At 69.6% G+C, this 45,451-nt stretch carries 48 protein-coding genes, 3 tRNA genes and 1 pseudogene; 29 read left to right on the top strand and 23 right to left on the bottom strand.

Annotated features, from left to right (window positions below):
- Positions 1-45 precede the first annotated feature (45 nt).
- From Aco03nite_RS35385 to Aco03nite_RS35375, 3 genes are all read right to left on the bottom strand, one after another.
- The gene (locus Aco03nite_RS35385; RefSeq protein WP_239145712.1) at positions 46-1,938 is read right to left on the bottom strand and encodes a MinD/ParA family ATP-binding protein; all 1,893 of its coding nucleotides are present in this window, start codon (positions 1,936-1,938) and stop codon (positions 46-48) included.
- Positions 1,939-2,135: 197 nt separating this feature from the next.
- Complete coding sequence (locus tag Aco03nite_RS35380; protein ID WP_203803625.1) at positions 2,136-3,083, bottom strand: diacylglycerol kinase family protein; 948 nt, start codon at positions 3,081-3,083, stop codon at positions 2,136-2,138.
- 1 nt (position 3,084) lies between these two features.
- Positions 3,085-4,377, bottom strand: coding sequence for an adenylosuccinate synthase (locus Aco03nite_RS35375; protein ID WP_203803623.1), 1,293 nt, complete (start codon positions 4,375-4,377; stop codon positions 3,085-3,087).
- Between the two features lie 92 nt (positions 4,378-4,469).
- Here Aco03nite_RS35375 and purD point away from each other — a divergent pair, with 92 nt between their 5' ends.
- On the top strand, positions 4,470-5,711 hold the full coding sequence (purD, locus tag Aco03nite_RS35370) for a phosphoribosylamine--glycine ligase (protein ID WP_203803621.1): 1,242 nt from the start codon (positions 4,470-4,472) through the stop codon (positions 5,709-5,711).
- Positions 5,712-5,897: 186 nt separating this feature from the next.
- Here purD and Aco03nite_RS35365 read toward each other — a convergent pair whose 3' ends face one another.
- The gene (locus tag Aco03nite_RS35365; RefSeq protein ID WP_203803618.1) at positions 5,898-6,359 is read right to left on the bottom strand and encodes an SCP2 sterol-binding domain-containing protein; all 462 of its coding nucleotides are present in this window, start codon (positions 6,357-6,359) and stop codon (positions 5,898-5,900) included.
- 122 nt (positions 6,360-6,481) lie between these two features.
- On the opposite strand from Aco03nite_RS35365, the gene Aco03nite_RS35360 reads away from it, so the two are divergent.
- Genes Aco03nite_RS35360 through purB form a run of 3 tightly spaced genes read left to right on the top strand, consistent with a single transcriptional unit; the run spans position 6,482 to position 9,674 of the window.
- Positions 6,482-7,012 (top strand): ArsR/SmtB family transcription factor, encoded by a 531-nt coding sequence (locus tag Aco03nite_RS35360; RefSeq protein ID WP_203803616.1) that lies wholly within the window; start codon positions 6,482-6,484, stop codon positions 7,010-7,012.
- Positions 7,009-8,256, top strand: coding sequence for an MFS transporter (locus tag Aco03nite_RS35355; RefSeq protein ID WP_203803613.1), 1,248 nt, complete (start codon positions 7,009-7,011; stop codon positions 8,254-8,256). The genes Aco03nite_RS35360 and Aco03nite_RS35355 overlap by 4 nt, the downstream gene beginning before the upstream one ends.
- Complete coding sequence (gene purB / locus Aco03nite_RS35350; RefSeq protein WP_203803610.1) at positions 8,253-9,674, top strand: adenylosuccinate lyase; 1,422 nt, start codon at positions 8,253-8,255, stop codon at positions 9,672-9,674. Before Aco03nite_RS35355 ends, purB begins: the two co-directional genes overlap by 4 nt.
- Before the next feature lie 3 nt (positions 9,675-9,677).
- On the opposite strand, the gene Aco03nite_RS35345 is transcribed toward purB, so the two are convergent.
- The gene (locus tag Aco03nite_RS35345) at positions 9,678-10,355 is read right to left on the bottom strand and encodes a S1 family peptidase (RefSeq protein ID WP_203803600.1); all 678 of its coding nucleotides are present in this window, start codon (positions 10,353-10,355) and stop codon (positions 9,678-9,680) included.
- Between the two features lie 246 nt (positions 10,356-10,601).
- Between Aco03nite_RS35345 and purS the strand changes: the two genes are divergently transcribed.
- Genes purS through purL form a run of 3 tightly spaced genes read left to right on the top strand, consistent with a single transcriptional unit; the run spans position 10,602 to position 14,049 of the window.
- Positions 10,602-10,856: a phosphoribosylformylglycinamidine synthase subunit PurS gene (purS, locus tag Aco03nite_RS35340; RefSeq protein ID WP_203803590.1), complete on the top strand. Its 255-nt coding sequence runs from the start codon at positions 10,602-10,604 to the stop codon at positions 10,854-10,856.
- The gene (gene purQ / locus Aco03nite_RS35335) at positions 10,853-11,554 is read left to right on the top strand and encodes a phosphoribosylformylglycinamidine synthase subunit PurQ (protein ID WP_203803652.1); all 702 of its coding nucleotides are present in this window, start codon (positions 10,853-10,855) and stop codon (positions 11,552-11,554) included. Before purS ends, purQ begins: the two co-directional genes overlap by 4 nt.
- Positions 11,555-11,592: 38 nt before the next feature.
- Positions 11,593-14,049, top strand: coding sequence for a phosphoribosylformylglycinamidine synthase subunit PurL (purL, locus tag Aco03nite_RS35330; protein ID WP_239145711.1), 2,457 nt, complete (start codon positions 11,593-11,595; stop codon positions 14,047-14,049).
- Between the two features lie 64 nt (positions 14,050-14,113).
- On the opposite strand, the gene Aco03nite_RS35325 is transcribed toward purL, so the two are convergent.
- On the bottom strand, positions 14,114-15,799 hold the full coding sequence (locus Aco03nite_RS35325) for a carboxypeptidase regulatory-like domain-containing protein (RefSeq protein ID WP_203803581.1): 1,686 nt from the start codon (positions 15,797-15,799) through the stop codon (positions 14,114-14,116).
- Positions 15,800-16,062: 263 nt separating this feature from the next.
- Between Aco03nite_RS35325 and Aco03nite_RS35320 the strand changes: the two genes are divergently transcribed.
- From Aco03nite_RS35320 to amcA, 5 genes are all read left to right on the top strand, one after another.
- Complete coding sequence (locus tag Aco03nite_RS35320; protein WP_203803580.1) at positions 16,063-16,422, top strand: sterol carrier family protein; 360 nt, start codon at positions 16,063-16,065, stop codon at positions 16,420-16,422.
- Positions 16,423-16,523: 101 nt separating this feature from the next.
- Positions 16,524-18,137 (top strand): amidophosphoribosyltransferase, encoded by a 1,614-nt coding sequence (gene purF / locus Aco03nite_RS35315; protein WP_203803579.1) that lies wholly within the window; start codon positions 16,524-16,526, stop codon positions 18,135-18,137.
- 34 nt (positions 18,138-18,171) lie between these two features.
- Entirely contained in the window at positions 18,172-19,323 is a 1,152-nt protein-coding gene (purM, locus tag Aco03nite_RS35310; RefSeq protein WP_203803577.1) for a phosphoribosylformylglycinamidine cyclo-ligase, read from the top strand.
- Positions 19,324-19,465: 142 nt separating this feature from the next.
- The gene (gene amcB / locus Aco03nite_RS35305; RefSeq protein WP_307837667.1) at positions 19,466-20,569 is read left to right on the top strand and encodes a cyclophane-forming radical SAM peptide maturase AmcB; all 1,104 of its coding nucleotides are present in this window, start codon (positions 19,466-19,468) and stop codon (positions 20,567-20,569) included.
- On the top strand, positions 20,538-20,765 hold the full coding sequence (gene amcA, locus Aco03nite_RS35300) for a multiple cyclophane-containing RiPP AmcA (protein ID WP_203803574.1): 228 nt from the start codon (positions 20,538-20,540) through the stop codon (positions 20,763-20,765). Before amcB ends, amcA begins: the two co-directional genes overlap by 32 nt.
- A 124-nt stretch (positions 20,766-20,889) precedes the next feature.
- Here the strand turns inward: amcA and Aco03nite_RS35295 are convergent, their stop codons facing one another.
- Positions 20,890-21,114, bottom strand: coding sequence for a DUF3073 domain-containing protein (locus Aco03nite_RS35295; protein WP_203803572.1), 225 nt, complete (start codon positions 21,112-21,114; stop codon positions 20,890-20,892).
- Positions 21,115-21,307: 193 nt separating this feature from the next.
- Complete coding sequence (locus Aco03nite_RS35290) at positions 21,308-22,372, bottom strand: Glu/Leu/Phe/Val family dehydrogenase (protein WP_203803569.1); 1,065 nt, start codon at positions 22,370-22,372, stop codon at positions 21,308-21,310.
- Positions 22,373-22,523: 151 nt separating this feature from the next.
- Between Aco03nite_RS35290 and Aco03nite_RS35285 the strand changes: the two genes are divergently transcribed.
- Both Aco03nite_RS35285 and Aco03nite_RS35280 read left to right on the top strand, forming a co-directional pair.
- Complete coding sequence (locus Aco03nite_RS35285; RefSeq protein WP_203803566.1) at positions 22,524-23,363, top strand: DUF8083 family protein; 840 nt, start codon at positions 22,524-22,526, stop codon at positions 23,361-23,363.
- Positions 23,364-23,645: 282 nt separating this feature from the next.
- Positions 23,646-23,855 carry a BldC family transcriptional regulator gene (locus Aco03nite_RS35280; RefSeq protein ID WP_014687221.1) on the top strand — a complete coding sequence of 70 codons (210 nt, stop codon included), beginning with the start codon at positions 23,646-23,648 and terminating at the stop codon, positions 23,853-23,855.
- Between the two features lie 141 nt (positions 23,856-23,996).
- Here the strand turns inward: Aco03nite_RS35280 and Aco03nite_RS35275 are convergent, their stop codons facing one another.
- On the bottom strand, positions 23,997-24,371 hold the full coding sequence (locus tag Aco03nite_RS35275; protein WP_203803563.1) for a PPOX class F420-dependent oxidoreductase: 375 nt from the start codon (positions 24,369-24,371) through the stop codon (positions 23,997-23,999).
- An 18-nt stretch (positions 24,372-24,389) separates the two neighbouring features.
- Between Aco03nite_RS35275 and Aco03nite_RS35270 the strand changes: the two genes are divergently transcribed.
- The 4 genes from Aco03nite_RS35270 (at position 24,390) to Aco03nite_RS35255 (ending at position 27,628) form a co-directional block, all read left to right on the top strand.
- Entirely contained in the window at positions 24,390-25,166 is a 777-nt protein-coding gene (locus tag Aco03nite_RS35270) for a class I SAM-dependent methyltransferase (protein WP_203803561.1), read from the top strand.
- Complete coding sequence (locus Aco03nite_RS35265) at positions 25,163-25,720, top strand: RNA 2'-phosphotransferase (protein WP_203803554.1); 558 nt, start codon at positions 25,163-25,165, stop codon at positions 25,718-25,720. The genes Aco03nite_RS35270 and Aco03nite_RS35265 overlap by 4 nt, the downstream gene beginning before the upstream one ends.
- Before the next feature lie 82 nt (positions 25,721-25,802).
- A complete protein-coding gene (locus Aco03nite_RS35260) occupies positions 25,803-26,372 on the top strand; it encodes a hypothetical protein (RefSeq protein ID WP_203803552.1) in 570 nt (189 codons plus the stop codon).
- The gene (locus Aco03nite_RS35255; RefSeq protein WP_203803550.1) at positions 26,369-27,628 is read left to right on the top strand and encodes a PrsW family intramembrane metalloprotease; all 1,260 of its coding nucleotides are present in this window, start codon (positions 26,369-26,371) and stop codon (positions 27,626-27,628) included. Before Aco03nite_RS35260 ends, Aco03nite_RS35255 begins: the two co-directional genes overlap by 4 nt.
- A 1-nt stretch (position 27,629) precedes the next feature.
- Here the strand turns inward: Aco03nite_RS35255 and Aco03nite_RS35250 are convergent, their stop codons facing one another.
- Positions 27,630-27,896, bottom strand: a complete 267-nt coding sequence (locus tag Aco03nite_RS35250; RefSeq protein WP_203803548.1) for a hypothetical protein — start codon at positions 27,894-27,896, stop codon at positions 27,630-27,632.
- A 200-nt stretch (positions 27,897-28,096) separates the two neighbouring features.
- Here Aco03nite_RS35250 and Aco03nite_RS35245 point away from each other — a divergent pair, with 200 nt between their 5' ends.
- Together Aco03nite_RS35245 and Aco03nite_RS35240 are read left to right on the top strand one after the other, a co-directional pair.
- Entirely contained in the window at positions 28,097-28,447 is a 351-nt protein-coding gene (locus tag Aco03nite_RS35245; protein ID WP_203803638.1) for a hotdog fold thioesterase, read from the top strand.
- A gap of 50 nt (positions 28,448-28,497) precedes the next feature.
- Positions 28,498-28,887, top strand: a complete 390-nt coding sequence (locus Aco03nite_RS35240) for a hypothetical protein (RefSeq protein WP_203803546.1) — start codon at positions 28,498-28,500, stop codon at positions 28,885-28,887.
- Here Aco03nite_RS35240 and Aco03nite_RS35235 read toward each other — a convergent pair.
- Positions 28,884-29,192 (bottom strand): hypothetical protein, encoded by a 309-nt coding sequence (locus tag Aco03nite_RS35235; protein ID WP_203803543.1) that lies wholly within the window; start codon positions 29,190-29,192, stop codon positions 28,884-28,886. The two genes, Aco03nite_RS35240 and Aco03nite_RS35235, sit on opposite strands and share 4 nt — an antisense overlap.
- 107 nt (positions 29,193-29,299) lie before the next feature.
- On the opposite strand from Aco03nite_RS35235, the gene Aco03nite_RS35230 reads away from it, so the two are divergent.
- From Aco03nite_RS35230 to Aco03nite_RS54265, 4 genes are all read left to right on the top strand, one after another.
- The gene (locus tag Aco03nite_RS35230) at positions 29,300-29,782 is read left to right on the top strand and encodes a permease-like cell division protein FtsX (protein ID WP_203803533.1); all 483 of its coding nucleotides are present in this window, start codon (positions 29,300-29,302) and stop codon (positions 29,780-29,782) included.
- A gap of 95 nt (positions 29,783-29,877) precedes the next feature.
- The gene (locus Aco03nite_RS35225; protein ID WP_203803531.1) at positions 29,878-30,852 is read left to right on the top strand and encodes a calcium-binding protein; all 975 of its coding nucleotides are present in this window, start codon (positions 29,878-29,880) and stop codon (positions 30,850-30,852) included.
- A gap of 227 nt (positions 30,853-31,079) precedes the next feature.
- A complete protein-coding gene (locus Aco03nite_RS35220; RefSeq protein WP_203803529.1) occupies positions 31,080-31,934 on the top strand; it encodes a calcium-binding protein in 855 nt (284 codons plus the stop codon).
- Positions 31,935-31,999: 65 nt separating this feature from the next.
- The gene (locus Aco03nite_RS54265) at positions 32,000-33,160 is read left to right on the top strand and encodes a calcium-binding protein (protein ID WP_203803526.1); all 1,161 of its coding nucleotides are present in this window, start codon (positions 32,000-32,002) and stop codon (positions 33,158-33,160) included.
- A gap of 53 nt (positions 33,161-33,213) precedes the next feature.
- On the opposite strand, the gene Aco03nite_RS35210 is transcribed toward Aco03nite_RS54265, so the two are convergent.
- The 4 genes from Aco03nite_RS35210 to Aco03nite_RS35195 all read right to left on the bottom strand — a co-directional run bounded on the left by Aco03nite_RS35210 (position 33,214) and on the right by Aco03nite_RS35195 (position 34,559).
- Complete coding sequence (locus tag Aco03nite_RS35210) at positions 33,214-33,456, bottom strand: hypothetical protein (RefSeq protein ID WP_203803523.1); 243 nt, start codon at positions 33,454-33,456, stop codon at positions 33,214-33,216.
- A gap of 321 nt (positions 33,457-33,777) precedes the next feature.
- A complete protein-coding gene (locus Aco03nite_RS35205; protein ID WP_203803520.1) occupies positions 33,778-33,993 on the bottom strand; it encodes a type II toxin-antitoxin system HicB family antitoxin in 216 nt (71 codons plus the stop codon).
- Positions 33,994-34,006: 13 nt separating this feature from the next.
- The gene (locus Aco03nite_RS35200; protein ID WP_239145709.1) at positions 34,007-34,165 is read right to left on the bottom strand and encodes a type II toxin-antitoxin system HicA family toxin; all 159 of its coding nucleotides are present in this window, start codon (positions 34,163-34,165) and stop codon (positions 34,007-34,009) included.
- A gap of 31 nt (positions 34,166-34,196) precedes the next feature.
- A complete protein-coding gene (locus tag Aco03nite_RS35195) occupies positions 34,197-34,559 on the bottom strand; it encodes a tyrosine-type recombinase/integrase (protein ID WP_203803514.1) in 363 nt (120 codons plus the stop codon).
- Between the two features lie 22 nt (positions 34,560-34,581).
- On the opposite strand from Aco03nite_RS35195, the gene Aco03nite_RS35190 reads away from it, so the two are divergent.
- Entirely contained in the window at positions 34,582-34,821 is a 240-nt protein-coding gene (locus Aco03nite_RS35190; protein WP_203803502.1) for a hypothetical protein, read from the top strand.
- On the opposite strand, the gene Aco03nite_RS35185 is transcribed toward Aco03nite_RS35190, so the two are convergent.
- The 8 genes and pseudogenes from Aco03nite_RS35185 to Aco03nite_RS35150 all read right to left on the bottom strand — a co-directional run bounded on the left by Aco03nite_RS35185 (position 34,785) and on the right by Aco03nite_RS35150 (position 40,546).
- Entirely contained in the window at positions 34,785-35,219 is a 435-nt protein-coding gene (locus tag Aco03nite_RS35185) for a VOC family protein (RefSeq protein WP_203803499.1), read from the bottom strand. The genes Aco03nite_RS35190 and Aco03nite_RS35185 overlap by 37 nt on opposite strands.
- 364 nt (positions 35,220-35,583) lie before the next feature.
- Positions 35,584-35,660 (bottom strand) — tRNA-Phe (locus Aco03nite_RS35180).
- Between the two features lie 14 nt (positions 35,661-35,674).
- Positions 35,675-35,748 (bottom strand) — tRNA-Asp (locus tag Aco03nite_RS35175).
- A 60-nt stretch (positions 35,749-35,808) separates the two neighbouring features.
- Positions 35,809-35,881, bottom strand: a tRNA-Glu gene (locus tag Aco03nite_RS35170).
- Between the two features lie 170 nt (positions 35,882-36,051).
- Entirely contained in the window at positions 36,052-37,170 is a 1,119-nt protein-coding gene (locus Aco03nite_RS35165; RefSeq protein WP_203803497.1) for a MerR family transcriptional regulator, read from the bottom strand.
- A gap of 241 nt (positions 37,171-37,411) precedes the next feature.
- A pseudogene (idi, locus tag Aco03nite_RS35160) lies at positions 37,412-37,942 on the bottom strand (isopentenyl-diphosphate Delta-isomerase); the annotation flags it as partial.
- Complete coding sequence (gene crtI, locus Aco03nite_RS35155; protein WP_203803495.1) at positions 37,939-39,420, bottom strand: phytoene desaturase family protein; 1,482 nt, start codon at positions 39,418-39,420, stop codon at positions 37,939-37,941. The gene crtI and the pseudogene idi, both read right to left, overlap by 4 nt.
- 55 nt (positions 39,421-39,475) lie before the next feature.
- Positions 39,476-40,546 (bottom strand): polyprenyl synthetase family protein, encoded by a 1,071-nt coding sequence (locus Aco03nite_RS35150; protein WP_203803494.1) that lies wholly within the window; start codon positions 40,544-40,546, stop codon positions 39,476-39,478.
- 69 nt (positions 40,547-40,615) lie between these two features.
- Between Aco03nite_RS35150 and Aco03nite_RS35145 the strand changes: the two genes are divergently transcribed.
- The 4 genes from Aco03nite_RS35145 to Aco03nite_RS35130 all read left to right on the top strand — a co-directional run bounded on the left by Aco03nite_RS35145 (position 40,616) and on the right by Aco03nite_RS35130 (position 45,114).
- Positions 40,616-41,503 carry a phytoene/squalene synthase family protein gene (locus Aco03nite_RS35145; protein ID WP_203803493.1) on the top strand — a complete coding sequence of 296 codons (888 nt, stop codon included), beginning with the start codon at positions 40,616-40,618 and terminating at the stop codon, positions 41,501-41,503.
- The gene (locus Aco03nite_RS35140; RefSeq protein ID WP_203803492.1) at positions 41,503-42,801 is read left to right on the top strand and encodes a cryptochrome/photolyase family protein; all 1,299 of its coding nucleotides are present in this window, start codon (positions 41,503-41,505) and stop codon (positions 42,799-42,801) included. Before Aco03nite_RS35145 ends, Aco03nite_RS35140 begins: the two co-directional genes overlap by 1 nt.
- Positions 42,802-42,874: 73 nt before the next feature.
- Positions 42,875-44,230, top strand: a complete 1,356-nt coding sequence (locus Aco03nite_RS35135; RefSeq protein WP_203803489.1) for a dihydrolipoyl dehydrogenase family protein — start codon at positions 42,875-42,877, stop codon at positions 44,228-44,230.
- Positions 44,231-44,265: 35 nt separating this feature from the next.
- The gene (locus tag Aco03nite_RS35130; protein ID WP_203803486.1) at positions 44,266-45,114 is read left to right on the top strand and encodes a Rieske (2Fe-2S) protein; all 849 of its coding nucleotides are present in this window, start codon (positions 44,266-44,268) and stop codon (positions 45,112-45,114) included.
- Positions 45,115-45,451 lie beyond the last annotated feature (337 nt).

Raw genomic sequence — 45,451 nt, 5'->3', positions numbered from 1 at the left:
GGCACACCCCGGCCAGCGGTGAAAGCCGGCGCACCCCGGCTGGCGTCAGAGGCCGGAGGCCACCGCCGCGGCGATCTTCAGCCAGGCGTCCTTCGTCGGTGGCGACAGCTCGCCGTAGCGGATCGGCTCACCCGAGTCGATCAGGCGCTCGTACGGGGCCACCAGCACCGCCCGGGTCCGGGCCGCGAAGTGCTGCTGGATCCACTGCAGGTCGATGTCCTTGCGGGTCGGCGGCATCGTGACGATGGTCACCGCCTGGCGCACCAGCCGTCGCCGGCCGCCCTGTTCCAGGTGGTCCAGCATGCGGGCCGCGGTCTCGGCCGAGTCGTTACGGGCCGACATCGTGATCACCAGCTGGTCGGTGGCGTCCATCGACGCCTGCCAGTTCTCCGCGCGGACGTTGTTACCGGTGTCCACGAAGATCAGCTTGTAGAACCGGCTGACCACGTCCCGGATCTCGGCGAACGAGTTCGCGGTCAGCATCTCACCGGCGGTCGCCGACTCGTCCGACGCGAGCACGTCGAACATGCCCTCGCCCTGCGCCCGGACGTACTGCGACAGGTCGCCGACCCGCCCCTGCGCACCCTGGAAGAGATGCAGGTCACGCATCATGTCGCGGACCGTGCGGGCGTGGAAGTCCTGCTGCGCCCGCATGCCCAGGGTGCCCTGGGTCTCGTTGTTGTCCCAGGCCAGCACGTAACCGCCGCGCTTCTGCCCGAACGTCATCGCGAGCAGCAGCACCGCCACCGTCTTGCCGGCGCCGCCCTTGGGGTTGACGACCGTCACCTGACGCAGCCCGCCGAAGTTGCGGCGGACCATCTCGACGTCCTGCTTGTACTCCATCTCGTACTGCCCGGGAGCCATCTTGAGCAGGCCGAACGTCGCGTTCTGCAGCATCGCCCGAGCACCCATCGTGGCACTCTGCTGAGCCGGCCGGGCCAGCCGCCGTTTCGCGAACTCCTCCGCGGTCGGCGTGTTGTCGGCGAGCCAGTTCAGCTCCTGAAAGGGGTCCTCCGCGGCCGGTGGCTGACCGCCCAGCGCCTGTGCCGGGTCGACCGGGGGCTGTTGGTGCTCACCCGGCGCCGAGTACAGCGGGGTGGTGTGCACCGGCATGGCCGCGTTCTCCAGGGGGCCGTTCCAGGGCTGCTGCGGCGGGATGTGGTGGTGCGGTTGGTGCCCCTGGTGCGCGCCCTGCTGCGGTGGGACCGGCGCGGCACTTCCCCGGTGCGGGGTCTCCGGCGCGCGTTGCGGCGGTCCGGGCTGCGGCGGCGCTTGCTGCGGTACGACCGGAGCAGGGTGCTGCCCCACCGGGCGGGTACTCGGCCCCGCCTCCGGACGATGCGGCTGCACCGGCCCGGCATCGGGCTGAGCGGGCGCGGTCGTCGGCTCGGGCCGAGGGGCAGGCCGGTACAGCGCGTCGTCATAGTGCGGCGCCGGCGCAGGCGGCATCGGGGTGGCCGCATGCGGCGTGGGCGGCACCGGGGTGGCCGCATGCGGCGCGGGTGAGACCGGTGTGGTGGCATGCGGCGCGGGTGAGACCGGTGTGGTGGCATGCGGCGCGGGCGAGACCGGGGTGGCCGCATGCGGCGCGGGCGAGACCGGCATGTTCGCGTGTGGTGCCGGTGAGACGTGTGGCGCTGGTGAGACGTGTGGCGCCGGTGAGACCGGCGTGGAGGCGCGCAGCGCGGGTGACACCGGCGCCGGGGCGGGCGGCGGCACCGGCTCCTGCCGGATCGGCTCCTGCCGGGCGGGCTGCCGGTGCACCTGACCGTGCTGGATCGGCGGCGCGGCCTCCGGCTGTCGCGGCGGCTGCCCCCACCCGGGCGGCACGGCCAGCGAGGGGTCCGGCCCGGCCGAATCGGGAGACGTCCGCTGGGCCGGAACGTGCGGCTCGGCGCCGTCGGCCGGCCGGAACACTCCCGGCTCGACCTGGACCATCCCGACCGGTGGTGTCCGCTCGGTCACCGGCACGGCGCGGCCGTGCACCGGCGTCTCGGGCTCGTCGGCCCAGAACGGTTCCACGTCTCGGGGTGCCGACTCGGCGCCGTGAGTGCGGTCGGCGTGCTCGTCCGCCACGGATGAGACCTCCGGTATCACAAAAATCCTGCTTAACCCGTCCAAGAGTGGCACGGGATTCAGCCCGCGTACACCGCCCAGGCACCGGCCTCGGTCCACCAGGATCGCTTGCGGCTGGTGGATCCCGCCACCCCGTCGTCGAGGAACTGCAGCTCACCCTCGCGGGGGAGCACCGAGACCGCGCGGCCGCGGGCTCGGCGTACCTCGACCCGGACCTTGGTGCCTTTGAACCGCTGTTTGATCACGGTCGGGACCGCGACCGAGACCTCGACCCGCCCGTCGGTGGGGTCGCCGTCGGCGAGCAACCGCAGGCCGTCGAACTCGGCGTACCCACCGGCGTTGCCGATCACACAGGCCAGCACCGGCTCCTCGCCGTCGGTCAGCACGGTGTCGTCGACCTCGACCCGGCCGCGCCACGGCACCGCCCGGCCGTCCTCGCCGGAACCGCCGAGCAGCGCGCCGTCCAGGGTCACCGAACCGCCGTCGTTGCGCAGCAGGTCCAGACGCCGGACTGTGCCGTTCATCACGGCGGCGGCGACCGCGCGCGGGGTCCGGGGCAGGCCGAGCTGGGCCGCCAGGTCCTCGGTGTTGCCGAGGTCGAGCGGCAGGATCGCCACCGGGGGCAGGTCCGGCACGGTCCGGGTGCGGTCCAGGTCGGCGGGGCGCTTGCTGGGCGGTGGGGCGTACCGCCGGACCAGCCGGCGCATCACCGCGCGCAGCTGGCCGTCGGTGGCGGTGGCCACCACCAGCCGCAGTTTCGTGTCCGGATCGGGCCAGGTCAGACCGTCCGGCCGGCCCGGGCCGTCGAAACGGGCCAGGACCGCGTCGATCTCCTGGTCCGACCCGGCCAGCACGGTCTCCACCCGGGCGCCGGCTTCGCGGAGCGCGTCCGCGCAGGCCAGCACGGGGGTGCGGGGGGTGGCACAGGCGGACTGGCAACCACCGCAGCCGTCGCCGCAGCCGTCACCGGATCCCTCGGCCAGACTCAGGAGAACGACGTCGTACATCTCAGACGCCGCCGAGTACCGAGTGCCGCTCGATGACCGCTTCGCGGCCCGGGCCGACGCCGACGATGGAGATCCGGGCGCCCAGACGGGCCTCCACGAACTCCACGAAGTCCTGCGCCTGCTGGGGCAGGTCCTCGAACTTGCGGCAGCCGGAGATGTCCTGTTTCCAGCCGGGCAGCGTCTCGTAGACCGGGGTGGCGTGGTGGAAGTCGGTCTGGTTGACCGGCATCTCGTCGTGTCGGACGCCGTTGACCTCGTACGCCACGCAGACCGGGATCTCGTCCAGGCCGTCGTAGTTGTCGAGCTTGGTCATGGCGAAGTCGGTGACGCCGTTGATCCGCTGCGCGTAGCGGCCGATCACCAGGTCCAGCCAGCCGATCCGGCGCGGGCGGCCGGTGGTGGTGCCGTACTCGTGGCCGACCTCGCGCAGGTAGTCACCGAACTTGTCGTGCAGCTCGGTCGGGAACGGGCCCTCACCGACGCGGGTGGTGAACGCCTTGAGCACGGCGACCACCCGGTCGATCCGGGTCGGCGGGATGCCGGAGCCGGTGCAGGCACCGCCGGCCGTCGCGTTCGAGCTGGTCACGAACGGGTAGGTGCCGTGGTCCACGTCGAGCAGGGTGGCCTGGCCGGCCTCGCAGAGCACCACCTTGCCGTCGTCGATCGCGTTCGACAGCTCCAGGGCGGTGTCGGCCACGTAGGGCCGGAGCCGGTCGACGTAGGAGAGCAGCTCCTGCACGACCTCCTCGCCCTTGACCGCGCTGCGGTTGTAGATCTTCGACAGGATCTGGTTCTTGTGGGCCAGCGCCGCGGTGACCTTCTGCCGCAGGATCGACTCGTCGAAGAGGTCCTGGACCCGGATGCCGATCCGGTTCATCTTGTCGGCGTAGGTCGGGCCGATGCCCCGGCCGGTGGTGCCGATCCGCCGGGCGCCGAGGAACCGCTCGCTGACCTTGTCGAGCGTGCGGTTGTACGAGGCGATCACGTGCGCGTTGGCGCTGATCCGCAGGCGGGACGTGTCGATGCCGCGGGCCTCGAGACCGTCGATCTCCTGGAACAGCACGTTCAGGTCGACGACGACACCGTTGCCGATCACCGGTACGACCCCCGGGGAGAGGATCCCGCTCGGGAGGAGGTGGAGCGCGTACTTCTCTCCGTCGATGACGACGGTGTGACCCGCGTTGTTGCCACCGTTGAACTTGACCACGTAGTCCAGACGGTCGCCCAGCAGGTCCGTCGCCTTGCCCTTGCCCTCGTCGCCCCACTGGGCGCCGACCAACACGATCACCGGCACTTTTAGATATGCCTTTCCCCAAGGTCGTACCGCGGAGGACCCCGGGTACTGCCGAAGTTTACGCGACGCCACCGCAGGTAGGATGGGCCGTCGTGCGCGTACTTCTGATCGGCTCCGGCGGGCGTGAACACGCGCTCGCTGTCGGACTAGCCGCCGACCCGTCCGTCGACTTCCTGGCCGCCGCGCCGGGCAACCCGGGCATCGCCCAGCACGCCGAGCTGCACGAGGTGAAGGCTGTCGATCCGGCAGCGGTCGCCGCGCTCGCCGTGGAACTCAACGCCGACCTGGTCGTGATCGGTCCCGAGGCGCCCCTGGTCGCCGGGGTCGCCGACGCGGTCCGGGCCGAGGGCATCGCCTGTTTCGGGCCGTCCGCCGCCGCCGCGCGGCTGGAGGGTTCGAAGGCGTTCGCCAACGAGGTGATGGCCGCCGCCGGGGTGCCGACCGCCCGCTCGTTCACCTGCGAGGACATGGACTCGGTGCGGGCCGCCCTCACCGAGCTGGGCGCGCCCTACGTGGTGAAGAACGACGGCCTGGCCGCGGGCAAGGGCGTGGTCGTGACTGACGACCTGGACGAGGCCCTGATCCACGCCGAGGCGTGCGGCAAGGTCGTCATCGAGGAGTTCCTGCCCGGTCCCGAGGTCTCGCTCTTCGTGGTCACCGACGGCACCGCGGTCGCCCCGCTGATGCCGGCCCAGGACTTCAAGCGGCTGCTGGACGGCGACGAGGGGCCGAACACCGGTGGCATGGGCGCGTACGCCCCGCTGGACTGGGCGCCGGACGACCTCACCGAGCGGGTGCTCCGGGAGACGGTCGAGCCGACCCTGGCCGAGATGCGCGAGCGGGGTACGCCGTTCGCCGGTCTGCTCTACGTCGGGCTCGCGCTCACCCCGGCCGGCCCGAAGGTGATCGAGTTCAACGCGCGGTTCGGTGACCCGGAGACCCAGGTGGTCCTGGCCCTGCTGGAGACGCCGCTGGCCGGGCTGCTGCACGCCGCCGCGGCCGGCACCCTGGCCGCCCACGAGCCGCTGCGCTGGAAGTCCGGCTCGGCGGTCACCGTGGTGGTGGCCAGCCACAACTATCCGGGTACGCCGCGGACCGGTGACGTCATCGAGGGCGCCGAGCGGCCCGGTGTCATCCACGCCGGCACCGCCCGGAACGCTGCCGGCGACCTGGTCTCGGCCGGTGGCCGGGTGCTGAGCGTGACGGCCACCGGCGCCGACCTGGCCGGTGCCCGGACGGCCGCCTACGCCCTGGCCGAGGGGGTCCGCCTGGAGGGCGCCCAGTACCGGACGGACATCGCGCTGCGTGCGGTGCGGGGCGAGATCACGATCTGAGGTAGCCGTTGACCACCGCATCCGGCCCGGCGGTCGCGGGTCGGCCTGGCCGACCGCCCGCCTCGCGTGGACCGGACGGGACGGGCCGCTGCGGTCGTGGTGCCGCGCGGCGTATCAGAAACGGGGTAGGGGTCCGGGCGCACGACGCGCCCGGACCCCTTTCGCCTGCCTGGACCAGCGGATTCGTCAGCCCTTGGGGATGTCGAACAGCTTCGGGATGCTGGTGGCGAGCATGACGTCGCCCTTGGCCTTGATCTTGCCGGTCATGAAGAGCGTGACCGGGTTGCCGGTGCCCGAGACGATCTTGAGGAAGGTCAGCCCGTCCATCGTCATGGCCAGTTTCGGCTCGCGGGCCGGGGTGCTGGTGACGGTGCAGGTCTGGTTCTCGATCATCGTCTCGTAGGTGTCGCTCGCGCCGCCGGGGCCGCCGGGGCCGCCGGTGATGATCCAGTGGATGACCGTGGCGGTGTCGCCGGCCCGCTCCGCGCGGAACATGCCGGGCATCCGGTGGAAGATCTCGTCGAGGATCTTGACCCGCCGCTCCGACGCCATCACCTCGGTGATCTTCGCGTCCGAGGTGGACTTGACGAGCTGGGCGAACTCCTTCGGGCCGATCGACGCGAGCGACTCGGGGCTGAAATCGGTCATCAATGGTCCTCTCGGAAATTACTGGCCGGTAATGATTGCAGAGAATGCCGCCTGACCGTGCAGTTTGCCACTCCCCAAGAACTGTTGGACAGTCGGCCCGTCCGGTTCATAGACTGCCCCGCATGGCGTTGGAAGAGGCTCCGAAGGCGTTGCTGCGGTCGCTGGCGCACCCGGTCCGGATCCAGATCATGTCGCTGCTCACCGGCGCCTCGCTGACCGCCGCCGACGTCGCCCGCGAGATGGACCTGACCCACGCCAACGCCAGTTACCACCTGCGCAATCTGCTGTCCGCCGGGCTGATCGTGGTGGACGGTGAGGAGAAGATCCGCGGCGGCATCGCGAAGCGCTACCGGTACCGCCCGGTCAAGGAGCGGTCCAGCGGCTCCCGGTCCGACGACGAGCGCCGCGCGCAGTTCGCCGTGATCGCCCAGGAGCTGGTCCGGCGCAGCTCACAGGCCAGCTTCGCGAGCCGGGGACACCTCTACGCCGACGGTGACTTCTGGATCGACCCGGAGGTGTGGCTGGCGATCCGGGACCGGATCATCGAGGCGGTCAGCGACCTGCACCAGGCCGCCCAGCCACCGCACACCCCCGGCACCGTGCGCACCAGCACCTCGGTGGCGCTGTTCCAGCACCGGGCGGTGTCCGAGTGAAGGCCGCGCTCGCCCCGCTGCGGTTCACGCCGTACCGGTTCCTGCTGGCCGGCCGCACGATCAACGCCCTGGGCAACTCGTTCGCCCCGATCGCGCTCGCCTTCGCCGTCCTGGACCTGACCGGTTCGGCCCGCGACCTGGGTCTCGTCGTCGGCGCCCGGACCCTGACCAACGTGCTCTTCCTGCTCTTCGGCGGGGTGCTCGCCGACCGGCTGCCGCGGCAGCTGCTGATGGTCGGATCGAACATCGCCGCCGCTCTCACCCAGGCCGTGGTCGCGGCCCTGGTGCTCACCGACAGCGCGACGATCCCGCTGCTCATCGGCCTGTCGGTGCTGAACGGGGTGGCCAGCGCGGTGGCCCTGCCGGCCAGTGCCGCGCTGCTGCCGCAGACCGTGCCGGAGAACGTGCGGATGCAGGCCATCGCACTCGGCCGGATCCTCCTGAACAGCGCCATGGTGCTCGGCGCCCCGACCGCCGGAGTCGTCGTCGCGGCCACCGATCCCGGAATCGGCATCGCCGTGGACGCGGCCACGTTCGTCGTCGCCGGACTCTGCTTCGCCATGGTCCGGGTCGCCATGCCACCGCGCTCGCAGGAACGCGCGCACGTGCTCGCCGACCTGCGGATCGGCTGGTCCGAGTTCTCCTCGCGGACCTGGCTGTGGGTGGTGGTGGCCGGCTTCTCGCTGCTCAACGCGGCGTGGACCGGCGGGCTCTACGTGCTCGGCCCGGCCGTCGCCGACGAGACCATCGGCCGTCAGGCGTGGGGGATGGTGCTCGCCGCGGAGACGGTCGGCCTGGTCCTCGGCGGGCTGGTGGCCATGCGGCTGCGCACCCGCCGGCTGCTCCTGGTCGGAGTCCTGAGCTGCCTCGGGATGGCGTTGCCGCTGTTCGTGCTGGGTGGTCATCCGCGGCTCTGGGCGCTGCTCCTGGCGATGTTCGTGACCGGGCTGATGCTCGAGCAGTTCGGGGTGGCCTGGGAGACCACGATGCAGGAGCACGTGCCCGCCGACCGGCTGGCCCGGGTCTACTCGTACGACATGGTCGGCTCCTTCGCCGCGATCCCGCTGGGCCAGGTGGCCATCGGCCCGATCGCCGAGGCCGTCGGGCTGCGGACGGCGCTGATCGGGGCCGGGGTGGTCGCGGTGGTCGCGGTGCTCGGCATGCTGGCCAGCCGGGACGTCCGCACCCTGCGTCACCGGCTGCCGGAGGACGAGCCCGGGGCCGTGAAAGAATCGCTGGCGTGACCATCCCGAACGTGCTCGCCGCCCGGTACGCCTCTGCCGACCTCGTCACCCTCTGGTCCCCGGAGGAGAAGATCCGGATGGAGCGCAAGCTCTGGCTGGCGGTCCTCAAGGCCCAGCGTGACCTCGGCGTGGACGTGCCCGCGGGCGCCGTCGAGGCATATGAAGCGGTGCTCGACCGGGTCGACCTGGAGTCGATCGCCGCCCGCGAGCGGATCACCAGGCACGACGTGAAGGCCCGCATCGAGGAGTTCAGCGAGCTGGCCGGGTTCGAGCAGATCCACAAGGGGATGACCTCCCGGGACCTGACCGAGAACGTGGAGCAGCTGCAGATCCGCGCCTCGCTGGAGCTGATCCGCGGCCGGGTGGTGGCCACCCTGGCCCGCCTGACCGCCCTCGCCGTCGAGCACTCCGACCTGGTGCTGACCGGGCGCTCGCACAACGTGGCGGCGCAGGCCACCACGCTGGGCAAGCGGTTCGCGTCGGCGGCCGAGGAGCTGCTGATCGCGTACGAGCGGCTGGACGACCTGATCGCCCGGTACCCGCTGCGCGGCATCAAGGGCCCGGTCGGCACCGCCGCCGACCAGCTCGACCTCTTCGACGGCGCCTCCGAGAAGGTGGAGAGCCTGGAGCAGCGTGTCGCTGAGCACCTCGGGTTCAAGCGGGTGCTGTCCAGCGTCGGCCAGGTCTACCCGCGCTCGCTCGACTTCGACGTGGTGTCGGCGCTCGCCCAGGTCGTCGCCGGGCCGTCGTCGCTGGCCACCACGATCCGCCTGATGGTCGGCCAGGAGCTGGTCACCGAGGGCTTCAAGCCCGGCCAGGTCGGCTCGTCGGCGATGCCGCACAAGATGAACACGCGCTCGTCGGAGCGGGTCAACGGCCTCGCGGTGATCGTCCGCGGCTACCTGTCGATGGTCGGCGAGCTGGCCGGTGACCAGTGGAACGAGGGCGATGTCTCCTGCTCGGTGGTCCGCCGGGTGGCCCTGCCCGACGCGTTCTTCGCCGCCGACGGGCTGTTCCAGACCTTCCTGACCGTGCTGGACGAGTTCGGGGCGTACCCCGCGGTGATCGGCCGCGAGCTGGACCGCTTCCTGCCGTTCCTGGCCACCACCAAGGTGCTGGTCGCCGCGGTGCGCAAGGGTGTCGGCCGGGAGGTCGCGCACGAGGTCATCAAGGAGCACGCGGTCGGGGTGGCGCTGGCCATGCGGGAGAAGGGCGTGGCGGTCAACGACCTCTTCGACCGGCTCGCCGGCGACGAGCGTCTCCAGCTGTCCCGGGGCGAGATCGACAACCTGGTCGCGGACCGCGCCGCCTTCGTGGGCGCGGCACCGGCGCAGGTGCGCGCGGTCGCCGACCGGGTCGCCGAGATCGTCGCTCAGCACCCGTCAGCGGCCGCCTACGCACCCGCGCCGATCCTCTGATCCTTAGACGCCGGCCGTGGAGGTGATCCACGCCCGGTTGTAGGCGACGCTGCCGTAGTACTGGCGGCTCGAGCCGTCCGCGGTCGACGCGACACCCACCTGGGCGCCGTTGTAGACCTGCGGGCCGCCCGAGTCGCCGCGCCACGCGTTGCCGTTGATCCGGGTGCTGCCGATGGCCCGGCCGCCGTACGCGTCGGTCTGGTTGGTCGAGGTGACCTGGACCGTGGCGGTCTTCAGCGTCGTCGACGCGTCACAGCCGGAGTAGCAGGTCATGCCCCAGCCGTAGATGTTGTTGGTCGAGCCGACCGGCGGGTACGCGCTGGACAGCGGCATGTAGCTGGTGTTGATCGACGTGCTCAGGCGCAGCAGGGCGAGGTCGTACCGGGTGGAACTGGACGACACCGCGCTGGTGACGCCACCGGAGGTCCGGTTGACGCTGCCGACCCGGACCGACATGGTGCCGCTCACACAGTGACGCGCGGTGAGGACGTAGTTCGCCGAGATGATCGTGCCGGAACAGGTGAAGCTGCCGTTGCTGAACACCGCGGCGGCCCACGGCGCGGAGGAGACGGTGCCACCTCCGATGATGAATGGGCCGACGGGGTCCGCGGCCTGAGCCGCGGCGGGCGCGACCAGGGCCGCGATGGCGCCGGTGACGGCGGCCAGGAGTCGAATGCGCACGTCGAGATTCCTTTCGGGGGATCGGGTCGACGGAGCGCGCGCGCTTGGAGAATCGAATTCGATGGATCGAACCTAGGTCATCGTTTACATCGAGCCAACAGTTCAATTGACCTATATCACTGAGTGATGAGGCTGCACGCCCTGCTCAATGACCGTCGGGTCGGGCTGCCGACACCGGCCCCCGGCCCTCGCGTCAGTAACACCGGGTAGGCTTCGCCTGCTTACACCTATCAGTCAGGAGTGCCCGTGGCTCGCGTCGTGGTCGACGTCATGCTCAAGCCGGAGATCCTGGACCCGCAGGGTCAAGCGGTGGCGAATGCGCTGCCCCGGCTCGGCGTCACCGATGTCTCTTCAGTCCGCATCGGCCGCCGGATCGAGATCGATTTCACCGGGGAGCCCGATCTGAACCGGGCCCGGGAGATCGCCGACAAGCTGCTCGCCAACCCGGTGATCGAAGACTTCGAGATCCGCGTCGAGGGCGCTTCGGCGGAGGTCGCCTGACCATGCGGATCGGTGTGGTCACCTTCCCGGGTTCGCTCGACGACGGAGACGCCGCCCGCGCCGCCCGGATCGCAGGTGCCGAGGCGATCCGCCTCTGGCACGGCGACCCGGATCTGCACGGGGTCGACGCGGTCGTGCTTCCCGGTGGTTTCTCGTACGGCGATGCGCTGCGCTGCGGCGCCATCGCCCGGTTCGCCCCCGTGATGGAGTCGATCATCGACGCCGCGCGGGGCGGCCTGCCCGTTCTGGGCATCTGCAACGGTTTCCAGATCCTGTGCGAGGCACATCTGCTGCCCGGCGCACTGACCCGGAACCAGCACCTGCACTTCCGTAACCGCGACCAGTGGCTGAAGGTCGAGGCGACGAACACCGCCTGGACCAACGGGTTCACCGCCGACCAGGAGATCCTGATCCCGGTGAAGAACGGCGAGGGCTGTTTCGTCGCCGACCCGAAGACGCTGGACGCGCTCGAGGCCGAGGGCCGGGTCGTCGCCCGTTACATCAAGGGCAACCCGAACGGCTCGCAGCGCGACATCGCCGGCATCACCAACGAGGCCGGCAACGTGGTCGGCATCATGCCCCACCCGGAACACGCGGTGGAAGCGCTGACCGGCCCCTCGCTGGACGGCCTCGGCTTCTTCACCTCCGTCCTGCGCAGTCTGGCGAAGGACGGTCAGCTCGCAGGGGGACAACAGTGACGCAGCCGGAGAAGTCGACTGGCTTCGCCGCGACCGACGTGCTCGCCACCGGTTCCGACGAGCCGGACACCGTCGAGAAGGCGGAGAAGTCCCCGGACGAACTGCAGCCCTTCATCGACCTGGGCCTGAAGGACGACGAGTACGCCAAGATCCGGGAGATCCTGGGTCGCCGGCCGACCGCGTCCGAGCTGGCGATGTACTCGATCATGTGGAGCGAGCACTGCTCCTACAAGTCGAGCAAGGTGCATCTCAAGCAGTTCAGCGAGAAGGCCCCGGAGAACACCCGGATGCTCGCCGGTATCGGTGAGAACGCCGGTGTGGTGCAGATCTCCGACAAGATCGCGGTCACCTTCAAGGTCGAGTCGCACAACCACCCCAGCTACGTCGAGCCCTACCAGGGCGCGGCCACCGGTGTCGGCGGCATCGTCCGCGACATCCTGGCGATGGGCGCCCGGCCGATCGCGGTGATGGACCCGCTGCGTTTCGGCGCGCACGATCACCCCGACACCGCCCGGGTGCTGCCCGGCGTCGTCGCGGGTATCGGTGGCTACGGCAACTGCCTGGGCCTGCCCAACATCGGCGGCGAGATCGTCTTCGACCCGTGTTACCAGGGCAACCCGCTGGTCAACGCACTCAGCATCGGTGTCCTGCCGGTCGAGCGCCTCCAGAAGAAGGAGGCCACCGGCACCGGCAACATCGTCGTGCTGCTCGGTGCGCGGACCGGCCGGGACGGCATCGGCGGTGTCTCCGTGCTGGCGTCGGCCACCTTCGCCGAGGACGAGGCCGAACAGCGCCGCCCGTCGGTGCAGGTCGGCGACCCGTTCATGGAGAAGCTGCTGATCGAGAGCTGCCTGGAGCTGTACGACGCCGGTCTCGTCTCCGGCATCCAGGACCTCGGCGGCGCCGGCCTCACCTGCGCGCTCACCGAGACCGCCGCGGCGGCCGGCACCGGCATGCGGGTCTGGCTGGAGCGGGTTCCGCTGCGCGAGGCCTCGATGTCACCGACCGAGATCCTGGCCAGCGAGTCGCAGGAGCGCATGCTCCTGATCGTCACGCCGGAGAACCTGGACGAGGTGCTCAAGGTCGCCGAGAAGTGGGGCGTCTGGGCCACCGCCATCGGCGAGGTCACCGCGGCTGCCGAGGACGGCACCCCGGGCCGCCTGCTGATCAGCTGGAACGACCACGTGGTCGTGGACGTCCCGCCGGGTTCGCTCGCCGACGACGGCCCGATCTACCACCGGCCGATCCGTGAGCCGAACGACATCATGCTGCTGCAGGCCGACCGGGCCGAGACGCTGCCCCGGCCGGGCACCGGCGACGAGCTGCGGGAGACCCTGCTGCGGATGGCCGCGTCGCCGAACCTGTGCGACAAGAGCTGGGTCACCGAGCAGTATGACAGGTACGTCCTGGGCAACACGGTCCTGGCCCAGCCGGAGGACTCCGGTGTGCTGCGGATCGACGAGGAGACCGGCCTCGGCGTGGCGCTCTCCGTCGACGGGAACGGGCGGTTCGCCCGCCTCGACCCGTACGAGGGTGCCAAGCTCGCGCTGGCCGAGTCGTACCGGAACGTCGCCGTCACCGGCGCCGAGCCGATCGCGATCTCCGACTGCCTCAACTTCGGTTCCCCCGAGGACCCGACGGTGATGTGGCAGTTCTCCGAGGCGTGCCGCGGTCTCGCCGACGGTTGCCTGGAGCTGGGTACCCCGGTCACCGGTGGCAACGTCAGCTTCTACAACCAGACCGGCGCCGCGGCGATCCACCCGACCCCGGTGGTCGGCACGCTCGGTGTCTTCGACGATGTGGCCCGCCGCATCCCGATGGGCTTCCCGAAGCCGGCGAAGGCCAACGGCGACCTGCTCTTCCTGCTCGGTGAGACCCGCACGGAGCTCTCCGGCTCCGAGTGGGCCTGGGTGACCCACAACCACCTCGGCGGCCGCCCGCCGAAGGTCGACCTCGCGGCCGAGCAGGCGCTCGGCAAGGTGATGGCCAAGGCCTCCAAGTCCGGTCTGGTCACCGCCGCGCACGACCTCTCCGACGGCGGTCTGGCCCAGGTGCTCGTGGAGAGCACCCTGCGCCACGGGGTCGGCGCCAAGGTGACGTTCCCGGAGGACGGCAACTCGGCGTTCGTGCACCTGTTCAGCGAGTCGGCGGGTCGTGCCGTGGTCGTCGTGCCGCGTGGCCACGACAAGGCGTTCCTCGCTCTCGCGGCCGAGCACGGCGTGCCCGTCACCCCGCTCGGTGTCACCACCGAGGAGAAGGTACTGCAGGTCGAGGGCCAGTTCAGCATCCCGCTGGACGAGGTCCGTGAGGCCTGGTCGTCGACCCTGCGTGACCTGTTCGGCGGCGAGCTGGCCGGCCGGAACGCGCAGCCGGCGGTCGTCGAGGCCCCGGTGGCTGTCGAGGCCCCCGAGGCCCCCGCCACCGAGAAGGTCCAGTCGATCACGCTGGAGCTGAACCCGCAGACGCCGGGTGGTCCGATCACCCCGCAGTCCTGAGGTAACAACGAGAAAGCCCCCGCTCGAACTTCGAGCGGGGGCTTCCTTATGCGATCAGTCCGGGTCAGCCGTTCCAGTTGCGGTTCTGGCCGTTGTTCCCGTACGCGTTGCCGCGCTGGTCGTAGCCCTGCTGGTCGTCGTCCCAGCCGCCCTGCTGCGGCTGCTGGCCGTAACCACCCTGCTGTTGCTGCTGCTGACCGTTGTCCCAGCCGCCCTGCTGCTGCTGGCCGTAGCCACCCTGCTGGTCGTAGCCGCCCTGGTCGTACCCGCCGCCCTGCTGCTGGGGCTGGTACATGCCGGTCGCCTCGTCGTAGCGCTGTTGCTGCTGCGGCACCTGCGGCTGCTCGGGCTGGTACATGTTGGTGTGCTCGTCGTACCGCTGGGTCTGGCCGCCGCCGTAGCCGCCGCCACCCTGCTGCTGGTGCTGGTCGTAACCACCCTGGTCCCAGCCGCCCTGTTGCTGCTGCTGGCCGTAACCGCCCTGGTCGTAACCACCCTGCTGGCCGTAGCCACCCTGGTCGTAACCGCCCTGGTCGTAGCCGCCCTGCTGCTGGCCATAGGGCTGGGTGCCGCCGCCGTAGTTGTCGCCGGCGGGCTCGTTGCCCCACTGCTGGTTGTTCTGCTGGCCGTTGAAGCCGCCGTTGGCCGGCAGGGGAGCGCCGTACGGGTCCGGGAACTCGTCCTCGACCGGCTGGCGGTGGATCATCGTGGGCGCGTCGGCGAGACTGCCGCTGCCGCCACCCATGCCGGCGGCGGGAGCGATCATCGTCGCGTCACCACCACGGCCTCCGGCACCGACCGGCGCGGCCACCCGGGTCTGGTCGAAGCTGTTGCCGCCACCACCGGTGGCCGGCGGGATCTTGCCCACGCCGGTCTCGGCGGCGAGCTCCTCGGCCTTCTTGCGCCGCATCCAGACCAGCAGCATCGCGCCGAGGCCGGCCGCGACGAGCAGCACACCCATGATGATGAGCAGCCAGTTGCTGCCGGAGTCCTCCGACGTGTTGGCGGCCTCGTTGGTGTTCTGCCCGAGGTCGACGCCGGCGTTCTCCTCTTCGGTGGTCTCCTCCTCGGCCGGGTCCTCGGTCGCCTCGGCACTGGCCGAAGCGCTCGCGGACGGCGACGCGGAGGGACTCGGGGCGACGACCTTCTTCATCGTGAGCGGAACGGTCACGGTCTTGCCCACGGCGCCCTGGACGGACGCCGACGCGGCGTCGTAGCCCTCCTTGGCCGCGGCGACCCGGATCGTGCCGGCCGAGATCGGCTGGGAGTCCGAGGAGGTGAAGGAGAAGCCGCCGTCGCCGTTGGTCGACGTCGTGTACTGCGCGCCGGCGCTGTCCTTCATCACGACCTTGACGCCGGAGACCCGGTCGCCCGAGTCGTCCTTGACCCGGCCGGAGACCAGCCGCACGTTGGTGCTGACCGGCGGGGCCGCCGCGCCCTCGACGGTGAAGCTGGCGCTCGCGCTGCCGTTCTCCCCGTTGTTGGCGTTGACCGTGACGGTGACCTGCTGCTTCTGGCCTGCTCCGACGTTGGGCGCCTTGATCGTGGCGTTGTAGCTCCGTCCACCATCGATCGAGTCGCTCGCCTGGCAGCCGGTCTGGCATGAACCGCCACCGCTGACAGTGACCTTCGTCTCGACGTCGGCGGAACCACTGTCGCCCTCGCCCCGCTGGTTACTAACGGTGAAGCTTACGGTTACAGTAGATCCCGGCGTGATTGTTCCACTGGGCGCCACTGAATCGATCTTCACGTTTGGAGCCGCGGCCAGAGCAGCTGTCGGATAACCAGCCAGAACTCCGCCGACCAGTGCCAGGAACGCACCGGCCTGGGCCGTCCGGGCTCTTAGGTGCGTCGTCACGTCCACCGCCTTCCGGTCGCGCGGTCCCCCGGTTCCTTCGATGTCCGGTGGATCCCGCGACGTGTACACCGTCGGCAACTATGCCTTGTCGCACGTCCATCGCGCGACCCAGGGCGGTGTGCCGTTCTTCGTGGAGCGGGTCGTATCGTCCCGCTATGTCTTCTCCGAACCATAATTCCGAAGCGGTTGCCGAGGCGTTGGACGCGCTGGACCGGGGTGTCGAACCCAGCCGCCTGATACTCCGGGATGCCGTGCGAGCCCTGCTGACCGAGTTGTCCCATCGGGCGCCTGGCCGTTCGGTGGAGGTGCGAATTCCACCTTTCGGTGCGATTCAGTGCGTTGCCGGTCCTCGGCACACCCGCGGCACACCGCCCAATGTGGTCGAAACGGATCCGACGACGTGGCTGCTCGTGGCCTCCGGCCGACTGGCGTGGAGCGACGCGGTGCACGACGGCCGGGTCCGGGCCAGTGGAATCCGGACCGACATCAGCGAGTTCCTGCCGCTCGTCGAGTGATGAGCCGGAGTGGTGTTCCGGTGGGCTCGCGTACACTGGGCCGTCGGACGGGCCACCTAGTCAAGAGGTCCGTGCAGACCCCGACATGAGGGAGCGAACAGGTGCCCCGAGGCGACGGCCTGTTGACCGACGATCTCGACCCCCAGGAGCGCGGCCCCCAGGACGCCTGTGGCGTCTTCGGTGTCTGGGCGCCCGAGGAAGAGGTCGCCAAACTGACCTACTTCGGGCTCTACGCACTGCAGCACCGGGGGCAGGAAGCCGCCGGGATCGCGGTCAGCGACGGCTCCGGCGTAGTGGTCTACAAGGACATCGGCCTGGTTTCCCAGGTGTTCGACGAGCCGACGCTGGCGAGCCTCCGTGGCCACCTGGCGATCGGTCACGCGCGTTACTCCACGACCGGTGGCTCCAACTGGGAGAACGCGCAGCCCACCATCCGGGCCACCCCCGCCGGGACGACGATCGCCCTGGCGCACAACGGCAATCTGGTCAATACGGCCGAACTCGCCAAGGAGGTCGCCGACCGCGGCCTCGAAGTGGGCGACAGCACATCCGACACCGCCCTGGTCACCACGCTGCTCGCCGGCCGTCCCGATCTCTCGGTCGAGGCCGCCGCGCTGGAGCTGCTGCCGACCCTGCGCGGCGCCTTCAGCTTCGTCTTCATGGACGAGCACACCCTCTACGCCGCCCGTGACGCCCAGGGGGTCCGCCCGCTGGTCCTCGGCCGGATGGAGCACGGCTGGGTGGTCGCGAGCGAGACCGCCGCGCTGGACATCACCGGCGCCAGCTTCGTCCGCGAGGTCGAGCCGGGCGAGATCATCGCGATCGACGAGCACGGCCTGCGGTCCAGTCGCTTCGCGGCCCCGGAGCCCAAAGGCTGTCTCTTCGAGTACGTCTACCTCGCCCGCCCCGACACCACGATCGCCGGGCGGAACATCTACTCGGCCCGCGTCGAGGTCGGCCGCAAGCTGGCCAAGGAGCACCCGGTCGAGGCCGATCTGGTGATCGGTGTGCCGGAGTCGGGCATCCCGGCCGCGATCGGTTACGCCGAGGCCTCCGGAATCCCGTACAGCGCCGGTTTCATGAAGAACGCCTACGTCGGCCGGACCTTCATCCAGCCGTCGCAGACCATCCGCCAGCTCGGCATCCGGCTGAAGCTGAACCCGCTGCGCGAGGTGGTCCGCGGCAAGCGGATCGTGGTGATCGACGACTCGATCGTCCGCGGCAACACCCAGCGGGCGCAGATCCGGATGCTCCGCGAGGCCGGCGCTCTGGAGATCCACGTCCGGATCTCGTCGCCGCCGGTGAAGTGGCCATGTTTCTACGGCATCGACTTCGCGACCCGGGCCGAGCTGATCGCCAACGGCCTGGAGATCGACGGGATCCGCCGGTCGATCGGCGCCGACAGCCTGGGCTACGTCTCGCTGGACAACCTGGTCCAGGCCACCGAGCAGCCGAAGTCCCGCCTCTGCATGGCGTGTTTCGACGGGGAGTACCCGATCGAGCTGCCCACCGAGGACCTGATCGGGAAGCATGTCCTGGAGGGTGTGGGCCGCCGGGCCTCGATGCCGGGCGCCACTCCCGCGGCGGCCACCGCAGCCGTCGCCGAGCTCGAAACGGACTACGACGCTCGCGAGCACGCGGGCGACGACGACCGGCCGGCATCGGAGCCGCTGGTCGGCAGTCCTGGCGGCGCGACCGCGCTGCACCACCCGTGACCTTCAGTTACACAGAACCGCTAAGGGGAGAACCGTGACGCACGTGTCCGAGCGCAGTAGTGCCGGATCCAACGGCGCCGAGGGAGGCGACCGTCAGCCCTGGACGGCCGGCTCGGGACGCGGGGCGCGCAAGCGCTCGGCCACGTACGCGGCGGCGGGTGTCTCCATCGAGGCCGGTGACCGGGCCGTCGAGCTGCTCAAGTCGAAGGTGAAGAAGACCACCCGGCCCGAGGTCATGGGCGACCTGGGCGGCTTCTCCGGCCTGTTCAAGCTGAACACCGCGAAGTACAAGAGCCCGGTCCTGGCCTCGTCCACCGACGGTGTCGGCACCAAGCTGGTCATCGCCCAGCAGCTCGACATCCACGACACGATCGGCATCGACCTGGTCGCCATGGTCGTCGACGACCTGGTGGCCTGTGGCGCCGAGCCGCTGTTCCTGCTCGACTACATCGCCTGTGGCGAGGTCGTGCCGGACAAGGTGGCCGAGATCGGCGCCGGTATCGCCGACGGCTGCCGGTACGCCGGCTGTGCCCTGCTCGGTGGCGAGACCGCCGAGCACCCGGGCGTGCTCCGCCCGGATGAGTACGACGTCTCCGCCACCGGCGTCGGCGTGGTCGAGGAGAGCGAGATCCTCGGCAAGGAGCGGGTCGAGCTGGGCGACGCGGTCATCGCGATGCGCTCGTCCGGTCTGCACTCCAACGGCTACTCGCTGGTCCGGCACGTGCTGCTCGGCGCCGGCCGGATGCGGCTGGACACCGTGGTCGACGACTTCGGCACCCAGCGCACCCTGGGCGAGGAGCTGCTCACCCCCACCAAGATCTACGCCAAGGACTGCCTGGGCCTGATCGAGGAGACCGACGTGCGGGCGTTCTCGCACGTCACCGGCGGCGGCATCCCCGGCAACCTGAACCGGGTCCTGCCGGCGAACATGGACGCCGTGGTGGACCGCTCGACCTGGCGTCCGCAGCCCATCTTCGACCTGATCCAGGCCAAGGGCCGGATCGAGGACACCGAGATGGAAGCCACCTTCAACATGGGTGTCGGCATGTTCGCGGTCGTCTCGTCCGACGACGCGGACCGGGCGATGGCCTACCTGACCGGCCGCGGCATCGAGGCGTGGCAGGTCGGTGAGGTCATCGAGGGCGAGGGCAACGTTCAGATGATGGGTTCCTACACCCGCGGCTGAGCACTCCAGCATGAAATGATCCGTGTGTGTCGATGTCCGGCACATGCGGATCTTTCGCATTGCGGTGGACTACCGGGCCTAAGGTTCTGGTCGTGAGTGCCGGACGGGAGCGTGCATGACCATGGCGGCCACGTGGAGCGGGATGCGGGGCGTCTCGGCGGAGCCCGGATACGTCGTCATGCAGCCCACCACCCTGTGCAACCTGGCGTGTGACTACTGTTATCTGCCGTTCCGCCGGGAGAACCGGAAGATGCCGGTGGCCGTCGCCCAGGCGGTGGCCGACGGGGTGGCCGGTTTCGCGCGTACCGGCAGATTCTCGGTGGTCTGGCACGGCGGGGAACCGCTCGCCGCGGGCCGCGCCCATCTGGCCGCACTTTTCGCGCCCTTCGGGGACGGCGTGGAGCACCACATCCAGACCAACGCGACGCTGATCGACGACGAGTGGTGTGCGTTCTTCACCGAGCACGACGTGCGGGTCAGTGTCAGCGTGGACGGCCCGCGGGACCGCAACGGTGACCGGGTGGACTGGGCCGGCCGTCCCGCCTACGACCTGATCGCACGGGGGATCGGGCGGCTGCGCGCGCACGGCATCCCGTTCTCCACCCTGTGCGTGGTCAGCGATCCGCGCTCCGGTGTCGCCTCCGAGTTGTACGAGTACTTCCTCGGCCTGGGCTGCGAGGTGCTCGGCATCAACATGGAGGAGACCGAGGGCGTCAACACCCGGCTCAACCGGCACGATCCGGCCGTCGTGAGCGCGTTCTGGGCCGAGCTGGTCACCGCCTGGCGCCGGAACCCCCGGATCCACCTGCGTGAGGTGGAGTGGACGCTGCGGTACGCAGCCGCGGTCCTGGACGGGAACGCCGACGAGCTGCTGCCCCGGCAGCTGGACCCGATCCCGACGATCGCCCACGACGGCTCGGTGGTGCTGCTCAGTCCCGAGCTGGCGGGCTTCCACGATCCCCGGTACGGCGACTTCACCAGTGGCAACGTACTCACCACGCCGCTGCCGGAGATTCTGGCCGGCGCCGCGGGGACAGGCTGGATAGCCGAGTTCCTGCGCGGGATAGAGGACTGCCGCAACACCTGCCCCTACTTCGGCTTCTGCGGCGGAGCGCACGCGGCCAACCGCTACTTCGAACACGGCAGGTTCGACGTCACGGTGACGAACCACTGCCTGAACAGCAAGATTCGCCTATTGGAGGGAGTGCTGGATCATGCCCGAGATCACGAAGCCACGGCTGTCTGACGGCGTGGAGACGGATCCGGTGACGGCGCGGGTGCACGACACCCGGGCTGGGCTGGCCGCTCTCATCGCGGAGGCGGAGACCGCCAGGCAGCAGCGCGCTGAGGAGTCACCAGGAGACAGCGGCACGGCGGTGTGCGCCTGGAACCACTTTGAGAACATCCCTACGTTCTACAACTGGAACAACCGGCCACGCTGAAGCGGTGTCGGTCGAAGCCCACGCGAGCACGCCCGCGTGGGCTTCGGTTGTTTCGACCGTAGGTAAACCTGACCACGTGACACACGGGAGCACGCGGTCAACCGCGTGCTCTGTACGAAACGGGTCAGCTCCGCCTTGGAGGCGACCAGGGATCCTGGTCTTCCGCAGCGTCGTCATCGTCCTCGTCATCGTCGACGAACTCTTCGTTGTCGTCGTCGAAATGACGGTCCGATTGGTGGGTTGAACCCGCCAACTCGCGCTGCAAGGCGGTGAGGTCGGTGTTCGGGGAGTGGTACTTCAACTCCCGGGCCACCTTCGTCTGCTTGGCCTTAGCACGGCCGCGCCCCATGGCTCGACCCCCTCGCACAGAATTCGGGGCAGCCCGAAGGCTGGTCCCCGATGACGTCAGGCATCTCTCGTGGGTCTTACGGTACATGGACGATGCCTAGTTCGGCACCTCGGGTTGCGTGTGACACTGCCGCGCGTCGCGGTTGACCTTCTGACAGGCCCTTTTCCGCGGCGCACGGCAGGTTCGGTACGCCTCAGCCGAGATGGATGGACCGGAGCCGGCCGACCTCCGCCATACGCCGTTCGGCGAGCCGGTCGGCGGCGATCGCCGGCGGCACGCCCTCCTCGCCGGAGAGCTTCAGGAGCCGGCGGGTGGTCTCGAAGATCCCGGTCGCCCGCAGCTTCGCCCGGCTGAAGTCGAACCCGTGGATCTCGTCGGCCACCTGGATCACGCCGCCGGCGTTCACCACGTAGTCCGGGGTGTAGAGGATGCCGTGGTCCTCCAGGAGCTTGCCGATGCCCGCGTGGGCGAGCTGGTTGTTGGCGGCGCCGGCCACCACCCGGGCGCGCAGCACCGGCACCGTCTCGTCGTTCAGCGCGCCGCCGAGGGCGCACGGCGCGTAGACGTCGAGGTCCGCGGTGATCAGCTCGGTCGTGCCGTCGACCAGCTGGACCTGCGGGTGAGTGGTGCGGGCCCAGGTCAGGGCCGCCTCGCTGACGTCGGTGGCGATCACGTTCGCGCCGTCGTCGAGCAGATGGCCGGTCAGGTGCCGGCCGACCTTGCCGAGGCCGGAGACGCCGATCGTGCGGCCCCGCAGCGACGGGGTGCCCCAGGTGTGCTCGGCCGCGGCCCGCATGCCCTGGAAGACGCCCCAGGCGGTGAGCACCGAGGAGTCGCCGGCGCCGCCGTGCTCGACGCTGCGGCCGGTGGCGAACCGGGTCTCGCGGGCCACCATGTCCATGTCCTGCACGTAGGTGCCGACGTCGCAGGCGGTGTAGTAGCGCCCGTTCAACGACTCGACGAACCGGCCGTACGCGCGGAGAAGGGCCTCGCTCTTGATCCGCTCCGGGTCTCCCCAGATGACCGCCTTGCCGCCACCCAGGTCCAGACCGGCCATCGCATTCTTGTAGGCCATGCCGCGGGACAGCTTCAGCACGTCGGAGAGGGCGGCTGCCTCGTTCTCGTAGGGGAAGAACCGGGTGCCGCCGAGCGCCGGGCCCAGCGCGGTCGAGTAGATCCCGATGATCGCCTTGAGGCCGGTGGCCCGGTCCTGGCAGAAGACGACCTGTTCGTGCTCATTGACGTCGAACACGTCCATGTTCAACTCTCCTGATCTGTTGCGTGGCCTTCGTGGGGCCATGATCCCGGCAGGGGTGTGGCCGGTACCGCGAGCGTATCCGTGCGGATGGCGCGCCGATTCCGTCCGCGCGGGAAGTTCCGCCCGGCCGGATTCGTGAAAGACTCGCGCCGTGCCGTCACTGTTCGCGTCGTACCTACGGGTTTACGAACCACTGACCGCCTTCGACCGGGAGCGACAGGTCTTCTGGCGCGACTACGCGCGCGAAGGCCGGGACATGGGTCTGGTCGAAGGACCGGCCCGGCAGCGCACCGCGGTCCTGGAGGCGCTCGGCGCCGGGTGGACCCGGTTGCCGGACCTGCCCGACGAGGCCTACGTGCTGGAGTGGGACGGCTCGGTGCTGGTCTGCCCGTGGAACCTGCGGTTGCGGGTGGCCGAGGCGGCCCTGAGCGCCCGGGACGGGGTGCCCGCGGTGCTGGCCGACGCCTTCGTCCCGCCGGTGCTGGCCGGGCAGGCCAAGGCGGTGGTGGAGGACTGGCGCAGCGGCGCCAAGGTGCTGGAGCAGGGTGTGCCCCGGGTGCACGAGCAGATCGCCACGTGGGGGGTTCCGCTGCGCTGGTTCACCTTCGTCGACCTGGAGGAGCGGGAGATCGCTCTGACCGGGCGCCGGCGGGTGCTGCGCTACCGGACCGAGATCTCCAAGGCCCGTCGCCGCGCGCACCGGGCGGTCTCGACGCTGCGTAAGTCGCTGGGCGACGCCCCGATCACCGAGGCGGTCGAGGAGGGCACCCGGTGGCTGGAGGAGTTCCACCCACGGTCGGTGGTGGAGCTGGACTACGGCGGTCTGGTCAACCTCCTGCCGGAGGACAAACTCTCCGAGGACGATTCCCCCGGACTGGTATCAGCCGGACTTTCGGCACTTTCTCGCGGTGACGCAGAGTCAGCTAGTGAGGCTTACGAGAAGCTTGTGGCGCGTTGGCGACTTGTCCAGCTTCTTGAACGATGCAATTGACCTGCGGAAATAGGACAGACTCGTACGATTCGCGGGCCGTGGGAGCGTTCCCGAAGCGAGCACTCTTCGTAATCGGGGACCGGCGAAGCGTGATAATCGGACTAAACGAGGCACTATCTGGCGTAGAAAACGCGCAAAAATCGGGCATGCTTCATCCGTCTATCTGGGGACGTTCGTCCGTTCGGCCCATGTCGGACATCGGGGACTAGCCGGACCATGAGAGACGCACCGGCCGGCGGGACCCCGGCCGCTGTTTTTTAGGCACCTGTGGAGGAGTGACCGATGGCATCGCGTACGCACGATCCTGAGCCGCTACTAACGCCGGCCGAGGTGGCGTCGATGTTCCGAGTCGACCCGAAGACCGTTACCCGGTGGGCGAAGGCTGGCAAGCTCAGCGCAATTCGCACGCTCGGCGGCCACCGTCGTTACCGGGAGTCGGAGGTCCGCGCCCTGCTGCAGGGGCAGATCCCCACGCAGCGCCAGGGCGACTGACCGTAGTCGAGGCGAAACATCGTTGCAGGGGCGAGCGCTGGGGAAGGCGATCGCCCCTTCTTCGTTCGAATGATCAAACGAGCATGGCGGGTGCCGGCTACTGCCGACGCCCGCCATGTCTCTCTTCAGAGTGATCAGCTGTCACCGCACCAGCACGGCGATCGTGCCGCCGGTGCCCCGGCGCATCCGGCTGCCGAGTAGGGTCAGGCGCCCGACCAGCCCGTACTTCTTCCGGATGCCCGCGCCGACCCGCTGCAGATCGGCCGCGTCGCCGATCGTCGCGGTGGCCTCGACGGTCTCGCCGCCGGTGGGGACGCCCCGCATGTCACAGGGCGCCACGGTGACCCGCCCGCTGTTGCGGATCCGCTTGTGCTTGCCGCTCTCCGCCACCGTCCAGAAGGCCAGCCCGGCGCCGTCCGGGACGACCCAGAGCGGGGTGGCGACCGCCCGGCCGTCGCGGCGGAACGTGGTGAGAAGGACGTATTTCTCCGACCCGAGTTGCTCCAGTGCGGTCATGGTTAAAGAGTATTGACCATGACTCAACCGATCATCGGTGACGCTTTCGGCGAGATGATCCGCGACGCCTGGGCGGTGCACACCGGGATCGGGCCGCGGCCGCTGGCCGGTGGGCGATGGCCGCGCCCGGTGATCGAGGTGATCGAGCGCGACGACGGGCTGATCAACGGGGCGCCGGCCGGGCACTACCTGAGCGAGCCGTCCGACTGGCGGCCGTTCGACCACCGGGCGGTCGGGCTCTGCCGCGGCCGGGTGCTGGACATCGGCACCGGCGCCGGGCGGGCCGCGATCGAGCTCCAGAACCGGGAGATCGCGGTGACCGGGCTGGACACCTCGCTCGGCGCGATCGAGGTGGCCCGGCGGCGCGGGGTGCGCGACACGGTGCTCGCCACGGTCGACGAGTTCTCCCGGGCGTCCGTGCGGTACGACACGTTCCTGCTGCTCGGCAACAACCTCGGCCTGCTGGAGAGCCCGGAGCGGGCGCCGGTGCTGCTGGACGCCCTGTCCCGGCTGGCGGCTCCGGGGGCCCGGATCGTCGCGCAGGGCACCGACCCGTACGGCACCACCGACCCGCTGCACGTGGCGTACCACCGGGCCAACCGGGACCGGGGACGGCTCGGCGGGCAGCTGCGGCTCCGGCTGCGGTACCGGGAGGTGGCCACCGACTGGTTCGACTACCTGAACTGCTCGGTGGCCGAGCTGAAAGGGCTGCTGGCGGGCACCCGGTGGCGGCTGCAATCGATCGACGACCGCGACCACCCGTACTACCTTGCCGTCATGGAGCTCAACGTATGACAGCTGACCACGTCAAACTCAGCAAACGGATGTCCCTGGTGCTGCGGCACCGGCCGGAGACCGCCGGCCTCACCCTCGACGCGAACGGCTGGGTGCCGGTCGCCGAGCTGCTCACCGCCCTCGGCATGACCCGGGCCCAGCTCGACCTCGTGGTGGCGACCAACGACAAGTCCCGATTCGCCGTCGCCACCGGACCGGACGGCGTCGACCGGATCCGGGCCAGCCAGGGGCACTCCCGGCGGGTCGGGGTCGACCTCGATCTGCCGCCGGTCGCCCCACCCGCCGAGCTGTTCCACGGCACACCCCGGCGCAACCTCGACGCCATCATGCGGGAGGGTCTGCGGCCGCGGAGCCGGTCCCACGTACACCTGTCGGTGGATGTTCCGACGGCCCTGACCGTCGGTCGCCGGCGCTCGCCGGACGTGGTGGTGTTCAGCGTCGCGGCGGGGGCGATGGCGGCGGCCGGTGACCTCTTCTACCGCAGTGACAACGGGGTATGGCTCACCGCAGCGGTACCGTCACGGCACCTTTCGATAAAACGGACAAATCCGTAACCTGCCAGGTTGATCCTGTCTCCACAGTGGGCGGTCGATGGTTCGCCGGACAACGGCGGGTGACCGCCGTTAACTTGGACGGATGGGGAGGGTCACACGGCGTCAACTCACCGATCTTCCCGGCACCCTCGGTCTTCCCGTCGCACTCGCACTGGCATCGATCCTGGCCGCTCTCGCCTTCGGTCTGCCGGTGCTGGACCGAGCCCTGCCGGCCGAGCGTCCGGTCACGCCCGGAGAGCCCTACCGGGTGGGCGCCGGAGTCACCGTCGTGCCGCCGCCCGGCGCCACCCTCGACGTCACCGGCACCCGGCCCGGCGAGACCCGCGGGACCGCCCTCTTCCGTACCGGCGGGGTCAGCTACACGATCGACGTCGAACCCTTCACCGGGAACCTGACCGAGGCCGCCGTCCGGCTGCGCCAGCGCATCACCGGCATCTCCGGCCACCAGATCACCGGCACCCAGCTCGCCGTCTCCACCGCCGGTGGGCTCGCCGGCGTCCAGGGTGGGTACACCGCCGGTGACCGGGACGGCCGTTACGCCGTCTTCGTCGCGCAGGGGCTCATCATCGAGGTCATGGTCAGCGGCGACGACGCCGACCTGTCGACCGTCCCGACCACCATCGGCACCCTGCGCTACGAAAGTCACCGATGAGCGAGGCGGTCCGGCCGGCGGCGCCCCGATCCGTCCCGTTCCTTCGTCAGCCCGCCTTCTGGATCGTCGTCACCCTGCTCGCGGTGGGCGCCGTCCGTATCTCGCAGATCGCCGCGCTGTTCTTCCGCGCCTACCCGATCGCCACCGTCACCGCGATCGTGATGTTCGGGCTGCTGGCCGTGCCGTTCTGGCTCTTCGTCTCGGAACTCGACTTCCTCGAGCGCGAACCGGCGGGTCTGCGGGTGCTCGCCTTCGCCTGGGGCGGGCTCGTCGCGACGAGCGTCTCGATCCCGGGCAGCACTGCCCTGGACAACCTGATCGCCAAACTCGGCTCACCGGACCTGGCCGCCGAATGGGGCGCCGCGCTGGCCGGGCCGACGGTCGAGGAGATCGCCAAGACCCTCGGCGTGGTGGCCATCGTGCTGATCGCCCGCGCCCAGGTGAACAGCGTGCTCGACGGCATCGTCTACGGCGCCCTGGTCGGCCTCGGCTTCCAGATCGTCGAGGACGTGGTCTTCGCGATCGGCGCGGTGCAACAGGCCGGGCTCGGCGACCGGGTGCAGCCGGTGATCACCACGTTCCTGGTCCGCGGGTTCCTGGCCGGGATCTGGAGCCACACCCTCTTCGGCGCGCTGGCCGGCGCCGGCATCGGCTACCTCGTGGTCCGGCGCGAACGTGGCCGTCGGCACCGAATCGCGGTGGCCGCCCTGGCCCTGCTCGGCGCGTGGGCGTCGCACTCGCTGTGGAACTCGCCGATCCTGCGGGACAGCTTCGGCGACAGTGTCCCGGGCGTACTGGCGGTGTTGCTGGTCAAAGGTCTTCCGCCGTTGCTGCTGGTCCTGTACCTGGTGCGTCGCGCGCACGACCGGGAGGCGGCCTACTACGTGGGGATCCTGGAGACGGTCCGCGATCCCGAGTTGATCACCGAGGGCGAGTTGCGGGTCCTCGGTTCCGGTTCGCGCCGGGCCGCGGCCCGGCGGTTGGCCGCGGTGAGTGCGGGACGAGAAGCCAAGGTTGCGGTACGCCTGCTGCAGCGCGCCCAGGCCGCCCTGGCCGTCGAGCTGAGCCGGGACTCGACAGCCGTGGAAGCCGGCGCCGGCCTGGTGCGGGAGCGCCGTGCCGCCCTCGCCGCCCTGGGATATCCCGAGGCGGTCGAGGGCGCACGATCCTGGAAGCACACGGCCTCCACCGTCGGTACCGCCGTGGTGGCGCTGGCGGTCCTGTGGGTGGCCCTGTCCGCTCTGGGGACGTCCTGAATCAGACCGTGACCGGCGGGAGGCCGCCGTCGCCGTCGACGATGTGGTCCGGGTTGCCGTCCTCGTCCAGGTCGACCATGGTGACGTCGACCTTGCCGTCGCCGTCGGTGTCGAACTGGTAGAGGTCGGGCTTGCCGTCGCCGTCGGTGTCCGACACCCAGACGTCGATCTTGCCGTCGCCGTTGGCGTCGCTGGTGAGCAGGTCGACACGCTCGTCACCCCGGGTCTCGACGACTTCGGGGGTCTCGGTGCTCTGCGGCTCGCTCATGGTGCTCCTCTCGTCAGCCGGGTGGTACCGGCCGGTACGACCGGTCATACCCAGCGGTTCAATCGATCAGTCCCCGAACCTGTGACAGTTGTCGCTGGTCGACGCCCTTAACCGGCGTAACGTACGCCGACGTGGATATCGCTGAGGACGGCAAGCAGCACCTGTTCACCAGCGGTGGCGGCGGTGCGCTCGCCGAGCGGATGGGCATCGAGATCACCGAGGCCACCGCGGAACGGGTGGTTGGCATCATGCCCGTCGAAGGCAACACCCAGCCATACGGGTTGTTGCACGGTGGTGCCTCCTGCGTGCTGGCCGAGACGCTCGGCTCGGTCGGGGCGGTGCTGCACGGACAGACCGTCGACCGGCCCTTCGCCGTCGGTGTCGACATCAACGCCACCCACCACAAGGCGGCCCGGTCCGGCCTGGTCACCGGAGTGGCGACGCCGGTGCACCGGGGGCGGGCGATGGCGACGTACGAGGTGGTCCTCACCGACGAGGCCGGCGACCGGGTCTGCACGGCCCGGATCACCTGCCTCCTCCGTGGTGCCTGATATCCCCCGTCGGGGTGCGTTGCTTGACCGCCCGACGTACCTTTTCTGACGTGACCGAAGTACCACAGACCGCATTCGACGACGCTGCGCAGGTCCTGCAGTGTGCGCTCAGTGGCGACAGCGCGGCTGTGGCCGACACCTTCGACGCGGTCGTCGACCGGGAGGGCGTGGTCGGCGCCTGGGATGTCGCCTGGTGCCTGGCCGCCACCATGGTCGGGCAGGTCCCGCCGGGTGGCGCGTGGACCCTGGAGTTCCCCGGGATCGACGACGCCAGATACGACAAGCGGTGGGTGGCCCGCTTCGTCAGCGCTTACGTCAACGGCGACTTCCCGACCGGCGAGGCGCTCTTCGGCGCCGCCATCGCCGACGGCACCCTGCCGGACTGCCTGCTCGCGCTCGCCGGCTCGACGGTCGCCACGCTGCGGCACCGGGCCGCCTAGACCTTCCGGTGATAGAGCGCCTTCGCGTACTGCGCGGCGGCCGCGTTGTTGTACATCGTCGCCTGTGACATGAAGAAGCTGTTGTCGGCGATCGCCCGGGCCGCCTGCGAGGTGCCCGACCACCTGATGTCGGCCTCCGCCTCGGACAGCCCGCGCGCCTTGAACTGACGGCGCATCGCCAGCTTGCCGGCCCGGAACGCCTCGGCCGCCTCCTCCGCGCTCTTCATCAGCGAAAGCGCCTTCTCACTCAGCGCCTCGGCCAGGTTGTAGGCCGCCTGCTCCGCATCATTGCTGAAACCATCCACAGCGACGCCTCCTCGCGAACACTGTGAACCAATGGCCGAGGGCCTTCAAGTGCCGTATCGAACCTGTGGACAACGATATGTGGCTGCCTTGAGATAGCTTTCTGATCATGAGCGATCCACATCCGACGGACAATGTGTCCTCTGCGCCCCGATGGTTACGCCTGTTCGCGGTGGCAGCGGGTGCCGTGGTGCTCGGCTCGCTCGCGTCCACCACGGCGATGCTCCTGGCCGGGTGGCGGTACGCACCGGAGCGCCAGTTCAGCGTGGCGGTCTATCTGGAACCCGACGCGGGGACCGACCAGCGTGAGGCCGTGCAGGACGCGCTCGGCGGCCTCCCGGAGGGGACCGGAGTGCGGCTGGAGACGCGCGAGGAGGCGTACGCCAGATTCCGCGAGCGGGTCGCCAACGATCCCGATCAACTGGCCGGGGTGGACGCCGGATCGATGCCGGAATCGTTGCATCTGATTACCAACGGCCGGAGCTTTGATTGTGACCCGATTCCCGGTATTCGTAAATTGTCAGGAGTAGACCGGGTTCGTGTGGTTATGAAACCACTGGCCGGACGGTGGGGAGCGGAAGTCGCTTGTTGAGCCCAACACATTCATGAGACGGTCTTTGCGGTTTTGCGGCGGAACGGTACCGTCCTAACCGCTCCACCAGTCTCGAACGGGGGATCCCAATGAACGTGAAGTACCGCAGGACACTTGCCACCCTGGGCCTCAGCACCGCAGTGATCGCGACGTCCGCCCTGCTCGCCAGCCCGGCGCAGGCGGCCACCAGCGGCCTGGCGAAGGTCGTGGGTACCGGGACCGTCCAGTTCCAGGCCCTGATGGGCAAGGTGAACAAGGTCAACGTCACCATCTCGGGCCGGACCGTCACCATCACCGACGTCACCGCGATCAGCGCGGGCAAGGGCTGCAAGCGGGTCAACTCGAAGAAGGTCAAGTGCACGACCTCCGGGAAGACCACCAAGATCAGCGTCGCGCTCGGTGACAAGAACGACTACGTCCGCAACCACACCAGCGTGTTCATGCTGGCCGGCGGCGGCGCGGGCAACGACACCCTGATCGGCGGCTCCGGCCGGGACCAGCTGCAGGGCGGCACCGGCAACGACAAGCTGTACGGCAACGGCGGCAACGACGAGCTGTTCGGTGAGTCCGGCGCCGACTACATCAGCGGTGGTGCGGGCAACGACTACATCGTGGCCGGCAGCGGCAACGACACCATCTACGGTGGCGACGGCAACGACGAGATCCACGGCCAGGCCGGCAACGACACCATCAACACCGGTCCCGGCACCAACACCGCGCTCGGCTACTCGGGCAACGACAAGATCACCGGTGGCTCGGGCCGTGACTTCCTGATCGGCAACGCCGGCAACGACGTCCTCGCGGGCGGCGCCGGTGACGACGTCCTGGTCGGCGAGCACTACAAGGTCGTCAGCGGCAAGGGCGTCTCGCAGGGTTCGGCCACCGCGGCGGACAAGCTCTACGGCAGCACGCACATCAACGGCGACATCTGCCTGAGCTCCTCCAAGAAGACCAGCAAGTCGGGTTGCGAGTACTCCACCTCGGTGGCGTCCGCCTCGGCCGCGTCGTCCTCTTCGGTCGCTCCGCTGCAGCCGTCGATCACCCGGGTCGAGAAGCTCAAGATCGGCTGATCTCCCACAGTCCTACCTGGAACGGCCCGGCGTCTCGCCGGGCCGTTCTTGTTTTCCCCGGAGGTAACCCCCGAGGGCTGTCCGTCCGTCTCTACGGGGAAGCTTCGTTCCATGAAAGTGACTCACGTCACCGTAACTGGGGCGGTTCGTCGAAACGGTATCGTTCTATGATGACGGTCATCACTGGTTGGGGCATACCCCGGCCGGATCTATACGGGGGAAACACCATGAACCTGCTCAACCGTCGTGCCCTCGCGTTCATCGGCGCGACCGCTGCCGCGCTGGGCACCGCAGCGTTCCTCTCCGCCCCGGCCCAGGCCGCCGCGACCGGCACCGCCCGGACCGTCGGCGCCGGCCAGGTCAAGTTCACCGCCGCGGCCGGCAAGGCCAACGGCGTCACCATCACCGTCTCCGGCAAGGTCGTGACCGTCGACGACAAGGTCGCGCTCAAGGCCGGCCCGGGCTGCAAGGCCGTCGCCGGTGACAAGACCCGCGTCAAGTGCACCCTGACCGGCAACCTCACCTCGCTGAGCGTCAGCCTCGGTGACAAGAACGACTGGGTGAAGAACAAGACCGGTGCCCGGCTGGTCGCCAGCGGTGGCGCCGGCAACGACACCATCTACGGTGGCCCGCGCGCCGACCTGCTGAAGGGCGGCGCCGGCAACGACAAGATCTACGGTGGCGCCGGCGACGACGAGATCTGGGGCGGCGCGGGCAACGACAAGATCTGGGGCCAGGCCGGCGACGACATCGTCGAGGGCGAAGCCGGTAACGACGTCATCAGCCTCGGCGCCGGCAACGACGTCGCGCAGGGCTGGACCGGCAACGACACCCTGATCGGTGGCTCCGGCCACGACGTGCTGATCGGCGAGTCGTTCGACATCAACACCCTCCGCCCGGTCGGCAACGCCAACGCCAGGGACAAGATCACCGGCGGTGCCGGCATCGACCTCGCTCTGGCCCTCAAGGGCGCCAAGGTCAGCGGCGTCGAGGCCCGGACCGCGGCGCAGTGGGAGAAGCTGCTCGACAAGGCCGGCGTCGTGGTGAGCGGTTCCGCCGCCGCCTCCGTGCTCAACAACTGATTTCCGCGGAACAGCCCGGCCGTCTCACGGCCGGGCTGTTTTTCGTTCAACGGGGAGACTCACCCATGTCACGTTCTTCTTCGCCGGCCCGGTTCGCGCCCGCCCGGTTCGGGTCCTGGTCGGCCCGGTTCGCGGTTCTGCTGGCCGGCAGCACCGCCCTCGCCGGGATGGCCGCTCCCGCCCAGGCCGCGTCCGTCGGCACCGCGTCGGTCTACGAGACCACCAAGGTCCAGTACAAGGCCGCCACCGGCAAACGGAACCTGATCACGATCACCCGCTCCGGTAACACGGTCACCATCGACGATTCGGTGGCGATCAAGGCCGGTAAGGGCTGCAAGGCGGTCAAGGGCGACAAGACCCGGGTCAGCTGTACGACGAAGAAGGCCCCGACCCGGGTGCGTGTGTACGCGTACGACCGCAATGATCTGATCACCAACAAGACCGATCTGCCCAGCACCCTCGACGGCGGCACCGGCAACGACCAGCTGAACGGCGGCTCCCGCGCGGACCGGCTGATCGGCGGCACCGGCAACGACCGGCTCTTCGGCTTCCACGGCCACGACTACCTGGACGGCGGCGCCGGCAGCGACCTGCTCAACGGCGGCACCGGCAACGACACCCTGCACGGCTGGACCGGCAACGACGTCCTCTACGGCGAGGCCGGCGACGACGACCTGTTCGGTGAGGCCGGCAACGACCGCCTACACGGCGGCGACGGCAACGACACCCTGCTCGGGTACGCGGGTAAGGACAAGCTGTACGGCGACGCCGGCGACGACCGTCTCTTCGGCGACGAGAACGACAAGAAGGTGTACGCCGACGTCCTGATGGGCGGCTCCGGTGTGGACACCGTGCTCTACGACTACATGAAGAGCATCCGGGTCGACCTGGACGGCCAGGCCGGTGACGACGGCCGCCCCGGCGAGGGTGACACCGTCGGCGCCGACGTGGAGAACCTGTACGCCGGCTTCGGCAACGACGTCCTGATCGGCAACGCGTCGAGCAACTACATCCACGGCGGCCCCGGCAACGACACCATCCAGGGCCTGTCCGGCAACGACGACCTGTACGGCAGCAGCGGCAAGGACAAGCTGTACGGCGGAGCAGGCGACGACATCCTGGAGGGCGACGAGGAGCCCGGCACCTCCGACCGCTTGGACGGCGGCGCCAACACCGACACGTGCCGCGCCTACCGAGGCGACGTGAAGGTCAACTGCGAGAGGTAGTCCCCACCCACCACCAGAACCGGCCGCCGACCTCCCGGCGGCCGTTTCCGTATTCAGGCCCGGTCACGAACCGGGATGTCCTGCTCCATCGGCACCCGATGCTCCCCGTCCGGAAAGTTCACGTAGAGCAGAAGCGGCGTGCCCCGGTGCCGCAGAACGGTGACGGCATCGAAGGTGCGCCACGCACCGTCGACGAGAAGCTCGTGCGCATCGAGCCAGGCACGCCGCCCCTCGTCATCAACCAGGACGAGCCGTTCCCACAACACTCTCGCCGTGATCGCCCCCGCAGTGCCCATAGCGGTGAAGCTCCCTCCCGGCAGCGCGCGACAAGTCCCCCGAAGAGCCTTCCCACAAGCCGACCCACCCACACCAGGTCGGTTCGTCTTAGTACCAACCGCAGAATGACCCGAATCGCGAGAGAGAACGAGGCTGGAAAGCAAAACGTCCACCGTGCGTTTCCGCAGGTGGACGGTGCTCAGTGCCCGGCGAAGAGCCTGGTGGCCAGGGGCGGGGTCGAGCCGCCGACCTTCCGATTTTCAGTCAGGGACATTGGTACAGGTCAAGGGCGGTGCGGACGGGCCGTGTGCAGCGATCGTGCAACATCGGCCCGCCGTGCATCATGCCGCGACGAGATCGACCGCTTCGGCCGTGGGCGGCGGCACCGGTTCGCCGGCCTCCCGTAGGCCCTCCAGGTGAAAAACGATCGCGTCGCGCATTTCGGCCAGCGCTTCCTCGCGCGAGTCGCCCAGGGCGACACAGCCGGGGAGGTCCGGCGACCAGGCGCCGAAACCGCCATCCTCGGCAAGTTCGATGATTACTGCGTACGCGCTCACGGGGTGCCCCCTGTCAGAGTCCAGCCCGTTTCAGGATGCTTCGTTCCAGACCGGGCGGCAAGTCCCGGCTCGGTTTCCCGGCGATCGTGACCCGGCCAGGCTTCGACGGATGCTTGTACTGCCGATGACTGCCGCGCGTGGCAACCAGCACCCACCCATCCGATTCAATCATCCGAATCGCCTCCCCGACCTTCAATGGCATATCAGCCCATTCCTACCGTGGCGACCGATTTTGGCAGGCGCGCAGCGTCACCGTGCGCGGCGAGTGCCGACAGCGCTTTATCGATCTCCTGATCCCACCCGTCGACGGCGTGCAGGAGCCGCCGCCATCGACAGTGGCCGAGGCGCTTCATCAGGTCGGCAATCGTGGCGCCGGTCTGGGCCGCCAGGGTTTGGCCGGTGTGTCGCAGGTCGTGGAACGACAGCTTGTCGAGTCCGACCTTCTTCCTGGCCCGGACGTACGCCTGATAGAGCGTCTTGCCGCGCAGTGGCGAGCCGTCGCGGCGGATGAACAGGCGTTTCCTTCCGGCGAATTCATCCAAATGGAGCCGCAAAATCGGGGTCACGTGCGGAGGTACGGGTGATCGTGTGCTCGATCATGTCGACGTCTTCGACGCGGAGTCCGGCGATCTCGCCGCGCCGGAGTCCGGACCAGGCGGCGATCAGGAGTGCCGTCCGGTATCGCGGGTTGATCGCTTCCACCAGTTCGACGATCTGGGCAGGCATGGCGACCGGACGTTCCGCAGCGTGCGCAACACCGGCACCGGGAATCTGGCAGGGATTACGAGCGATCAGACCTTCTCGTACCGCGACGATCGCAGTGGGTGATTGCTGTAGTTGGTGCGTCCGGCGATCGCTGCCGCACCGCTACGGGAGGCCAAATTCCTGCGTGTTGCCGCAGCGTCGTTGACGTGGATCAGGTAGGCACCGGGAGCCAGGATGTTGCCGGTCCGGGACAGGTGTATTTCGGCGTCACCGGCGGCGAAGGTGGCGTAGCCCGACAGCCGATCAGAGACGAAGCCCAGTGACTCGTAGAACGCGATCGTGCGGTCCAGATCAGCGCATTGCAGGATTGGTACCGCGGACAACGGTTCGACCGCACCACCGGGCACCTCACCTTGTCGGTGGGGTGCCGCGAGTCGCGCGTAGCCCTGGTCCTGAGCTGCGCGCCGTTCGTCGAGCTTCCGCTTCTGCCTGGCGAGCTGCTCAGGGGTCGGCCCAGTCACCGCACACCAGCCTGTGACCGGACCGGCTCAGCTCGCGCGGACGAATACCGACACATCACAGGATCCAGCGAACCACCAGACAGCCACCGCGTCTCGGACTCCGGCAGTCCGACCACACAGGTCCGCCGACTTGTCCGCAGGGGTGGCTTTCTAACGCGGTTGACGCAAAGTCGGGCAGGTGGATCGGATCTGACGTCAGGGAGGTGCTCCCCGTCGTGCATCGAACGTGCATCTTGGGATGGCGATCATGGGCGAATCGCGGTCACCAGAGGACAGCGTCGGGATGTTGGGAAAGGGGCTGGAAAGCAAAACGTCCACCGTGCGTTTCCGCAGGTGGACGGTGCTCAGTGCCCGGCGAAGAGCCTGGTGGCCAGGGGCGGGGTCGAACCGCCGACCTTCCGATTTTCAGTCGGACGCTCGTACCAACTGAGCTACCTGGCCTTGCTAACTTCTTGCGGTCCTGACGGGACTTGAACCCGCGACCTCCGCCTTGACAGGGCGGCGAGCACTCCAACTGCTCCACAGGACCTTGCTGTACTTCTGTCTTACCTTGCTCGGTTCGTCACCAGCTTACCTGGTAACTTACCAGTACCCCCAACGGGATTCGAACCCGTGCTACCGCCTTGAAAGGGCGGCGTCCTAGGCCACTAGACGATGAGGGCAGCTCGACCATCATTGCACATCACGCTGGTTGCGTGACCGGCAAGGCCTTGGTCGTTCGGGCCCTACTCGCGCCCCCCGCTTGAGGCATGTAAAACATATACGATGCCCCCAGTGATCTTCAAATCGGTATCCCCCTTTTCCGCAAAAACGGGCCTGACCAGCTAAAACGTCAGCGGCTTGCGGCGGCCACGATGCGGACGGCGTCGGCGAGGCCCCGGAAGACGGTTACTTCGGGGGGCAGATCGGGGGCCGGCCAGCCCGGTCCGGCGGCGGCCAGCACCAGCGGCGGGTGCGGCAGGGCCAGCAGACGCTCCAACTGGGCCACGTCACCGGTGGACCGCAGCTGCGACCAGAGCACCACCACGGCGGGGCCGGTGCGTTCCACCGCATCCAGCAGGGCCTGGGACGGCACCCGCGCACCCAGCAGCCGGCTGGGCACCCCGGATTCGGCCAGTGCCGCGGCCAGCGCCTCAAGCGGCAGGGTGTGCTGTTCCTCGTCGGCGGCAGCCAGCAGGGCACGAGGAGCAATTTCCCAAGGCGGCCTGGGTACGCCACTCAACGCCTCGGTGACCGACCGCGACAACAGGTGCTCGACCTCGACGAAACGAGCGGTCGCCTCGTAGCGTTCGCCGACACCGATCAGCACCGGCATGATCAGCTGCTCCCAGGTGGCGATCACCCCCCGGCCGGCGATCGCGCCGTCGAGGATGAACCGCATCGCCGGACCGTCCAGACGCATGGCGGCCCGGGCCAGCCCTCGGGCGGCGGGATCCGCACGCGGCCCGAGAGCGATGGTCTGCCCACCCCCGGCCGGAGCGGAGGACCCCGCAAAGGAACCAGGAGCTCCCGCCAAGGAACCGGAAGAGCCCTCAAGAGAGCCGGAAGAGCCCGCAAGGGTGCCGGAGGAGCGTTCAAGGACACCGGACGAGCTCTCGAGGGAATCGGCGGAGGCCTCACACGGAGGGGCAGGTGAGGGAGAAGGCGGTGCGGAAGAAGAAGCGGCGGAGGAGGAAGCGGCCGAAGAAGGCGAGGAAGTGGTGGAAGAAGGCGAGGCCACATCGGGAGACCGCCGCGCCCAAGCGGCAGCCTCCGCCGGCGCCACCCCTTGAGCGGTGAGCCGCTGCATCACCTGCAGCCGGCCCATGTCCTCAAGGGTGTAGCGCCGATGATGCCCGGGCTCGTGCCGACTGGGCCCGAGCCCATACCTCTGATGCCAGGTGCGCAGCGTGGTCACCGCGACGCCGAGACGGCGCGCGGCCGCCCCGGCGCTCAGGCCGTCATTGGCCACCCGGCCGCTCCGCTGCAGAGTCGTCGGCGGCGACGGCGGATCCCCCAGCGGGGACGGTGAATTCCTCAGCGAAAGCGGCGCCGGAACCGGAAGCGGATGCGATGCCGGAACCGGAAGCGGATGCGGTGCCGGAAGCGGATGCGGTGCCGGAACCGGAAGCGGCGCCGGGAAGAGAGGCGGGGCCGGGAAGAGTGCTGGGACGGGAAGCAGAGCCGGCGGATTCCTCGGTGATGGCGGCGGCCAGCTGCCGGGCCACCCCGCCGAGCCAGGGCGCGTACCCCTCCGGCGCCCGCTCGATCTCCGCCAGCAGCTCGCTGACGGTCACCCAGCGCAGCCGTGCCACCTCGCCGGGATCCGGCTGGAACTCGATCCCGGCCGGCACCTCCCCGAGCAGCACGTGATCGAACTCCCGCTCGACCCGCCCGGTGACCGGATCGGCGGCGAAGTACACGTACACCCCGACTTCACGCAGCGAGATCGGTTCCACCGGCTCGATGCCGAGTTCCTCGGTGAGACGCCGCCGGGCGGAGACGGTGGTCTCCTCGCCGGGTGCGGGATGCCCGCAGCAGGTGTTGCCCCAGCGCAGCGGGAACCGGGTCTTCACCGCGGCCCGCTGCTGCAGCAGCACTTTCCCGGACGGGTCGCGCAGGAACACCGAGAACGCCCGGTGCAGCAGACCGGGGGCCTCATGCGCGTCGGCGACGGTAGCGGTCCCGGTGCCGGCGCCGAGGGCGTCGACGAGTTCGACCAGTTCCTTCTCCCGGACGGTCACGCCGCACCGCCGGTGATCCGGGAGGCGGCCAGCTTGCCGGAGATCAGCACCATCGGTACGCCGACGCCGGGCTGGGTGCCGGAGCCGGTGAAGACCACGTTCGGCAGGGTGGGGTGCAGGTTGGACGGGCGGAACGGCCCGGTCTGGGCGAACGTGTGCGCGGCCGCGAACGGGGTGCCGGCGGCCATGCCCTGGTCGGCCCAGTCGGCGGGCGTGATGATCCGCTGGACTTCGACGCCGTCCCGGAAGCCGACGTAGCCCCGGTTCTCCAGGACGCGCAGGATCTCGTCGGCGTAGCGCTTGTCCATGCCACCGCGCCAGTCGATCGGCCCGGCCTCCAGGTTGGGGGTGGGCGCGAGCACGTAGTAGGTCTGTTTGCCGGCCGGCGCCACGGTCGGGTCGCTGTGGGTCGGGTTGGTCACCAGCAGTGATGGGTCGCTCATCAGGAGACCCTTGCGGATCACCTCGTCAAAGGTGCCCTTCCACGCCGTACCGAAATGGATGTTGTGGTGTGCGATCTTGGAATAGGCCTGGTCGGAACCGATGTGCAGAACGACGCACGACGGTGAGTAGGTGAGTTTGCGCTGGCGGCGGGCCGGCAGCAGGTCGCGGTAGGCGATCGGCAGGTCCGGGTTGAGCACCACCGCGTCGGCGGGGATGTGCTCGCCGTCGGTGGTCAGCACACCTGTCGCGCGACCGTTCTCGATCACCACCCGCTCGACCGTGGTCTCGTAACGGAAGGTGACCCCGTGTTTCTCGGCGGCGCCGGCCAGGGCTCGTGGCACGGCGTGCATGCCGCCCTTGGGGAAGTAGACGCCGGCGACCGAGTCCAGGTAGGCGATGACCGCGTAGATGGCGAGCGCGTCGTGCGGCGCGAGCCCGGCGTACATCGCCTGGAACGAGAAGATCCGCTGGGTACGGGGATCGCGGAAGTACTGGTCGATCTTCGGCTGCAACCGCCGGAACGCGCCCAGTCCGAGCAGTTTCAGCAGGTTGAGGTTCATCAGATCGACGGGGCTGTCGAGGTTCTTGTCGATGAAGTGGTTGCGTTCGAGCTGCCACAGCCGCCTGGTGAAGTCGACGAACCGCAGGTAGCCGTCGGCTTCGCGGGAGCCGCAGACCCGGGCGATCTCGGCGGCCATCCGGGTGGTGTCGGTGCGCACGTCGAGCGTCGACCCGTCCGGGTAGTACGCCCGGTACGCCGGGTCGATCGGGGTCAGCTCCAGCCAGTCGCTCAGGTTCTCGCCGACGGCGTTGAGCGGTTCGGCGATCAGGTCGGGCATGGTCAGCACGGTCGGGCCGGTGTCGAACTCGTACCCGCCCATCGCCAGCCGCCCGGCCCGCCCGCCGGGGACCGGCTCGCGTTCGACGACGGTGACCTGCCGCCCGGCCGCGGCCAGGTGCAGTGCGGTGGCCAGCCCGGCGAGCCCGGCTCCGACGATGACGACCCGATCGGTGGGCCCGGTCACAGTGCGCACGTGAAAGCTCCAAAACCGAGCACGGAAAAGCTCCAAAGACCGAGGGGAAAAGACATCATGCCGGGCGGTACGTGGTGGCGGTGGCCAACTCGACCAGAGCGGCCCGCGCGTCGGGATGGACCGGTGCGTCGTCGAGCGCGGCGACCGCCGTACCGACCCGCTCGGAGATCATCTCTTCGACCCGGGCCGGTGCCCCGGTCGCGGTGATGATCTCCGCCTGCCGGGTGATCGTGGCGGTGGGCAGTTCGTCGAGCTGGGCCGGGGTCGCCATCTGGCGCGCCAGCATCAGCAGGGTGGTGGGTTTGCCGGTGCGCAGGTCGTCGCAGGCCGGTTTGCCGGTGATCGCCGGGTCGCCGTAGACGCCGAGCAGATCGTCGCGGAGCTGGAAGGCCTCCCCGACGGCGAGACCGTAGACCTGGTACGCCTCCTCCAGGTCGGCCCGCGTGCTGGCGCCGAGGGCCAGCCCGAACCCGAGCGGCCACTGCACCGTGTAACTGGCGGTCTTGTGCCGGGCCACGAGCAGCGCCCGCTCCACCGACCAGGCCGACGGATCGGTTTCACCGAGCACGTCCAGGTACTGCCCGGCGACGACTTCGACGCGCATCCGGTCGTAGCGGGCCCGGACCTCCATCAGGACCGGCGCGGGCAGATCGGTGCGGGCCAGCAGTTGGTCGGCCCAGACCAGGCAGAGGTCGCCGACCAGGATCGCGGCCGCGTCACCGAACTGCTCGCCGTGCTGGGCGGCGAAGATCCGGTGCGCGGTGGGCCGGCCGCGCCGGGTGGCGGACCGGTCCATCAGGTCGTCGTGGACCAGCGCGAACGTGTGCATGAGTTCGAGCGCGCCCAGGGCGGGTAACAGTCCTTCGACGGGTTCGCCGGATCCGGCGACGCCACGCCAGCCCCAGTAGGCGAAGGTCGGCCTGACTCGTTTACCTCCGGCCATCACCAGGTCCCGGGCGGTGCGCGCGAAGCCACCGAGTGCGGGGTCGACGGTGTCGAGGGAGGCGATCTGACAGGCGAGGAAGTCGGCAAGCGTGCCCTCGACGGCGCCGATCAGCGCTCGGTGCGAGACCGGCTGGCGGGGGATCGCTTCGAGGCGATTTCCCTCGAGGGTGTGATTGGCCACGCTGAGTACCGTACCCTAACTTCTTGAAGTTGCGTCGATTCGTGCGTCGATTTAGCCGGAGGCCCGGACATGGAAACCGATCTGGCAGCTGCCTATGAGCGCTGCCGCGAGATACATCGAGCGCATGGGCGGACGTACTACCTCGCGACCCGGTTGCTACCGGCGTGGAAGCGGCGGCATGTGCACGCCCTCTACGGATTCACTCGATATGCGGACGAAATCGTCGACCGCACCGAGTCCCGGCCCGCCGCCGAGCGCGCCGCCCTGCTCACCGAGTGGGGTGACCGGTTCATGGCCGGCCTCCGCGGCGAACCCACCGACGACCCGCTGCTCCCGGCCGTCCTGCACACCATCGCGGTCTTCGACCTGGATCTCACCGACTTCGAGAAGTTCCTGCGCAGCATGGCGATGGACATCACAGTCGCCGGGTACCCCACCTACGACGACCTACTCGACTACATGGAGGGCTCGGCCGCCGTCATCGGCACCATGATGCTGCCGATCCTGGAGTCCTCCGACCTGGCCGCCGCCCGCGAACCGGCCCGCCAGCTCGGCTTCGCGTTCCAGCTCACCAACTTCATCCGGGACATCGCCGAGGACGTCGATCGCGGCCGGATCTACCTGCCGCAGGAGCACCTCGACGAGTTCGGGGTGACCGCCGACGACCTCCGCCGGGGCGTCGCCACCCCGCCGATCAAGAACCTGATCAAGGCCGAGGTGGCCCGCGCCCGCGAGCACTACGTCCTGGCCGCCCCCGGCATCCCGCTGCTGGAACCCACCTCGCAGGCCTGCATGCGCACCGCCTTCCAGCTCTACGGCGGCATCCTCGACGAGATCGAGGCCCTCGACCACGACGTGTTCCGGCAGCGCGCCACCGTGCCGAACCACCGCCGGGCCGCCGTCGCCGTCCGCAGCCTCCTGACCCGGCCCGGCACCCCGGTCCAGTTGGCGGCCTGATGAGCACCGCGGTCGTCCTGCTCACCCGGGACCTGCGCCTGCACGACAACCCGGCCCTCGCCGCGGCCTGCGCCGCCGACCGGGTGGTCCCCCTCTACGTGCTCGACCCGAGCCTGGCCGACCTCTCCCCGAACCGCACCCGCTTCCTGCACCAGTGCCTCGCCGACCTGCGCGAGAACCTGCGCGGGCTCGGCGGCGACCTGATCGTGCGCACCGGTGATCCGGTCGCCGAGACGATCAAGGTGGCCCGGGAGGCCGAGGCCACCACGATCACCATGGCCAAGGACGTCAGCCGGTACGCCGTACGCCGGGAAAGGCGTTTGAAGGAAGAGGGCGAACGGCATCGCATCGGCGTCGAACTGCACCCCGGGCTCACCGTCGTCGAACCAGGCGACCTGCGGCCCGGCGGAGGCGGCGACTGCTACAAGGTCTTCACGCCCTACTACCGGGCCTGGTCGGCGCGGCAATGGCGGAGCGAGGCGGCGACGCCGAAACGGATCACCCTGCCGGACGGGCTCACCGCCGGCCGCCTCCCGGCGCCGGGGGACGGGCCGGGCGAGGGTGGCGAGAGCGCGGCCCGCCGGCGGCTCACCAGTTGGTTGCGGCACGGCATCGGCGAGTACGGGGACACCCACGACGACATGCCCGGGGACGCGACCAGCAGGCTGTCCCCGTACCTGCGCTTCGGTTGTCTCTCGCCACTGACCCTGGCCGAGGCGAGCCGCAAGCACGACGCCGACCCGTTCGTCCGTCAGCTCTGCTGGCGCGACTTCTACTACCAGGTGGCCCGGGTCAACCCGAAGCTCTCCACCGAAGCGCTGCGCCCCGCCGCGGACAACCAGTGGCGCACCGACGACGACGGCCTGAAGCACTGGCAGGACGGGCTCACCGGAGTCCCGATCGTCGACGCGGGCATGCGTCAGCTGCGGGAGGAGGGGTGGATGCACAACCGGGCCCGGCTCATCACCGCCGCCTTCCTCACCAAACACCTCGGCATCGACTGGCGGCCCGGCGCCGCGTGGTTCTTCAAGTGGCTGCTCGACGGCGACGTGCCGAACAACTCCGGCAACTGGCAGTGGACCGCGGGCACCGGCAACGACACCCGGCCCTACCGGCGCTTCAACCCGATTCGGCAAGCACTGCGATTCGACCCCGACGGCGTGTACGTTCGTCGCTACGTACCGGAACTCAAAGCCATCGAGGGCCCGGCCGTCCACCAACCCTGGCGACTGACCGGCCTCGACTACCCCAAACCGCTCGAATCGCACCGCGACGAAGCGGTCTGGTTACGGGACTAGCGGATCCCGCCGGTGGTTGCGTCCGTCAACACTTCCTCCGGCGGGATTCGCTCCCGATGGTTAGCTGGGACGCATGGCTGACGTACGCAACGTGGATGTGGTTGTCATCGGGCTCGGCGTGGGCGGCGAGGAGGCCGGTGGCCGGCTCGCCGCCGCCGGGCTCGACGTGATCGGCGTCGAACACCGGCTGGTCGGCGGGGAGTGCCCGTACTGGGGCTGCATCCCGACCAAGATGATGGTGCGCGCCGGATCCGCCCTGGCCGAAGCGCGTCGGATCCCCGGACTGGCCGGCGACTCGACCGTCACCCCCGACTGGGCGCCGGTCGCCCGCCGGATCCGGGAGCAGGCCACCGACAACTGGGACGACAAGGTGGCCGTCGACCGTTTCACCGGCAAAGGCGGCCATTTTGTACGGGGGACCGCCACCGTCACCGGCCCCGGCCGAGTCCGGGTGGGCGATGTCTCCTATGTCGCTTCGCGCGGCGTGGTCGTCGCCACCGGGACGGCCGCCTTCATCCCCCCGATCGACGGACTGGCCGGAACCCCGTACTGGACCAACCGCGAAGCCGTCGAGACCACGGTGTTGCCGTCGTCGCTGGTCATCCTCGGCGGCGGCGCGATCGGCTGCGAGTTCGCCCAGGTCTTCGCCCGCTTCGGAGTGCAGGTCACGATCGTCGAGGGCTCCGGCCGGATCCTCGCCATGGAGGAGCCCGAGTCCTCCGAGGTGGCCGCCGCGGTGCTCGCCGCCGACGGGGTGACCGTGCGCACCGGCGTGCACTCCTCGTCGGTCGTCCACTCCGACGGCTTCACCGTCACCCTGGACGACGGCAGCACCGTCACCGGCGAGAAACTCTTGGTCGCCACCGGTCGAACCGCCCGTCTGAAGGACCTCGGCCTGGAGACCATCGGCCTCGACCCGGCCGCACGCTTCCTCGACACCGACGACCGGATGCGCGCCGGGGACAAGGTGTGGGCCGTCGGCGACGTCACCGGGCACGGAGCCTTCACCCACATGGCCATGTACGAGGCCGACATCGCCGTCCGGGACATCCTCGGGCAGGGCGGGCCCGGCGCCGACTACCGCGCGCTGCCCCGGGTCACCTTCATCGACCCGGAGATCGGCGCCGTCGGGCTCACCGAGAAGCAGGCCCGCGACGCCGGCGGTGATGTGCGGGTCGGGCAGGTTCAGCTCTCCTACACCTCCCGCGGTTTTGTGCACGGCCCCGGCAACGAGGGCTTCATCAAGGTCGTCGCCTCCGGTGACCGTCTCGTCGGCGCCACCACCGCGGGCCCGGCCGGCGGCGAGATGATCGGCGCCCTGGCGGTGGCGATCCACGGCGAGGTGCCGTTGTCGACCCTGGCCAGCCAGATCTGGGCGTACCCCACGTTCCACCGCGGCATCGGCGACGCCCTGAAGACACTCGCCTGACGTTTCGACCGGATCCGGGTGGGCACCCGCCACACATGTTGCGGCAGGCACTCACCCGGCTCGAACAGGCCGACGCCCTCGACGGCGCCGGCGACCGACTCCGGACCGCGGTCACGGCCACGGTCCGCCCGCGCAGGCTGCGGGACCTCCTGCACGGCAGCCCGATCGGGCATCCCCTGCACCCCGTTCTCGTCCAGCTCCCGGTCGGCGCGTTCATGTCCGCCGCGGTCCTGGACGCCCTTCCCTCCCGTGCCTTCGCGAGGGCGTCGACCACACTGGTCGCCACCGGCCTCGCCGGAGCGGTGCCCGCGATGGCCGCCGGACTCGTCGACTGGTCCGAGATGACCAGGGACCGGCAGCGGGTCGGTCTCGTGCACGCCGCGGTCAACACACTTGCCGTCGGCCTCTACGCGGGATCGCTGATCGCCCGGCTGACCGGGCACACCACGCGAGGCAAGGCGTTGGCCTATGCCGGTCTCTCGGTCGCGGGAGCCGGTTCCTTCCTCGGAGGCCATTTGTCGTACGCCCAGGGCGGCGGCATCAGTCACGCGGCACCCGAGGTGGCGCGCGTGCCGGACGAATGGACCGTGGCCGGCTCGCTCTCCTCGCTGCCGGACGGCAAACCGGCCGCCCGCCGGGTCGGGGACGTCGCCGTTCTCCTCTTCCGCCAGGGGGAACGGGTCAGTGCGCTGATCGACAGGTGTTCGCACGAGGGCGGGCCGCTCAGCGAGGGGACGGTGTCCGACGGATGTGTCGAGTGCCCGTGGCACGGGAGCACGTTCCGGCTCGACGACGGAGCGGTCGTGCACGGGCCGGCCGGGAACGATCAACCGGTACTACCGGTCCGGGTGCGTGCGGGGCTTGTCGAGGTCCGGCGGCCCTGAAACCCCTGTCGAGGTCCGGCGGCCCTGAAACCCCTTTTGAACAGGCAAAACGACTGAGGGTGACCCCCGATTTGGAGCGCAAAGAACGTACGGGTAATGTTTTGCGAGCCAGCAGGGAAACGGGCGAGGCAAGCGGGTCAAGCAACACGAACCGCAACGGCCGTCCTGCAGGACTCCTCGAAGTCTGGATCACGACTCAGGTCGTGCGCTAGACGCTGGGGATGTACTAGGGCAGATCGGGATCGACCGGGATAAACCGGTTGACAACGCCGGGAAGACCTAGTAAAGTAGAGCGAGTGCCCCGGGGGCCGAAACGCGAAAGCGAAGCGGTCGAAGG

Origin of the sequence: Actinoplanes couchii, assembly GCF_016862075.1 — a bacterium.
Taxonomy (GTDB): domain Bacteria; phylum Actinomycetota; class Actinomycetes; order Mycobacteriales; family Micromonosporaceae; genus Actinoplanes; species Actinoplanes couchii.
This window is presented reverse-complemented; position numbering and strand designations above follow the sequence as displayed.

Bases quoted from the DNA above. Each gene is read 5' to 3' on its own strand.
- Aco03nite_RS35385 (WP_239145712.1), bottom strand. From the start codon at position 1,938: ATGGTCCAGGTCGAGCCGGGAGTGTTCCGGCCGGCCGACGGCGCCGAG.
- Aco03nite_RS35380 (WP_203803625.1), bottom strand. From the start codon at position 3,083: ATGTACGACGTCGTTCTCCTGAGTCTGGCCGAGGGATCCGGTGACGGC.
- Aco03nite_RS35365 (WP_203803618.1), bottom strand. From the start codon at position 6,359: ATGACCGATTTCAGCCCCGAGTCGCTCGCGTCGATCGGCCCGAAGGAG.
- Aco03nite_RS35360 (WP_203803616.1), top strand. From the start codon at position 6,482: ATGGCGTTGGAAGAGGCTCCGAAGGCGTTGCTGCGGTCGCTGGCGCAC.
- Aco03nite_RS35320 (WP_203803580.1), top strand. From the start codon at position 16,063: ATGTCTTCTCCGAACCATAATTCCGAAGCGGTTGCCGAGGCGTTGGAC.
- amcB (WP_307837667.1), top strand. From the start codon at position 19,466: ATGCGGGGCGTCTCGGCGGAGCCCGGATACGTCGTCATGCAGCCCACC.
- amcA (WP_203803574.1), top strand. From the start codon at position 20,538: ATGCCCGAGATCACGAAGCCACGGCTGTCTGACGGCGTGGAGACGGAT.
- Aco03nite_RS35295 (WP_203803572.1), bottom strand. From the start codon at position 21,114: ATGGGGCGCGGCCGTGCTAAGGCCAAGCAGACGAAGGTGGCCCGGGAG.
- Aco03nite_RS35290 (WP_203803569.1), bottom strand. From the start codon at position 22,372: ATGGACGTGTTCGACGTCAATGAGCACGAACAGGTCGTCTTCTGCCAG.
- Aco03nite_RS35280 (WP_014687221.1), top strand. From the start codon at position 23,646: ATGGCATCGCGTACGCACGATCCTGAGCCGCTACTAACGCCGGCCGAG.
- Aco03nite_RS35275 (WP_203803563.1), bottom strand. From the start codon at position 24,371: ATGACCGCACTGGAGCAACTCGGGTCGGAGAAATACGTCCTTCTCACC.
- Aco03nite_RS35270 (WP_203803561.1), top strand. From the start codon at position 24,390: ATGACTCAACCGATCATCGGTGACGCTTTCGGCGAGATGATCCGCGAC.
- Aco03nite_RS35265 (WP_203803554.1), top strand. From the start codon at position 25,163: ATGACAGCTGACCACGTCAAACTCAGCAAACGGATGTCCCTGGTGCTG.
- Aco03nite_RS35260 (WP_203803552.1), top strand. From the start codon at position 25,803: ATGGGGAGGGTCACACGGCGTCAACTCACCGATCTTCCCGGCACCCTC.
- Aco03nite_RS35255 (WP_203803550.1), top strand. From the start codon at position 26,369: ATGAGCGAGGCGGTCCGGCCGGCGGCGCCCCGATCCGTCCCGTTCCTT.
- Aco03nite_RS35250 (WP_203803548.1), bottom strand. From the start codon at position 27,896: ATGAGCGAGCCGCAGAGCACCGAGACCCCCGAAGTCGTCGAGACCCGG.
- Aco03nite_RS35245 (WP_203803638.1), top strand. From the start codon at position 28,097: ATGGGCATCGAGATCACCGAGGCCACCGCGGAACGGGTGGTTGGCATC.
- Aco03nite_RS35230 (WP_203803533.1), top strand. From the start codon at position 29,300: ATGAGCGATCCACATCCGACGGACAATGTGTCCTCTGCGCCCCGATGG.
- Aco03nite_RS35220 (WP_203803529.1), top strand. From the start codon at position 31,080: ATGAACCTGCTCAACCGTCGTGCCCTCGCGTTCATCGGCGCGACCGCT.
- Aco03nite_RS54265 (WP_203803526.1), top strand. From the start codon at position 32,000: ATGTCACGTTCTTCTTCGCCGGCCCGGTTCGCGCCCGCCCGGTTCGGG.
- Aco03nite_RS35210 (WP_203803523.1), bottom strand. From the start codon at position 33,456: ATGGGCACTGCGGGGGCGATCACGGCGAGAGTGTTGTGGGAACGGCTC.
- Aco03nite_RS35200 (WP_239145709.1), bottom strand. From the start codon at position 34,165: ATGATTGAATCGGATGGGTGGGTGCTGGTTGCCACGCGCGGCAGTCAT.
- Aco03nite_RS35145 (WP_203803493.1), top strand. From the start codon at position 40,616: ATGGAAACCGATCTGGCAGCTGCCTATGAGCGCTGCCGCGAGATACAT.
- Aco03nite_RS35140 (WP_203803492.1), top strand. From the start codon at position 41,503: ATGAGCACCGCGGTCGTCCTGCTCACCCGGGACCTGCGCCTGCACGAC.
- Aco03nite_RS35135 (WP_203803489.1), top strand. From the start codon at position 42,875: ATGGCTGACGTACGCAACGTGGATGTGGTTGTCATCGGGCTCGGCGTG.
- Aco03nite_RS35130 (WP_203803486.1), top strand. From the start codon at position 44,266: ATGTTGCGGCAGGCACTCACCCGGCTCGAACAGGCCGACGCCCTCGAC.